Raw genomic sequence first — 55,559 nt, forward strand, 5'->3', positions numbered from 1 at the left:
AAACTCCTCACCGACAGCGGTTGATCATCCGTGTTGCAACGACCACTGGAATCCACCCTGCCTGGAGTGCCCGTAAGGGCCCCATGTCAAATCGAGCCGGACCCGAGCAAGACCACCGGACGAAACTCAACCCCGTCGTCGCCGGACAGGAACAACGCCAATCCCCGCCCCTCCTCCACAACGGCGTCGCGCTCGGCCCGGGACAACTCGCGCAGCGGGGTGACGACCACCGCGCCCGCGTCGACCGTCCACGTGGCAGCGACCCGGCCGTCGACCAGCACGACCCGCGCCCCGGCAACCGACAAACCGCGATGGGCGTGGTCGATGATCCGACCGCGATCGTGGTAACCGAGGATCGCGTTGTCGAACGCGGGCAGGAACCGCACCGGCGCGGGCACGTCGGCGTCGGGACGCGGCGCGTCCGGCAGGTCCAGCAGCTCCCGGCCCTGCTCGTCGCGGAAGGCGACCAACCGCTCGCGGATTCCCGCCACCGCACCCGGCAGACCGGTGAGACCGCACCATCCACGCAGATCCGCCACCGTGGCGGGACCGAACGCCGCCAAGTAGCGCAGCACCAACTCCTCCCCCACCGGGTCGGCGCCGTCCGGAGCGGGCGGGTCGATCTCGCGTCCCAGCCACGATTCGAGCAGCACAACCCGCGCGCCCGCCTTCGCGCGCCACAACCCGCGCGGTGGCAGCTGCACCGTCGGCAGGAGGGCGGCGATCGCCATCTCGCCCAGCGCCCGCGGTCCGGCGGCCGGCCAGCGCACGGCGACGGCCCGGCCGACTTCCGGCATCGTGCGGGGCTCGTCGTCGGCCAGCACCGCCCGTGCGGCCGCCGCGAGCTCGTCGAGGTCCACCCCCTCGAACTCGCGGCGGTACACGCCGAGCACCCGTTGACGCAGCATGGCGGCGTGCCGGGCGCGCCACGCCAGCGCGTCGTCGGCCGTGACGAGGTGGACGGTGCGGCGCATGAGGTGGGTCCGCACCACGTGCCGCCCGGTCACCAGGTCGTCGAGCGCGGCCGGGTCGAAGGCGCGCAGCCGTGACCACAAGCCGACGAACGGCTCCTGCGGTTCCTGCGCCTGCATGCCGCACAGGTGCGCCACGGCGTCGTGCACCGGCACGTCGGCGCGATCGAGCAGCAACTGCCGGGCGAGCGTCGCGCGGTTGAGCGCCCTGGCGTCCAGCACCGTCATGCCGCCGTCCGTTCGTCGTGTCCTGTCACGTGCTCGGCACGGGTGGGCGGGAGTGTGCCCGCCCACCCGCAGCGGCTACCCGTTGTATTCGCTGACCACGTCGACGACCCACACGACGCCGAACCGGTCGCGCAGCATCCCGTAGGCCGGAGCCCAGCCCGCCGGGCCCATCGGGACCACCACGGTCGCACCGTCGGACAGCCGCTCCCAGTACGCGGTGACCTCTTCTACGGTCTCGCCGCGCACGGAGACGAAGAACGAGTTCTCGCCCTGGTCGTAGCCCAGCCGCGAGGGCACGTCGTAGGCCATCACGTGGAAGCCGTTCTCCGCGAGCACCTGGCCCCACATCACCTGGTCGGCCGCGGACTCCTCCTGGACGTTCCCGGCGTCCTGGTACGTGACGACGGCGAGGTGGCCGCCGAACACGGTTCGGTAGAACTCCAGCGCCGCGCGGGCGTCACCGCGGAAGTTCAGGTGGGTGGTGGTCGTGACGGACAAGGCCGCTCCTCGATGTCTTGGCGCCTGGGTCTTGGTGCCTGGTGTCTTGGCGCAAGACCACAGTCGCAGGGGTAGTGGCCAGGTTGTGTCCTCTTCTGTCCGGCAGAATGAGGACCATGCCGAAGACGTCAGCACGACTGCTGTCACTGCTGTCGCTGCTGCAGGCGCGGCGCGACTGGCCGGGAGCGCTGCTGGCCGAGCGGTTGCGGGTCAGCCCGCGCACGGTGCGCCGTGACGTCGACCGGCTGCGCGAGCTGGGCTACCCCATCGTGACCGCCAAGGGCCCGGACGGCGGCTACCGGCTCGGCGCCGGCACGCAACTGCCCCCGCTCCTGTTCGACGACGAGCAGGCCGTCGCGCTGTCCGTGGCGCTGCGGATCGCCACCACCACCGGCGCCGGCATCGAGGAGGCCGCGGCACGGGCGCTGAACACCGTCCGGCAGGTCATGCCCGCACGGCTGCGCCACCGCATCGACACCTTCCAGGTCACCGCGGTCGAACGCGCCGCCGCGCCGCGCGTCGACAGTGGCGTGCTGATGGCGATCAGCGCCGTCGTCCACGCCCGCGAGGTGCTGCGCTTCGACTACGCCACCCCGTCGACGACCGACTCCCCACCACGCCGGGTCGAACCGCACCACCTCGTCACCAGGGGCGGCCGCTGGTACCTGGTCGCCTGGGACCTCGACCGCGCCGACTGGCGCACGTTCCGCGCCGACCGGATCACCCCGCGCACGCCCACCGGCCCCCGCTTCGCCCCGCGTGACCTGCCCGCCGAGGACGTGGCCGCCTTCGTCGCCGCCAGGTTCTCCGGTTCCGACGGCTCGGGCGGCTGGCCCTGCCTCGGCGAGGTGATCCTCGACCTCCCGGCCGCCGACGTGTCACCGTTCGTCCACGACGGGGTGGTCGAAGAACTCACCCCGAACCGCTGCCGCCTCACGCTGGGCTCGTGGTCGTGGCCCGCCCTGGCCGGCGCCATCGGCCGGTTCGACGCCGACATCGAGGTCGTCGGGCCGACCGAGCTGAAGGACGCCTTCGCCCTCCTGGCCCGCCGCTACGCCAAGGCGGCGACCTGAACCGCCGTCGCCTACAGGTTGCTCCCGAAGAAACCGGCCGGCTTCGTGATCGCCGCGCCGACGTGGGGCTCCTGGTCGTAGAGGTCGACGTGGGTCGCGCCCTCGACCCAGTGCAGCTCCTTCGGCCCGCGAGCCCGCTGGAACGCCTCCACGGCCATCCAGGACGTCACCGCCTCGCGCCCGGCGACCACGAGCAGCGGGCGCGGCGCGATCCGGTCGACGGCGTGGAACGCGTCGAACGACGCCAGGTGGTCGATGCTCGCCCAGGGCACTGCGGCAGCTGCTCGACGGGATGCACGACGTCCCCGCCGTGGTCCTCAACCGCCGCATGGACGTGCTGGCCTGGTACCGCGGCGCGGCCACCCTCCTGACCGATTTCGCCGCGCTGCCCGTGTCCGAGCGCAACCTGATCCGGCTCACCTTCCTCGACGACGCCTATCGCGCCCTCTACGCGGACTGGCCGCGCGCGGCCCGCGAGTGCGTCGCGGTGCTGCGGATGGAGGCCGGGCGCACCCCCGGCGACCGGGTCCTGGCCGCGCTGATCGGCGAGCTGAGCGTCCGCGACGCGGACTTCCGCAAGTGGTGGGCGAGCCACCAGGTGCGCGGCCCCCGCCAACCGAGGAAGCGCTGCGCTTCCTGCTCCAGTGGGCCGACGGCGCGCGCACCACAGCCGACCGCTGAGCCCGCACGCCGCCGCCACTGCCACTGCCACTGCCGCGAAACCCCCGATCACCGGCCGTACTGCCCTCGGCCCGGAACCGGCGTCGGCGACACGCCCGTCGAGCCGCCGTGCCGGAGTGCCGGAGTGCCGGAGTGCCGACGATCGGGGGGTTATCGGCGCGCGCCACCATCTCTAGCTTCGGAGGTGATCGGAAAACCCTGCTCCCGGCCGCGTCCGCGGTCCGGGATTTCCGGGAGGAGTGCGACTCCGATGAAGATCCTGCGCATGACGGGGCTGGCGGTGCTCATCGCCTCCATGGTCGCGTTATCGATGACGGCGGCCTCCGCGCACGACCCCGACACCCCTGAAGGACAGGCCGCGGTCCGGGCCTTCCTCACCGACCACCTCCCGGCCGAGCGGCACGCGGTGGTCGGCACGGCGGCCGGCGTGCCGTGCGTGAACGGCAAGGCCGACATCTACCCCTGCAAGAACGTCGACCTGCTCAGCGTGCTGCCGCTCGCCTCCATCGGCGGCGGCAACGGCAACGACATCTGGGGCTGGACCGACCCGTCCTCCGGCAAGGAGTACGCCGTCGTCGGCCGCACCAACGGCACCGCGTTCGTCGACGTGAGCACGCCCACCTCGCCCAAGTACCTCGGCAACCTGCCGTCCAACGGCGGCAGCAGCAGTTGGCGGGACATGAAGGTGTACCGCGACCACGCGTTCATCGTGGCCGACGCCATCAGCGGCCACGGGATGCAGGTGTTCGACCTGACCAGGCTCCGCACCGTCACGACGCCGCAGACGTTCACCGCGGACGCGCTGTACAAGGGCTTCGGCCCGGCGCACAACATCGCCATCAACGAGGAGACCGGCTTCGCCTACGCGATCGGCTCCAACACGTGCCGCGGCGGGCCGCACATCGTCGACATCCGCACGCCGAAGTCGCCGACCCAGGCCGGGTGCGTGTCCCAGGACGGCTACACCCACGACACCCAGTGCGTCGTCTACCGCGGTCCGGACCAGGCGCACCGCGGCAAGGAGATCTGCTTCAACTCCAACGAGGACACGCTGACCATCGTCGACGTGACCACGAAGTCCGCGCCGGTGCAGATCGCCCGCGCCGCCTACTCCGGCGCGCAGTACTCGCACCAGGGCTGGCTGACCGAGGACCAGCGGTACTTCCTGCTGGACGACGAGCTGGACGAGCCGCGCGGCACGGACAAGCGCACCAAGACCTACATCTGGGACCTGGCGAAGCTGTCCTCCCCCGTGCACACCGGCACCTACAACTCGCCGGCCACCGCGATCGACCACAACCAGTACATCAAGGGCGGGTACTCCTACCAGGCCAACTACCAGGCGGGCTTGCGCATCCTGGACGTCCGCGACGTCGCCTCGGCGAAGCTGACCGAGGCCGGGTACTTCGACATCTACCCGGCCTCCGACACGGCGCGGTTCAACGGCGCGTGGAGCAACTACCCGTACTTCGCCAGCGGCATCGTCCTGGTCAACGGCATCGAGCAGGGGCTGGTCGTGGTCAAGCCGAACCTCGGCGCCGTCGAGCCGCCGCCGGTGGGGAAGTTCGAGAACACCGCCGACGTCGCCATCCCCGACGCCGGAGCCGCGGTGACGTCCGAGGTGACCGTGACGGGTCTGGCGGGCAACGCGCCCGCGAGCCTGGTGGTCGACGTCGACATCAAGCACACCTACCGCGGCGACCTGACCGTCGACCTCGTCGCGCCGGACGGGTCGGTGTTCCGGTTGCAGGGCGCCGGCTCGGACTCGGCCGACAACATCCTCGCCTCCTACCCGGTGAACGCTTCGGCGGAGGCGGCGAACGGCACCTGGAAGTTGCGGGTGCAGGACCTCTACAGCGCCGACACCGGCTACATCGACGCCTGGAGCCTCCGGTTCTGACGTGACCCCCGTGCGCGGCACGCAGCCGCGCACGGGGCCGCCGCCCCGCCGGACGTGAGGAGTGACGATGCGCGAGCTGCGCTTCACCGACTGGGTGTTCGTCGTCCTGGCCGTCGCGATCGTGGCGGCCGGCGCGCTGGCGTTGTTCCGGTCACCGCCCGGCCCCGCCCATTCGGCGCACCAGCTCGCCGCGCCCGCCGACCTGGCGCCCGCCGCGCACAGCGACGGCCTGTCGGAGGCCGAGAGCGGCTACCGGTTCGAGCGGGTCACCGTGCCCTCCACCCGCGGCCCGGCCGTGCCGGTCGCGTTCCGCATCCTCGGGCCGGACGGCCGGCCGCACACCCGCTTCCTGGACAACCAGACCAAGCAGCTGCACTTCTTCGTCGTCCGCGACGACATGCACGTCTTCCAGCACCTGCACCCGACCCTGGTCGGCGACACGTGGCACGTCGACGTCCGGCTGGACGACGGCGGCGCGTACCGCATGTTCGCCGAGTTCGTCCCGCTCGACACCCGGGACCCCCGGCACCCGGTGGTGCTCGGCGTCCCGTTCAGCGTGCCCGGTGACACCACCCTGGTCCCGGTGCCCGCGCCCGCCGCCGAAGCGGTGACCGCCACCGGGTTCACCGTCACGCGGGTGGACGAGCCCGACCAGCCCGCCCCGCTGCGCCCGCAGCGGCTGCGCTTCGCCATCCGCGCCCCGGACGGCTCCCCGGTCCGCGCGCTCGACCCGCACCTGGGCGCCTACGGCCACATGACCGGCTTCCACACGATGCTGCTGTCTGCCACCCACCTGCACCCGGTCGAGCCCCTGGGCGTGCCGCTGGTCGACGGCGAGCTGACGTTCCAGGCCACGTTCGCCGACCGCGGCGAGTACCGGCTGTTCCTGGAGTTCGCCCACGGCGGCGCCGTGCACACCGCGGCGGTCACGGTCGCCGTCGCCTGACCTCATTTCACGCGTATTTCGCCGCCGCGCCGCACGGCCCGAAATACGGCCGACGGGCGGTGGTCAGGCCGGTCGCTCAGTGCCATTGTCACGGGCGCGGGCGAACCCATTCGTGACCGATAGTGTTCCCCACTGCCCCGGTTCTCCTCATCGGCGTACCGAGCCCGGACCACCGGTTACCGCGCGTGGCAAAATATTCCATTCGACGCCGATAGTTCCCGGCCGAAGGCCACGAGGCAATCTAGAAGAAGCACCCGTAGGATCTTTCCCGGAACTCTGGTCAGTAGACTCTGAAAAAAACTCCATTAAGGAGCGGACATGTCGACTTTAGTCGTCCCGTCCCGAGAAGAACTGGTGCACCGAGTTTCCGAGATAGCGCCGGTGCTCCGGGCAAATGCCGAATGGTCGGTGCAGAACCGACGGCTGCACGAGGACACCGTCAAAGCCCTGACCGACACCGGCGTGTTCCGGATGCGCATTCCCAAGCGGTACGGCGGGTACGAGAGCGACGCGCGGGCCATGGTGGCCGTGTCGGACGCGATCGCCCAGGCCGACGGTTCCGCGGCGTGGGTGGTGGCCTGTTCCTGGGTCGCCACCTGGGGCCTCGGGCTGTACCCCGACGCGCTCCAGGACGAGGTGTTCGCCGATCCGGACGTGCAGGTCTGCACGACCATCGGACCGGGCACCGCGACGGCCGTCCCCGTGGACGGCGGCATCGTGGTGAACGGCTCGTGGCCCTCCATCAGCGGCGCCCTGAGCAGCAAGTACCAGCAGGTCGGCGCCATCTTCCTCAACCCGGACGGTGACCCGTACCCCGTGATGGGCCCGGTGCTGATGTCGGAGCTGGAGATCACCGACAACTGGCACACCAACGGCTTCCGCGGCACCGGCAGCGTCGGCACGACCGCGAAGGACGTCTTCATCCCGCAGGACCGCATCCTCCCCGCGCCGGCGATCCTCACCGGCCAGTCGGCCTCGAAGGCCAACGCCGACACGCCGATGTACCGGGTCCCGTTCATCTCCGTGGGCACGGCGTCCACGGTCGGCGTGGTCACGGGCATGGCGAAGGCGATCCGGGACAGCTTCTTCGAGCGGCTGCCCGGCCGGAAGGTCACCTACACCAACTACGCGAGCCAGGCCGAGGCGCCGGTGACCCACCTGCGGATCGCCGAGGCCATGATGAAGATCGACGAGGCGGAGTTCCACGCGCAGCGGCTGGCCGCGACGGTGGACGCCAAGGCCGCGTCCGGTGAGCCGTTGGACCTGGCGGAACGCGGTCGGATCCGGGCGGACGAGGGCGCCGCCGTGAAGCTGTCCAAGGAGGCGGCGGAGATCTTCGCCGGGTCCAGCGGCGGTTCCTCGGCCTACACCAGCGTGCCGATCCAGCGGTTCGTCAACGACCTGAACGCCGTCGCCCTCCACGCGTTGATGGCGCCGGACGTGAACGCCGAGATCTACGGCCGGATCCTCTGCGGCCTCGAACCCAACACCTATTACATCTGATCGGCGCCCCAGCGCCCCGGAACGCCGTCGGCCCGCCACTTGCGCAAGTGGCGGGCCGACGGCGTGTGCGCGCGAAAAACTGACAGACCGCAGCGCGAAAAAACCTTGGGTGCCTCCTGAGATCGGAGGCGCCCAAGGTCGGAAACGGGTGATGCGACGCGATCGTCACAGGAAGTCGGTGTTCGGCTCCAAACCGAGCTTCACGCGGCCGAGGGTTTCCAGGTTCGTCTTCGGGTACATGATCGCGTGGCGCTGGAGCACGCCGATGTCCCGCTGGATCCGCTGGAGCGGGACGTGCGAGTAGATCGACGAGGCGCCGGCGCCGTCCGCGAGGAGGTCCACCGCCTGCTTGGCCCGGCCGACGGCCGCGCCCGCGTCCATGCGCGCGACGGCCTTCTCCTCGACGGTCCACGCCTCACCGGACGCGGACTTGGCCTCCAGCAGGTCGACCACGCGGTAGAGGTGGAACTCGGCCTCGCTGATGAGCTGGATGGCCTCACCCAGCTGCAGGTGCGTGACCGGCGCCTCGCTCTGGCGGTCGTAGTGGGTGTAGGTGATCTTCCGGTTCGGCACCCGCTCGAGGAAGTTCTCCAGCGCGGCACGCGCCATGCCGATCGCCGGCGCGGCGGCGACCGCGATCGCCATCTGCATGAACGGGACCCGCCAGGCCTGGTACTCCGCGTTGAGCTTCGTCTCCAGCTTGCCCTCGAGCGCCATCGGGAGCACCCGCACCAGCCAGCCCTCGGGGACGAAGAGGTCCTTCGCGGCGGTCGACCGGCTGCCGGTGCCGCGCAGGCCCGCGGTGTGCCAGTCGTCGGTGACGATCAGGTCCGCCAGTCGGACGACGGCGAGCGCCGGCTCACCCGTGCCGTCCGGGTTCTTCAGCACGGCGAAGTGGGCGACCCACGTCGCGTGCGGCGAGCCGGTCTGGAAGTGCCAGTTGCCGTTCAGGAGGTAGCCGCCCTCGGTCGGCTCGGCGAAGCCGCTCAGCTCGACGGACCCGCAGAACCGGACGTCCGGGTCCGCCCAGATCTCGTCCTGGGCCGCGTCGGGGACCAGTGAGGACAGCCAGGAAGCCATCGTGAACGAGACGCACGTCCAGCCGACGGAGCCGTCCCCGCGGGCGAGTTCCGCGATCACGTCGACCACGGTGCGCATGTCCGGCACGCTGCCGCCGTACCGCGCCGGGATCCGCATCTTCAGCAGCTCGTTCTCGGTCAACGCGTCCAGGACGTCCGGGTGCAGTTCCCGGTGCTCCTCGTGCCACCCGGCGTGCTTCCGGATCATTTCCACCAGGCCCGTCGCCCGGCTGACGAGGTCGGGCCTCGACTGGGACATGATCAAACTCATTCTGCACTGCTCCTCGATGCGATGGAGGGATGCGAGAAATGGACTCTCCGCGGGGCCGCGCGGCCCCCGGCGGGTATCAGCCACCCGGCCCGGACGGGCGTCGCATTCACCGGTTGGAATTACCACTCCGGTTGGAATTACCGACCCGTCCGGACTCAGGACAGGTTGCGACATCGACCTGAAAGAGTCAGCTGTCACCTCTCTCCAGGCTAGTGCGGTCACGAACGGCGCCACCTCTCCGAAATTGCTTCGTGCCAAAGCGCGGGCACCTGCCGATATCTGCCGCCGGGGCACGTTGAAAGAAGACCGCGCGCAGCGGCCGTGGCAAAGTCGCCTGCGGGTGCGCAGAACGGCCGACATGCTTCGCAGCAGAGCCTGTGCCATGTCGCCGAACCGACGCGAACGCCGTTGCGGCGTCCGAGGTGACGAAGGGCCCGCGATGAGTCGGACGAGAACGCCACGCGCGAGCCCGAATCATCCCGCACTATTCCGGGCGACCGGGAAATAGCCGGCCCGAACCTCTCGCATCCTTTCCGTCACCTACTCGCCCACTTCTCACACGGCTGGAGCAGCGCGGTACCCGTCGTGGTCACCCGCTGCACAGAAGGGACAACCCGTGGAATACCGCGAAATCGTCGACATGGTGAACACCGATCCGGTGATACAGACCCTCATGGCGGAGCCGATCCCGATTCGACTCGCCTACCTCGGCCTGGACGGCTTTCCCCGTTCGGTCCCGATCAACCACGTCTGGAACGGGCAGGCGTTCCTCTTCGCCACCCCGAACCTGGCCTACAAGGTCAAGGCGATCACCGCGAACCCGCAGGTCGCCTTCACCCTCGACGTCGGCGCCGGCCGGCCGGGGCGCGAGACCCGCGCCAAGGTCTCGGCGTTGATCGGCCCGCCGCCGGCGGCGTTCGACTTCGCGCCGATCGCCATCCACGGGCGCGGGCTCGCCACCGTCGAGCTGACGCCGGGCGTGCCGCAGGAGCACATCGACGCGTCCCGGCGGATGATCGGCGACGACGAGAAGTGGGAGGAGTGGGCGCGCGTCAGGCGCGCGGAGACCAGCGGCATGGCGCTGATCACGATCGTGCCGACCCACCTCGTCGTGGTCGACTTCGTCACGCGGTTCCCACCGCCGTCCGAGGTCAACGTCACCGCGTTCGGCGCGGACCAGCTCGACGAGTCGACGGGTCGGGTGAACGTCGCCGGGCGGGCGTAGGCCCGTGATGGGCGGGACGGCGCGGTCTCGCGGCGGTGGTCCGCGGCGCCGTCCCACCCCTATACTCCACGCCGTACTGCGAACACGGAGTGTCACCACGCCTCGTTGACGTTCGGGTCCTCGAACCCCGGGACAACCAGAGGAACACTCATGAGCGAGGAGCCACTGCGCCTCGGCTGGCCGACGTTCGGCCACGAAACACCGGCCCTGCCCGAGGTCGTCGACCGGTCCACGTTCCAGGCCGAGCTAAACGAGCTGCGCGCCCGGGAGAAGGCGCACACCCGGGAAGCCGTGGCGATCGCCGCGGCGCGCCGGCGGCTCCCGATGGTCGAGGTGGCCGCGGACACCGAGCTGATCGGGCCCGACGGGCCGGTCACGCTGCTCGACGCGTTCGAGGGACGGCCGCAGCTCGTCACCTACTACTTCATGTGGTACCCCGGCAAGCCCGCTGACCAGCAGTGCGAGGGCTGCACCTGGAACAACACCCAGATCTCGGAGCTGTCCTACCTGCACTCCCGCGGCATCACCTACGCGGTCCTCTGCCAGGGACCGTTCGACGAGAGCTACCGCTACCGGGAGTTCATGGGCTGGCAGATGCCGTGGTACTCGGCGCAGGGTTCCCTCGACACGTTGCTCGCCGGGAAGCAGATCGGCCTGATGCACATCGTGTGCTACGTGCGGGACGGCGACCGGGTCTTCGAGACGTACTGGACGAGCCGCCGCGGCGTCGAGGTGCTGGACTACAGCTACGGGCTCATGGACCTCACCGTGTGGGGACGCCAGGAGCCGCAGGAGGAATCGCCGCCCGGCTGGCCGCAGCAGTGGGGAGCCGGGGTCGGCGTCTCCGGCCACGTCACGCGGTTCGACGGACGCCCCATCGCCCAGTGGTCGCGCGTCGAAGCCGGCCGCTCCGACGACCTCACCGCCGACCCCTGATCCGGGCCTTCCCGGCGGTCACGCCGCGCGGTAGCGGGCCCGGACGTCCTCGCGGAGCAGTGCGCCGAGACCCACTCTCTGCAGGCGCGCGTCCAGCTGCCGCACGGTGATCCCCAGGGCGGTCGCGGTGGTCGCCAGGTGCCAGTCGTGGGCTGCCAGCTTGCTCAGCAGGTAGCCCCGGCGGGTCTGGGCCTCCGAGAGGCGGAAGGTCTTCAGGTACGCCGTGCGGCCGTCGCGGTCGGTGATCAGTTCGCCGATGTGGTTCTCCTCCTTGAGCCGGAACGTCGGCAGGAAGCGGGACAGGGTGTAGTCGCCCATCCGGTACACGCGGCGCGCCGAGTAGGTCTCGCCCAGCAGCGCCTCGGCCATCGTCAGGTCGTGGAAACGGGCCCACTCCGCCTGTTCCCGGGCCGCCGCCGCACGCAGGTCGGCCAACGAGGCCACGTCGTCGGTCAGCCGCACGTCGAACCGGGGCGCGGCCGCCCTCATGGTCGCGTACTGGTGGACCAGTTCGCCGTACATGTCCTGCACGAGCGTGGCGTGCAGCGCCCGGTAGTCGTCCGGGTGCGGCACGACGAACGCCGCGGCCAACGCGTCGGCCACGTACACCAGCACACCGCACTGGCTCGGGTGGATCTCGAAGTGCTTCAACGCGTCCACCAGGCCCTCGACCTCGGCGCCCGAGTACGCCTCCTCCACGCGTGGCGACAGGCCGTGGCGGATCGCGTGCTCCGACCACTCGTCCCACACGATCAAGGGGCCGCCGAAGTGCAGCGCCAGGTACCCCTCGACGGCGATGTGCAGGGGCAGGAACCGCAGGCGGTTGCGGTCGACCCGGCGTGCCATCCGGCGGCGGAACCGCAGCTTCATGCCGTGCTCCGGCGGCCCCGCGTCGTCGGCGTCCCGCTTCAACTGGGTGCCGTACGTCGCGACCGGGCTGTCGTCGTCGGTCCACGTGGCCACGAAACCGTGCGGGATGTAGGACACGTAGTGCGTGCGCCGGTCCAGCTCGACCACACCGGGGTCGTCCCGGTAGGCGCGGGCGTGCAGGCGCAGCCCGGTGATCGGCTCGTCCCGCGTCAACGGCACGAGCCGGACACCTCCCCACACCTGCGCCGCACGCGTGGTCAGCCCGGTCAGGTCGAGCTCCACCGTCACCCCTCCTCCAGGAACCGGGACACCCGCTCGTCGAAGTGCGCCCGCAGGTCGGCGAAGGCGGTGCCGCCCTCGATGAACCGGGCGAACTCGACCAGGGCTGGCACGTCCTCCGCGTCGCGCACGCCGACCGTCGGCACCGCCCGCGCGAGCCGCTTCACGTCGAAGTCGGCCGCGTCGTACACCGGGTTGAGGTGCACGGCGGCCACCCGGCGCGCCGGGTCGAGCTTCGCCCGCCACACCCGCAGCACCTCCGCCGCGAGCCCGTACGGCGCGTTGTCCCAGCCGTCGGACACGATCAGCAGCCGGTCCGGCGCGTGCTCCAGCGCGTCGAGCACCCGCTCGCCCAGCGGCGTCATCCCGAACGGGTAGGCCAGCAGGGCGTCGGTGCGACCCGACGTCCACAGCGGGACGTACTCGGCCGCCAACTCCGCCAGCAGGTAGTGGCACGCCAGCGCGACCGCCAACGGGCGACGGCGCTTCTGCGCGGACCCGGACGCCGAGAAGCTGTCGTCCAGCACCGCCGCGACCCGACCCCACCCGCCCGCGGCCCGCCCGGCGGCGCGGACCGCCGCCGCACGCAGCGCGCCGGTCAGCTCGTCACGCCGTTCGGCCCGTTCGGCCACGGGCAGGGACAGCACGTAGGACGCCAGGCGCGTCAACGGCATCTGCCCGAGGTCGACCGCCACCGCGGCGTTGCCCCGCCGTGCGGACTCCTGCACCCGGAGCCGTTCCAGCCTGGTCATCCGGGGCTCGATGCGCTTGAGGAACGTCGCCCGGTCGATCCCGTGCTTCGCGGCGAACCCCTCGGCCACCGTGTACGGCAGCCCGTACACCGACGCCTTCTCGTAGTGCGCCCGCCGCCACGTCTCCAGCAGCGGCGTGTCGTACCGGCGGTGGTCGCGGGTCGTGAAGAGGAACGGGCCCAGTTCGCCGTCCGGCGCGACGTGCGCGTGTCGCAGCGCCCGCTTCAGACCGGTGCGGTACTTCACGGCGTCGAACGCCGGGTCGGGCCGACCCGCGACCCACTCGCGGATGATCGCGCGGGTGCGCCGGTTGTTCACCTTCGCCCGGCGCAACGCGCGGAACAGGTCGTACACGCGCTGCGGCGGCAGCACGCGCAGCCGTCGTGCGATCAGCGCGCCCTCGACCCGTCGTTGGCCGGCGGTGGCGTCGCCGGTGGTCTCCAGCAGCTTGCGGACGATCAGCGCGGCGTTGTGGTCGTTGATGTCCAGCGCGAGGGCCGCGGCGTACAGGTCGCGGTAGTTGCCGATCACGTAGTCGTGCAGGAAGTCCAGCGACAGCCGCTGCTCGTCCGCCCCGCCGTGGAACTCGCGCTGCGACGTGGACGTCGTGGCAGCGTTGATGAACAGCAGCATGTCGTCGGCGGCGATGGCGTCCATGCGTCAACACTCCGGGGAAGTCGGGGCCGGCCGGGGAATGGGGGCACGATCAGCGAATCATCGCTTCAGAGGCGGGTTCCGGAAGTCGCACCGAAGTCCCGCGGCCGGCCGGCGAACTGTAGCAACCACGTGGCCCGTTCCGCGCCGGATATCGCGTAACGGGCACGTGCGGACGCGGGTCCGGGTGGCGGGCACGGCGTGGGACGTGCCCCGGCGGCCGACAGGTGACGATCGGACGACTGCGTGAGCACCCCGCCGCGCACGCCGGATGAGAGCGGAAAGCTCTCCCGTGCACGACTTGTCACCAGGCTCCAGCAAACCCGAGGCGATGGCGGAAGCGCGAGTGACAAAGCGCTTCAACGGAGTGACGACGTGCCGCGAGCCTTTTCGGCCGGAGATCGGCGCGCAACTCTGGAACGCGTCCGACGAGCCGTTCCGGCCGCACCCGAGGTTCTCCGAAATCCACACGAAGGAACTGGACAATGACCGAAACCCGCCGATCCACACCGCAGCGCATAAGCCTCCAGGAGGCGTATCAGGGTGTCGCGGTGCACATCGACCACGCGTACACCGGCCAGCACCTCAACCCTCACGGTTACGCCGGCGGCGAGGGGACGTGCGTCCTCTTCGACGACCACGACGACGCCAACTGGCTCGGCGAGAGTTGGATCCTCGAACCGCAGGACGACGGCACGGTCAAGATCAAGAACAACCAGACGAGCCTGTACCTCGCCGCGTTGTCGAATCCGACGTACCAGCTCTTCAGGGCGGAGGTGCGGTTGCCCGCGACCAACGAGACCCCGCCGCCGGCGGGGCACACGTGGGAGAAGAGGTGGGTGTTGAACCCGGCCGGGTTCGGCGAGGTGTTCACCATCCGCCCGGCCGGTGACCACACGCTGGCGATCTCCCCGCACGCGACCGCTCCGGTCGGGACCCCGGCACCCAGCTGCAGATCCTCAACGAAGGCCCGTACCTGAACCAGCTCTTCACGCTCGTGCGCGCCTGGCCGGACAAGCAGGGCCGTGCCCACGGCGGCGGGCAGAAGCCGGGTGTCGAACAGGACCAGGTCTGACGGGCGCCTTTGCTCGAAGACGTCGACCCCTCGCCGCGAAATACCGCGAAATGATCGCGGGTGGCCATCGTCGCGGCGAGGGATTCGACGAAAAGGCGGGCGGAACCCGTTGACAGATACCTGGTGAAGAGCGACGACCTGGGCGTGCCGACGGACATCCCGCTGCGGTGGGGTGACTGAATCGGCGGAGCGTGCAGCAGAACGGGGGTCTGCCGCGTTTGATCACCAGCCACACATGACGACCGGCGAGGTGTCGTCGTGCCCGACCTGGAGGGCTGATGATCTACAGACGTGCTCTGCTCGCCGCGGTGGTCGCCGCGGGCGTGGTGGTGCCGGTGGTGAACGCGCCCGGCGCTGTCGCGGCGCCCCGCGCGGTCACACCCGAGGGTCCGACGGTGACGTTGCTGACCGGGGACGTGGTCACCGTCGGCGGCCCGGACGGTGCGAAGGTGCGTCCGGCCGAGGGCCGCGAACACCTCACGTTCCACATCCGCACGGACGTGGACGGCGACACCCACGTGATCCCCGAGGACGCGGCGTTCCTGCTGGCACGGGGGAAGCTCGACCCGCGGCTGTTCGACGTCACCGAGCTGGCGCGCACCGGCTACGACGACGCGTCACGGGACCGGCTGCCGCTGATCGTGGAGCACACCGGCGCCACCACGGGCGCGGCGGGCGCCCGCGTCAGCCGCGAGCTGCCGGCCATGGGCGCCGCCGCGGTCTCGGTCGAGCGGTCGCCCGCCTACTGGGCCACCGCCCGGCAGGCCGAGCGGGTCTGGCTCGACGGGCCGGTCCGCGCGAGCCTCGACCAGTCGGTGCCGCGGATCGGCGCGCCGGACGCGTGGGCCGCCGGCCACACCGGGCAGGGCACGACGGTCGCCGTGCTGGACACCGGGATCGACGGCACGCACCCGGACCTGGCGGACGCGGTCGTGGGCGAGCGGAACTTCACCGACAGCGACACCGCCGACGACCGGCAGGGGCACGGCACGCACGTCGCCTCCACCATCACCGGCGACGGCGCGCGGCACCGGGGCGTGGCGCCGGACGCCAAGCTGCTCAACGGGAAGGTCCTGAACGACTACGGCAGCGGCCAGGAGTCCTGGATCATCGCGGGCATGGAGTGGGCCGCGAGCAGCGGCGCCGACGTGGTCAACCTGAGCCTCGGCAGCACCTCGCCGAGCGACGGCACCGACCCGATGTCGCGGGCGCTCGACCGGATCACGGCCGAGACCGGCGTGCTGTTCGTGGTCGCCGCGGGCAACGACGGCCCGACCGCCGGGACGATCGGCAGCCCCGGCGCGGCCGACGCCGCGCTGACCGTCGGCGCGGTCGACCGGGACGACCGGCTCGCCGACTTCTCCGGCCGCGGTCCGCGCCTGCGCGACGGCGCGGTCAAGCCCGAGATCACGGCTCCGGGCGTGGGCATCGTCGCGGCCAAGGCGAAGAACGGCCACATCGGCACCCCGGCCGGTGACGGGTACGTCGCCCTGTCCGGCACGTCGATGGCCACCCCGCACGTGGCGGGCGCCGCCGCCGTCCTCGCCGGGCAGCACCCCGACTGGACCGCGGTACAGCTCAAGGCGGGGCTCGTCGGCAGCGCCCGGCCGAACGACGCGTCGACGGTCGCGGAACAGGGCGCGGGCCGGGTCGACGTCGCCGCCGCCACCACGGCCGCGGTGTCCGCGTCGCCGGCGAGCATCACCAACGGCATCGCCCAATGGCCGCACGACGACGACCAGCCGATCGCGACGACCCTGACCTACACCAACACCGGGGCCGAGCCGGTCACGCTCGACCTCACGACCAGCGGGGCGCCGTTCACGGTCGCGCCCGCCCGGCTGACGGTGCCCGCCGGCGGCCAGGCCGCCGCGACCGTCACGACGGACACGAAAAGCGACTCGGCCGAACGCGTCCACAGTGGACTGGTCACGGCCACCGGCGGCGGGCGGTCGGTGCGCACGCCGATCTCGGTCAACCGCGAACCGGAGAGCTACGACGTGACCCTGAAGTTCGTCGGCTTCGACGGCCTGCCGACCGACCTGTACACGGCGCGGCTCATCGACCTCGCCAACCCCCGGGAGATCCCGCTGTACGACTCGTCCGGCACGGTGCGGATGCGGCTGCCGAAGGGCGAGTACTACTTCGACGCCACCGTCGCGCTCCCGATCCCGGAGCTGCGCGACTTCCGCACCGCCGAGTTCGTCGAGCCGGCGCTGGCCCTGACCCGGGACGTCGAACTCGTCCTCGACGCGCGCGAGGCCAAGCCGGTCGGCTTCGACCTGGACAACCCGAACGCCAAGCCCGGCACCGGGAAGGTCGTGTTCGAGCGCAGGACCGCGTGGGGCGGCATCCGGGTGACGCAGTACCTGATGAGCATCGGCGGTCCCGAGCTCGGCGCGGTGAAACCGGCCACCACCAGCAGCGACGCGTTCACGTTCACCGTGGAGCAGCGCCTGGCCGAGCGGACCGGCGAGTCGTTCACCGGCTCGTCCCTGTACCACGTGCGGCACACGGAGAAGGGCACCGTGCCGCCGACGCTGCGGTGGCGCTACCGGGACCAGCAGTTCGCGAAGGTGCGCTCGGAGCACGCGGTGGCCACGCCCGGCACGACCGGTCTCCGGGAGTGGTTCCTCCCCGTCCGGCTGCCGGGCGTGCTGACCGAGTACTACACGCCGGGCGTGCCGTGGGACGGCGAGTTCACCGAGCTGACCGAGGCGTCGGGCGAGGCGGTGTCGAGCGCGTACCAGGTCGAGCCGAGGAGCTTCCCGCTCGACCGCACGACCGCGGAACGCTGGAACGTCGGCGTCTTCGGCCCGTCGCTGCCGCGCGGCCTGCACACCCCGGCCGACTTCGCCGCCCGCCTCGGCGACCGCTTCAGCTTCTCGCTGTCGCTCGCCGCGGACCAGGGCCGGGGCCGGATGCACTCCGACTTCGGCGCGACGGGCACCACGGCGCTCCTGCGGAACGGCGAGCTGGTCGGTGAGCACCCGTACGGCGGACGCGGCTGGTTCGACGCCGTGCCGGAGCGGGCGCAGTACACCCTGCGCACCACCACGACCCGGCCGGCGGCCCGGCTGTCCACCGCGATCAGCGCCGAGTGGACGTTCACGTCGGAGCACAGCGGCGAGGACCCGGCCGTGCTGCCGCTCCTGGCGGTGCGGTTCGCGCCGAACCTCGACGGCCGGAACGCGGCGCCGGCGGGCCGGGTGTTCACGATCCCGGTGTACGCGCAGCGCAACGGGGGCGGCGCGGTCGGCCGGGTGTCGACGCCGGTCGTCGAGGTGTCGTACGACGACGGCGCGACGTGGCGGCCGGCGGCGGTGCAGCCTGATCGCGACGGCTGGCGGGCGATCGTCGCCCACCCGGTGGGTGCGGCGTTCGTGTCGCTGCGGTCGAGCATCACCGACGCCGGCGGCAACAGCCAGCGCCAGACGATCACCAGGGCGTACGCGCTGAAGTAGGCCGACGGTGGCGGGCCGGCGCCGGTGTCCGGGGACACCGCGCCGGCCGGCCGCCGAACGGGGGCGGTTCGACGTCGGTTCGGCGGATCCACCTTGCGCATCGCGCACGATTTCGCCGGGAAAACGCCAAGTTGCGGCGGGCGGACGAGCGGGTCGCACTAGGGTTGATCATCGTGATGCCCCAGTCGCAGGTGCCCGGGTACAGGGTGGTCGACCTGGTGGGCCGCGGCGGGTTCGCCGTCGTGTACCGGGCCGTGCAGGTGAGCGTGGACCGCGAGGTCGCGATCAAGATCGACAGCCGGATGGTGCTCGACGAGAACGACCGCCGCCGGTTCCTCCGCGAGGCGAGAGCGGCCGGACGGCTGTCCGGGCACCCGAACGTGGTGGACCTCTACGACGCGGGCGTGCTCACCGACGGGCGGCCCTACCTGGTGATGGAGCTGTGCACCGGTGGGTCGTTGCTCGACCGGCTGCGCACCGGGGGCGCGCTGCCGGCGCACGAGGCGTGCGGGATGGCGGTGAAGGTCGCCGACGCGTTGGCCGCCGCCCACGACGCGGGCGTGCTGCACCGGGACATCAAACCGGCCAACATCCTGGTCAACCGGTACGGGGTGTGCGGGCTGGCCGACTTCGGGCTCGCCGCGCTGGCCGAGCCGGGGCGGGAGTCCTCGGCGAGCCTGACCGCGTTGACCCCGGCCTACGCGGCGCCGGAGGCGTTCCGGCAGGAAACGCCCACCGAGCGGGCCGACATCTACGCGCTGGGGGCCACGCTCTACGCGCTGTTATCCGGCCGGCCGCCCCGGTTCCCGCGGTTGGGCGAGCCGAACCTGGCCGAGATCATCCGGCTGCACGACCAGCCGCTGCCGGGCATCAGCGGTGTCCCGGACGAGGTGATGGCGGTGCTGGCCAAGGCGCTGGCGGTCGACCCGGCGCACCGCTACGGCTCAGCGACGGAGTTCCGCGACGCGCTGGCCGCCTTGGACCTCGCACCCGCCCCGCCGGTCGTGTCCGCCGAACCGCCACCGGCCGCCACCACCGTTCCACCTCCCGTCGTTCTCCCCGCCGCCGTCCCTGCCGCAGCCGTCCCGCCCGCCGCTGTCCCGCCCGCCGCCGTCCCGCCTGACACTGGGGACGACAGCGGCGGAGACAGCGTGGCCGAGGACGAGACTCCCGCATCCGAGACAGGCGCGTCCGAGACAGGCGCGTCCGAGGCTCCCGCGTCCGAGACAGCCGAGGACGGCACGGACCCGGAACCCACCACCGTCACCGACACCGGGCCGACGCCCGACACCGCGACCGAGGCAGTGCCCCAGGAAGCCCCGGCCGGCCCGACGAGGTCGTTCGGGTTCGGGCCCAAGCGCGACGAGGCCCTCACCCTGGGTCGGGCCGTCGCACCCGCCGACGCCGATCCCGCCGAAGAGGCGACGACGCACGTCGAGCCCGAGCCCGAGCCGGTGGAGGTGGCCGGCGACAGGCGCGATCGACGGGCCCGACGGCTGGCGGGCAACGCCGGGCGTGGCGCGATCGCCCTGGTCGCGGCCGTGGTGCTGGTGGCCGCCGGCATCACGTGGGTGGTGCTGACCGGCATCGGCGACGACGTGAAGGCGGGCGACGTGCTCAACGTGCCGGGCAGCCCGGACGCGGCCGACGGTGCCACCGACATCCTGCTGGTCGGCAACGACAGCCGCACCGACGCCGAAGGCCGACCGCTGCCGGACGACGTGCTCAAACAGCTGCGCACCGAGCAGAAGTCCGGCGTCTCCACCGACACCCTCGTGCTGATCCGCGTGCCGGACGGAGGCGGCCGTGCCGCCGCGGTGTCCCTCCCGCGCGACATCCGGGTGCCGATCCCGGACGCCCCGGACGGGCCGGTCAACAGCGCGTACGGCGTGGCCAGGCAGCGGGAGGAGACCGCGTTGCGCGGCGCGGGCGTCACCGACGAACGGCGGCTGGCCCGCGAGTCCGACGACGCCGGCCGCAAGGTGCTCGTGCAGGTCGTGCAGCAGCTGACCGGGGTCAGGGTCGACCGGTACGCCGAGCTGAACCTCTACGGCTTCTACCTGATCAGCGAGGTGATCGGGGGCGTGGAGGTGTGCCTGAAGGCGGACGCGGTCGATCCGGGCTCGGGCGCGGACTTCAAGGCGGGGCCGCAGTCGATCTCCGGTGGCGACGCGCTGTCGTTCGTCCGCCAGCGGGGCGGGTTGCCGCGCGGTGAACTCGACCGCATCGCCCGGCAGCAGGCGTTCATGGAGGGGCTGGTGGACAAGGTGCTGTCCAGCGAGACCCTGACCGACCCGGCGACCGTCACCCGGCTCACCGACACGTTGCGGCGCACGGTGGTCATCGACGCGGAGTGGGACATCCTCGACTTCGCCCAGCGGATGCGGGAGTTGGCGGCGGGCAACGTCGAGTTCCTCACCGCGCCGGTGACCGTCACACCGGACGGGACGACCAGCGTCGACCCGGCCGGGCTGCGCGCGTTCGTCGGCGGGCTGGCCGGTGGCGCGCCGACGACTTCGGCGACGGCCGCCGGGGCGGAGCGCTCTTCAGGAACGGTGGTGCCGGTGGGTTTCGTGCGGCGTGCGCCCACGTGCGTCAACTGACGCCGTCCGTCTCCAGTAGGGTCGCGACCCGTGAACCCGTCGGCTCAGGGCGACGAGACGGCCACGCGTCTCAGGCGGAGAACGGTGCTCTTGGGCGGTGCCCTCGTGGTCGTGACGGCAGGCGGGTTCCTGGCGCTGTCGAACGTCCGCAGGCCGCGCGGCACACCTGACCTGGCCAACCTGCCGGTGGCCGACGTCCCCGACCCCACGGACGAGCCGGTCGAGGTCGTCTACTGCGCGGGATGGGACTCCGCCGCGCGTGCCCCGGTGTCGCCGATGGCGGAGTCGGTCGCACGCGCCCAGGACGCCGCTGGCGGCCAGTACGCCGTGGTGCTGCTCGTCGGCGGGGTGGCGCGGGCCGTCGTGGAGGTGTGCTGGGCGGACCACCACGCCGAGCTGTGGCACGTCGACGACGCCGGTCGCCGGTACCGGGGCGTCGCGTACCGGCGTTGGCCGGACGGGCGGTTGCGCCTGTTCGAGGTCCGCAGCTGGAACTACGCCGGGCCGGACACCGCGGAGTTCGACGGCGACGGGCCGACGTTCCGGGCCAGGGTGCGCCGCGACCCGACCGCGGCGATCGGGTCGATCGGCATCACGGCCGTGCAGTCCGACGGCAGCACCCTCCAGACCAAGCGGGACTGGCCGAACTGGCCGGAACGCGCACAGCCGCCGGAGGACGTCGCCACGCCCGCGGTCGACGGCTGGCCCGCGCTCGCCGGGATGACCGGCCCCGCGACCGTCCGCTCCGCCCCCGCGACCGTCCCCACCGACTTCCCGTGGCGCCCACCCCGGCCGCTGCGGCCGCGTCACATCGCCGAGACCGTCACCGAGGGCGCGCGGTTCCGGGCGTCGGACGGCCGTGCCCTGACGATCCAGCGGATCCCCGCCGGCACGATCCGGCTGCCCAGCGGCAAGCTGGTCGTCGCCGACCCCGGCTGGCTCGACGCCGACTCCACCCCGCTGGCCGCCACGGTGCCGCCAGGCGAGTACCGGGTCGACGTCTTCCAGGTGACGGCGAACGAGCCGCGCACCGCCATGACCGCCGCGTGCCGGGTGACCATCACGGACGAGCCCATCACCTCGTGGCACCTGGCGTTGCGCGACGGCGACCACGAACTGGCGCTGGGCGACGGCGAGTTCTTCGGCAACCCGATCGACTCGGCCACCCTCTGCCTGGTCGACCACACGGGCGCGACGGCCTACCAGGAAGCCGAGATCGAGGCCGTCATGAGCAACGCGGACACCTACCGCACCCTGTCCTCGACGACCACCGATCTGATCATCGTGCCGGGCTGGAGCGACGGCGCGAACCCCGTGTGGCTCGGCCGAACCGCGGACGGCGCCCTCGGCTGCTACGTCCTGGACTTCCTCACCCCCGACCTGGCCACCGCCGAACCCGACTGAAGCCCTGCCCTGCCACGGCGATTGCCTGCGGCAGGTTCGGTGGTTACAGTCCTCCACGGCTCCCCAGGGCTGGAGCGCTGAGTGTGGACGTCCGCCGACCCCCTTGCCCTGCGCGGTCGGTGAGGGGTCACCGTGCGCGTGCGATTGTCAGAACCCGTCATCAAGGCGCAAGGCCTGGGGAAGACCTACCAGTTCCACCGGCAGCCGCAGGGACTCGCGGGTGCGGTCCGCGGTCTCTTCCATCGCGAGGCCACGATCGTGCAGGCCGTTCGCGGGCTTGACCTGAGTGTTGGGCGTGGGGAGGTCGTCGGGCTCCTCGGGCCGAACGGAGCAGGCAAGACCACCGTCGTCAAGATGCTGTGCGGGCTCCTCGTGCCGACGACCGGGAGCCTCGAAGTGTGCGGAGAGCGGCCCGCGGATCGCTCGCACACGTTCCTGTCGCGGATTTCCGTGATCTTCGGCCAGAAGGCGATGCTGTGGTGGGACGTGTCCACCCGCGAGTCGCTCAAGATCCACCGGAGCATGTACGGGATCTCCCGTGACGACTTCCGCACGACGGTGGCGCGGCTCGGCGACCTGCTGGGCATCACGGACGTCCTGGACACGCCGGTCCGCCACCTCTCGCTCGGGCAGCGCATGCGCTGCGAGCTGGCCTTGGCCCTGCTCCACCGGCCGACGCTGCTGTTCGCCGACGAACCGACCATCGGGCTGGACGTCCAGGCCAAGGTGACCGTGCGGAACCTCCTGCGTGACATCAACCGCACGTTCGGCACCACGATCGTGCTGACCAGTCACGACATGAACGACGTCGAAGCGCTCACTGACCGCGTGGTCGTCGTCAAGGCCGGTCAGGCGGCCTTCGACGGCAACCTGGCCGCACTGCGCGCTCACGCCGGCATCCCCGCCGAAGTGGTGCTCACCTACCGCGACACGCCGAACCTCCCGCCGGACGTCAGCCGGAAGTCCACAAAGGACGGACCGCGCGGCATCCGGTTGCGCCTCGGGGATCAGCCCGTCCCGGAACTGGTCCACGCGGCGGCGCGGTGGGGCGAACTCGTCGACTTCCGGATCGTCGAAGCCGGGCTCGACGAGGTCATGTCGAAGGTGTTCAGCGAAGGCGGGGAACGTCCGTGACCCGCTCCACCGCCCTCGTGTTCCTCGCCTTGCTGCGCCAGGAAGCGCGGCTGATCGCCCAGTACCGCTGGTGGCTGCCGGCGATGCAGGCGAGCGTCGTGACGGTCCCGCTGATCTCGCTGCTGGTCTGGCGCGGCGCCGTCGCGCACGGCGCGGAGCCGCCCGTCACCCGTGACTACCTGACGACGTACCTGGTCCTCGTCAGCGTGGTCACCACGCTGACGTCGAGCTGGACCGCCAAGTTCCTCGCCGAGAGCATCCGCTCGGGACGCCTGGACGCCTGGCTGGTCCGCCCGTGCTCCACGCACCTCGCCGCCGCGGCCAACAACGTCGCCGAGAAGGTCGCCAAGCTCGCCGTCCTGCTGCCGCTGGTCGTCGTCCTGGCGATCCCGTTCCACGACGACCTCGACCTGCCCGCGCACCCGGGTCGCTGGCTGCTGTTCGCCTGGGCGCTGGCCATGGGCGCCGCGATGACCTTCAGCCTCGACGTCGTCGTCGGCTCACTCGCGTTCTGGTGGCAGGACGTCACCGCCGTGGACCGCTTCCGGCACTTGGCCACGCTCTTCCTGTCGGGCGCGGTCGTGCCGTTGGCGGTCATGCCCGCCGACTGGGGACCGTTCCTCCGGACCCAGCCCTTCGGGTACGTCGTCGCGTTCCCGATCCGGACGCTCCTGGAACCGGACGCCGCCGACCTCCGAGCCGGAGTGGCGGCGCAGGCGGCCTGGGTCGTCCTCGCGCTCGCCGCGGCCCGCGTGGTCTGGGTCCGGGGCCTTCGCCGCTACCACGGAGCGGGCGCGTGAACGGGCGGGTCGTGTTCCTGGTGTGGGTCAAGCTGATCCGCCAGGCGGTGGCGCACGACCTGCAGTTCCGCTCGCAGGCCTGGCTTCACCTGTTGGCGAGCGTGGGAGAACTGGTCGTCGGCATCCTGCCGGTGCTGGTCCTGACCGGGTACGCGGATTACGACCCCGCGATCGCGCAGGCGTCCGCGCTCACCGTCGGCACCTTCGCCGTCACCACGGGCTTGATGGACTGCTTCGTCTCCCTCGGCCTGCGCCGGTTCGACCTCGCCCTCCGCCGGGGCGAACTCGACCTGGCGATCATCAGGCCGGTGCCGACGGTGTTCTACGCGGTGCTGAGGTGGATCGAGCCGACCGAACTCGGCAAGTGCCTGACCGGAATCGCGATCCTCGTCGTCGCCACCCGTGTGTACGACTTGGACGTCCAGCCGCAGGCGGTCGCGTCGATGCTCGTGTGGGCGTTCGTCGGAAGTGTCGCTTACTGCGCGTTCTGGGCCGACTTGGCCTTCCTCGCGTTCTGGGTCCAGTCCATCCAACCGATCAACGACCTGGCCGCCGCGTGGCGCGGTTCCGGCCAGTACCCGCGCCGGTTCTTCCCGCGCGCGTTCCAGGTGATCCTGGTCTCGTTCGCGCCGGCCGCGCTCAGCGGCTCGTACCCCGTCGAGCAACTGCTGGAGCCCACCGCGACCCTGGTCTTCGCGCCGATCGTGCTGATCGCGGCGTGTTCGCTGACCGCGTTCGTCTGGCGGCGCGGGCTCGTCCGGTACGACGGTGCGAGCACGTAGCCGAAGTAGTTGAGGAATCAATTAACCGGGCGATGCGTTCCACGGGCGTGAAGAAGATTGGATTCCTGTCCTTCGGGCACTGGTCCGACGGACCGCACTCGCGGACCACGTCGGCGTCGGACGCGCTGTTGCAGTCCGTCGACCTGGCCGTGGCCGCGGAGGAGCTCGGCGTCGACGGCGCCTACTTCCGGGTGCACCACTTCGCGCGGCAGCTGGCCTCGCCGTTCCCGTTGCTGGCCGCGATCGGCGCCAGGACCGAGCGGATCGAGATCGGCACCGGCGTGATCGACATGCGGTACGAGAACCCGATGTACATGGCCGAGGACGCCGGCGCCGCTGACCTCATCTCCGCGGGCAGGCTCCAGCTCGGCATCTCCCGGGGATCGCCGGAGCAGGTGATCGACGGGTGGCGCTACTTCGGCTACCAGCCCGCCGAGGGCGACACGGAGGCCGACATGGCCCGCAAGCACGCCGAGGTGCTGCTGACCGTGCTGGAGGGCAAGGGTTTCGCCCAGCCGAACCCGCGGCCGATGTTCCCCAACCCGCCGGGGTTGCTGCGCGTCGAGCCGCACTCGCCGGGGCTGCGCGAGCGCATCTGGTGGGGCGCGGGCTCCAACGGCACCGCGGTCTGGGCGGCGGAGCAGGGCATGAACCTGATGAGCTCGACGCTGAAGAACGACGAGGGCGGCGCGCCGTTCCACGTCCAGCAGGCCGAGCAGATCCGGGCGTTCCGCAAGGCGTGGTCGGAGGCCGGGTGGCCGCGCGAGCCGCGCGTCTCCGTCTCCCGCAGCATCTTCGCCCTCACGTCCGAGCTCGACCACGTCTACTTCGGCGACGACGGCGGCGGCACCGACAAGATCGGCTACATCGACGCGAGCACCAGGGCGGTGTTCGGCCGCACCTACGCCGCCGAACCCGACGTCCTGGTCGAGCAGCTGGCCGGGGACGAGGCCATCGCCGAGGCCGACACGCTGCTGCTGACCGTGCCCAACCAGCTCGGCGTCGACTACAACGCGCACCTGCTCGACAACATCGTCACCCACGTCGCCCCCGCCCTCGGCTGGCGCTGACCCGCGGAAATCCAATCGTCCGGACCAGGCGGCCGGCCGTAGGGTGCGTGAACGGTGCGGCGTCTGAGGGAGACGGACGAGCGACGATGAAGGAACTGTCACGCGCGGTGGCCGCGAGCGTTGCCACGGCCACCGCGCTTGGTCTGGCGGTCGACGAGACGGTCGTCCTCCAGGACTCGAACAGGCTCACGCTGCGCCTGCTGCCGTGTGACGTCCTGGCCCAGGTGGCGCCGGCGGAGCGTCAGGTCGCCCGGTTCGAACTCGACATCGCCCAACGGCTCGCCCGGTCGGAGAGTCCCGTGGCGGCTCTTGAGCCTCGGGTGGAGCCACGCGTCTACGAGCGTGATGGCTTCGTGGTCACGTTGTGGACCTACTACGAACCCGTTGCACAGCAACGGATTTCGCCGGCCGACTACGCCGACGCGCTCACGCGGCTGCACGCCGGGATGCGTGAGGTCGATGTCCCCACGCCGCACTTCACGGACCGGATCGAGCAGGCCCGACAACTCCTGGCCCACCGCGACCTCACGCCGGCGCTCGCCGACGCCGACCGGGCGCTGCTCAGCGACACGTTGCGGGACCTGAGGCGGACGATCGGCGAACGCGGCGCCGCCGAGCAGTTGCTGCACGGTGAACCGCACCCGGGCAACGTGCTCGCCACGAAGGACGGCCCGCGGTTCATCGACCTCGAGACGTGCTGCCGCGGTCCGGTCGAGTTCGACCTCGCCCACGCGCCGGAGGACGTCGGCGAGCACTACCCGGGCGTCGATCGGGACTTGCTGCGCGAGTGCCGGATCGTCGTGCTGGCGTTGATCACCACGTGGCGCTGGGACCGGGACGACCAACTCCCGGACGGCCACCGACTCGCCGCCGACTGGCTCGCCCGACTCCGCACCGACCTCGACCGCTTGGACCTTCGCCGCTGACCGCTTCACAGTTCGTACGGGTAGAGCCGCACTTCCGGGACTCTCAACTCGACGTGCGCACCCTCGACGACTTCGGTGAGCAGGCCCGTTCCGTCAAGCAGGACGACGTCGTCACCAACGCGAAAGTCGATGACGCCGTCGTCTTCGACCCTCTCGACCCGCCCGACGATGACCACCACGTCGCCATCCTGCGCCACCGGAACCCAAGGCGGACCAACGGCCGGACGAACCGACAGGACCGCCTCTTCCGACACTTCCACCTCGACGTGCAGCGCCCGCCCGACCGGAACCTCGCCCGACCCGACCCAGCACCCCGTCACGAGCTCGGCACCGGACCGGAACCGGACCCACCCGCGGGTGGCGTCGAGGACTTCCTCGATTCGAATCTCCACAACGACTCCCCCGACGGAAACCGCACCTACTCCGGGCGCTGCCAGCGCGGGTCGTCGGCGGGCGGTGCGATCGGTCGAGCGGCACGCGGCAGGTCGACCGGGGCCGGGCCGGTGGACGGCGGCGAGAGGATCTCCGGCGGCGCGAAGAAGCCCGGCTCGGACTGCCACGCGGTGATCCGCCGCACGACGTTCACGGCCGACGCCGCGGCGCCCACCGAGAGCGCGGCCACCACGACGAGCATCACCCCGCCGGTGGCGAGGTCGTCCGCCGACTCGCCGCGGGCCAGCATCCGGTCCGTGATCCGGTCGATCACCTGGTAGGCGATGAACAAGCCCCACCACCAGTCGACCTCGCCGTGGCCGCGACCGGACTCGTGCCGGGGCCGGCTGACCTGCCAGACGTCCACCACCACCCGGCGCGGGATCCAGAAGCTGACGATCGGCAGCCAGCCCCAGATCGCCCAGCGCCTGGTGTGCTGGTGGGCGTCCGGCGCGATCAGGTCGGCGTTGGCGCGGATCCTCCACTGCCACACCACGAACACCACGCCCGCGGCGATGTAGACGACGGCGCTGCCCAGGTCGAGCAGGTCGGTCACGGCGAGCGTGCGGTCGAACTCGGCCTCCCCGACCCGGCCGTCGAGGTAGCCCTCCAGCACGCCGTGCACGCGCCACACCCACCCGGCCATGATCAGGTCGGACAAGGCGGTCAACGCGACCAGCACGGAGAACGCGACCCCAAGGCCGCGCACGGATCGGAACACGGAATCTCCACTCGCGAGGTCCCCCGACCCGAGCGCAGCCTACGGGACGTGCCGCGGCACCCGAACCTCATTTCGCCTTACCGCGCCTTGGCCGCGCGGAGGTGCAAGCGGATCGCCGAGATCAGGAAGAAGACACCGCCCACGGCCGCGTACCCGGCGACGTTGGTGAGCGACGCACTCGCGCCGCCGGCCTGCAGGACGAAGCTCGCGCCCGCGACGGCGGACAGCCCACCGCTGAGGATCATCGCCCACTGGCCGCCGAGCCGGTGGCGCAGGACGGCGACGATCAACTGCACGATGCCCGCCGTGATCGCCCAGGCGCCCCACACCCGCAGCACGTCCGGGATGCCGGACGTGGCGGCGACGGCCACCCCGGCGGCGGTGAGCAGGCTCAGCGCCATGTTCACGTACAGCGGCGCTCGCGACCGGGTGGCGCCCGAGGAGCGGAGGTCGACCAGGGCGGCGGCGACGTCGAACAGCGGGTAGACCACCAGCAGCGCGACGCTGACCGGGGTGAGCGTCGAAGCGGTGAGGGCGAGCAGGCCCGTCCACACGATGGCGAAGCCGAATCGGACGTAGTACAGGTTCCGCAGTCCCTTGGCGCCGCTGGAGGTCTCGACTGCGGCGACGGGGTTGCCGGCTTCGGTGGAGCTGGACATCGGCGTTCCTCTTTCGACCTGAAGTAGATAGAACGATCGGTACACCTGAGCCTGCCCGCACGGCGCCGCAGCTGTCAAGACCGACCGTTCTATCTGCTAGCCTGGGCCGGGCTCTCGAAGGGAACGGGTGCATGTCGGAAGCGCGAACGCGACTGCTCAACACGGCCGGCGCGCTGTTCTACGCCGAAGGGCTCCACTCGGTGGGCATCGACCGCATCATCGCCACCGCGGGCGTGACGCGAGCCACCCTGTACCGGCACTTCCCGGGCAAGGACGACCTGGTCGTCGCCTACCTCACCCAAGCCGACGAGGCGATCCGGGCGCGGGTGGACGCCGCGCGCGCCCAGGGCGCGTCCCCCGACGACGTCGTGCGGACCGTCGGCCGGTCCATCGCCGACGACCTCCAACGTCCCGGCTTCCGGGGCTGCGCGTTCCTCAACGCCGCCGCCGAGTACCCCGACCCGACCCACCCGGTCCACCAGGCGGTCCTCAGGCACCGGCAGTGGTTCCTGGCCACGGTCACCGAACTCCTCGCCGCCACCGGGGAAACCGACCCGGAACCCGCCGCGCGCCACTTCGTCATGCTGCGGGACGGTGCGATGGCCGCCGGCTGCCTGACCGATCCGAAGCCCATCGGCGAGACGTTCCTCCACGGGATCGAGGAACTCCTCAAGCGTCGCGACCACGGCCGGTAGCCCGACTTCCGGCGGCGGGGCTTGACGTTCGTCGGACCGTCGCGCCCCAAAACGGGTGGCGCGGGTGCGCGATGATGATGCCGATGTCCATCCAACTGGCGTTTGGCGTGACGGCCGGATCCGGATTGCGCTGCTGGCTGCCCACGTCCGGCGGCAGAGCCGTGCCCGAACCCGCCGACGAGCGGGCCGGCGTGCACGCCCCCGGTGCCCCCGTTGCCGTAGGCCCGGCCGACGCGGACCCCGAGGTGGTGCGGGAAGCGATCAGGCAGCTCACCCTGCTGGTGTGCGACGGCACCGAGGTGGCCGCGGCGGCGGGCGTCGACCTCGGCGGCGGCTTCACCTCGGCGCGGTTGGCCGGCGCCCGCGGTGACCGGCGCGACGCGGTGCTCGCCGCGGTGCGGGTCCTCGGCGTCGACGGCGCGCACCGGCTGGGCGACCGGACCGTCGGCCTGGTGGCGATGTTCGGGCCGTCGGCGACCAAACGGGTCGGCACGGCCGCGCAGGCCGCGGTCGCCGAGCAGCGCTGGGCGGCGCTGCACCTGGCCTCGGCGGCGTCGGACCTCCTCGGGCCGGAGCAGCTGGAACGGGTGCTCGAACTGCGCGCCCCGGACGGGGTCGACCCGTTCCCGCGCGGTGCGGCGTCCACGCTCGCCGATCACCTGTCCCGTGCGCTGGCCGGGTATCCACGACCGCGCCGGCTGAAGCTGGTCATCAGCCTGTGGGACCACGTGTGCGACCTGCTGGCCGAGCGGCAGCGCGTGGCGCACCGGGCCGCGACGCAGACCCGTGCCGAGCGGATCGACAAGCTCCGCGAACGCCACCGCGCCCACTTCGACGAGCCGATCGTGCGGCAGCTGACCTGGGCGGTCGGCGACGGTCCGACGACGGCCGCCGCGGCCCGCTGGCGGCCTCCCCGGTGGTGGACCGCGCGGGAGCTGGGCGGCTTGCTGCACGACGCCATCGCGGCGACCGCGCTGCTGCGGTTCGCCAAGACCATGTCCGACGAAGGTCTCGCGGTGGCCGCAGAGAAGCACCGCGACGAGTTGGTCGCGGCCGACGCCTGCCTCACCGAGGAGGAGCGGTCCGACGCGGCGCGGCGTCACGAGGGCGCCTACAGCCACCCCGCGCGGCCGGGGTGCTACGTCCACCACCTGGTCCAGGTGCTGGGTCCGGATCGGACGATCACCGCGAAGACCGAGACCTACGTGCAGACCCGCGTCGCCATGGCCCGCAACTACGGCGTCGTCGTCTTCGACACCGTGGCCGAACAGCTCGCCGAGCTGGACGACCACCCCCTGCACAACTGCTGGGACACGTGCAAGCCGTGGCAGGCCGCCCAGTTGCGCCACTGGCGTGCCGTGGTGGGGTTCTCGCGGGCGCCGGAGGGCTGGCAGCAGCCGCCGGTGACCGACGCGCACGCCGACGGCCCGACGCAGGCGCTGGCGCAGCGGATCGCCGCCGCGGGCCCGGTCGATCCGGTCTCGGTGGAAGCACCGCACGACCTGCTCTGGTTCGCCGACCTCGCCGACGCGCTGGCCCCCTTCTACGGCAGCGAACCCGCTTCGGTGCGGCACGAGCGGCCCGCACCGGAGCTGGACTACGACGCGCCGGCACCGCGGCCCTCTCCTGACCGGCCACGGGCCGACTCCGTGCCGCTGGCCGCGGCCGGCGTCGCGCAGCTGGTCATGTTCGGCGCGACACCGCCGCCTCGCTGCGGCAGCTGGGCGGAGCTGGCCGCCGGCGTCGGCGCGGACGCGGTGATCGCCGAGGCCAGCGTCGGCGTCTTCCCGATCCCGCCCGAGGTGTCCGCTGTGGACGGAAGGGTGGTGCCGGGCGCCGACCTGGTCGTGGAACTGGGCCGTGAGCCGAGGCAGCTGGCCGAGTGGTCCACCTACATGGGCAACTGCATCGGCGAGTCGTGGTACGCCGACCAGGCGCGCAAGGGCCACTGCGTGCTGATGGCGTTGCGCGACCCGCTCGGGGGCCGCATCGTCGCCAACCTCGACATCCGACGGCACACCGGTGGCTGGCACGTCCACGAATTGCGCGCGCGGTTCAACGACAACCTCGCCCCGGCGCTGGAGGAGCACGTCAAGCGGTGGGTGGACGGCCTGCCGGCGCCCGCGCCCGAGCCGCTGCCGCCCGTGCTGCCGGTGCCGCCGGTGCGGGGCGGGTCAGCGCGCCGTGCCGCGGGGGCACGGCTGCCCGCCGAACTCATCGGCGCCTTGGCCGCGGCTGTGGAACAGGAACTGGCCACGCCGACGGTCGCAGCCGCGCGACGCGCTTATGCCACGCTGGCGCTGGGTCTCGGACGACCCGACCGGGCCGCGGACGTCGACCCGGACGCGGCGGTGATCGCGGTGAAGCGCGTCGGTCCGGTCGAGCACGTCGAACTGCTGCGCGCCGCTCTCGACACCGGACTCGACGCGGCGGTCCTGTGGGAGGCGACCGGCGTCCGACCGCTCGCCGCCGCGGTGGCCAGGGGTCGATCCGGGACTGCGCGAGCACGACCGCCTCGGGGCGCTCTCCGACGGCGCACCACTGCCGCGAACGCTGCGCGCGCTCGTGCGCCGCCCGGAGATCGCGCCCGCCCACGCACTGGACGTGGTGGCGCGGGCAATCCGCCTGGCCATGGGTGAACTGGTCGGCGACGACGCGCTGGCCCGGTCGGTGGCGCGCCGGCCTTCGACCGAGCTGGTGTGCGCGCTGGCGATCGCCGCCACCTGCGCGCCACCGTCCACAACGGACAGAGCGGTGCAGGTGGTGGCGGCGAAGAAGACCACGGTTCCCGGGTTTCCCGCCAGTGACCTGTCCGACGAGCACGGGCCGTGGCAGCACGCCCTGGCCGCGGCGGTCGACCTCGGCGCGCCCGTGGAGCTGTTCTGGCCGCGTGTCGCCGAACACGGCCTGCTCGTCCCGGCGGCGCTGCTGGGGAAGGGCGGCTGGCCTGCCCTCTGGCGCCGTGCGCACCGCTAGGCTGCGTCGTGTTCGACTCGCCCGACTTCGATCTCGCCCCGTACGCGGAGTTCGAGGCGTCCTTCGCCCACGCTCCCGAAGCCGAGCACGTTCAGCTGCCCTGGGTGTCGGACCTGCACCTGGTGCTCTACGTGGCCATGCGGACGCGCTCCGGCGGGAAACCCAGGCGCGAACGGCGACGTTGCCGCACCGGCAGTCGTGACACGTCCGTCACACCGCGAGACCCGTTCCCAGCAGATGAACGCGGGATCCGAACGGTCACGGCGACGAGGTACGGTCCCTCGCGCAAGCCCCGAATACGCCCATCGGGGGAGGGTCTGCTCGCTGAGCAGGGAGGGGAGACGAGCCGTGCGCCGTCCTGTCCACCGCACCGCTTTCGCCGCGATCGCGCTGACCGGCCTCATGGTGGTGAGCGCCTGCGCGAAGGACTCCGGTGGCACCACCGCGTCGACCGACGTCGCCGGGGCCGCCTGCGAGTTCGCGACACCGCCCAGTCCGCCCGCCACCTCGAACCCCAGCGCCACCAACGGCAAGACCGCCGACGGTGACAAGGTCGACGGGAGTGCGCTGAAGATCGGCCTGGCCTACGACATCGGCGGTCGCGGCGACGCGTCGTTCAACGACCTCGCCGCCGCCGGGTTCGACCGGGCGATCAAGGACATGGGGGTCAAGGAGGAGAACACCCGCGAGCTCTCCGCCTCCCCGAACGAGGACGAGTCGGTGAAGCAGTCCCGCCTGCGCCAACTGGCGCGCGAGGGCTTCAACCCGGTCGTCGGCGTGGGCTTCGCGTACACCGAGTCGCTGAAGGTCGTCGCGCCGGAGTTCCCGGACGTCCAATTCGGTCTCGTGGACTCGGCCGTGGAGGGCGCGCCCAACGTCACGCCGCTGGTCTTCGCCGAGCAGGAGGGCGCGTTCCTGGCCGGCGTCGTGGCCGCGTACCAGAGCAAGAAGTGCCACGTGGGCTTCATCGGCGGCGTCGACATCCCGCTGATCCGCAAGTTCGAGGCCGGTTACGTCCAGGGCGCGAAGGCCGCCGCGCCGAAGATCGTGGTGGAGAAGAAGTACATCACGCCGGCCACCGACTTCACCGGGTTCCAGGACCCGGCGAAGGGCCTGGAGACCGCGAAGGGCCTCATCGACAAGGGCGCGGACGTCCTCTACCCCGCCGCGGGCGCGTCCGGCATCGGCGTGTTCTCCGCGGTGAAGCAGGCGGGCGTGCTGGCGATCGGGTGCGACGCCGACCAGTACCACCAGCCGGCGCTCGCGGACACCAGGGACGTCATCGTCGCGTCGAGCCTCAAGCGCGTCGACGTGGCGGTGTACGACTTCTTCCGGGCCGCCGCGAGCAACGACCTGGGCTCGCTGCCGAAGGTCTTCGACCTCAAGGTGGACGGCATCGGTTACGCCACGTCCGGCGGCAAGATCGACTCGAAGCTGCAGAGCATCCTCGAAGGGTTCAAGGCGCAGATCATCGAGGGAAAGATCAAGGTCGCGGACAAGCCGTAGCCGGCCTGCTCATCGCCGGGAACGTGGTCGGCCGGGCGGGGTGGGCACGACGTGGACGATCTCCTCGGCGACCACCCCGTCCTCGATCCGGAACGAGCGCAGTTCGACGTGCTCCGGGTCGCGGGTGGAGATGATCACGTGGTGGACGTTCGGATCGGCGTGGCGGACGTCCATCTCCCCCGGGTACGCCGCGGCGGTCGGGTACGACCGGTACACGACCACCGGCTCTTCGTCCTCGGCGTCCAGTTCGCGGTAGACCCGCAGGTACTCCACAGGGTCGAACGACCAGTGGACGGCGGAGTCCGCGGTGTTGACCATGGGGATCACGCGTCCGGGACGGTCGGCGCCCGCCGGGCCGACGACGAGACCGCACGCCGCCCGGGGGTGCTCGGCGCGGGCGTGCGCGACGATGGCGCCGAAGGTCGCCTGGTCGATGGTCAGCATCGGGATGTCCTCTGGTGCGGCACGTCCCGATACTGCCAGTCGTCGTGCCGGTCCAGCGGGATCGACGTGGCTCGGGCGGCACGCCACGCCGGTCACAACCCCTGCGCGGCCTTGATCTTGCGCCAGCCGCCGGCGCGGTTGTTCGCGATGATCCGCTGGAGGTAGCGGGTGAGCGCGGGCGCGTTGATCGGCTCGCCCTCGTAGTAGGCGATCGTCCGGCCGGTCTTGTTCTGGTGCCCGGCCGTGACGATGCCGTCCGGGTCGGGGACGATGCCGCCGTCGTAGAGGAACACGTTCACGTGGTCCTTGGCGGCGAGCAGCGCGCAGACGTTGCCGTCCAGCACGAAGTACGGCTGGACCGTCCGCTTGATCGTCTCGACGACCTCGGGGTCCGCCGCGTGCGCGATGTCGCGCACGCGGTGGCAGACCTCCCGCTGCCAGTCCGGCAGCTTGTCGATGTAGTCGTCGACGCGCGGGTCCTTCTCGTAGCTCACGATGCCCTCCTCTAGAGCCACAGGCCGACGATGGCGCCCACGGCGAGCAGCTTGACCAGCCAGTCTCCGCCATGCCGTGCCGCGGTGGCCACCGGAACCCGGTCCCACATGACCGAGCCGGACAGCAGCACGAACGGGAACGCCACCCACAGCACGAGCGCGAGCAGCAGCATCGGGCCGACCGTCGTGATGTCCATGGCCCTCGCGAACCCGACCACGGCGCCCGCCACCAGCGCGCTGCGGCCGAACTCGGCGACGATCAGCAGCGGGGACGGGCGGCCGGCCGAGGCGCGGTCGCGGTCCAGCAGCGAGTACCAGGCGGTGCTGATCACGAAGGACGCGACCACCGAGGTCAGGACCGCGGCGATGACGGTCATCTCGCACCGCCCTGCCCGGCCGAGCGACCGTTGAGGAAACTACACTGGCTAGTGTTCATTTCGGAAAACTAAACCGGGTAGTTTTCGAAGTCAAGGGGGTCGTCGATGACAGGGCGCCGCGAGGAGCGGTCGGCCGCCAAGCGCGCGGAGATCGTGGCTGCCGCGCGAGAGGTGTTCACCACGCACGGCTACGTCGGCACCAGCATGGACGCGGTCGCCTCGGCGGCCGGCGCGTCCAAGCGGACCGTCTACCAGTACTTCGCCGACAAGGAGGAGCTGTTCGCGGCGGTCGTCCTGGAAACGGTGGATCGCGGCTACGAGTACTTCCGGCCGCACATCCTCGCCCTGGCCGAGACCGACGACGTCGAGACCGCGTTGCGGCGACACGCCCGCGCCACGGTCGCCGGGATCATGAACCCCGAGGTGCTCCAGATGCGCCGCCTGGTGATGGCCGAGGCGGACCGGTTCCCCGACGTGGGCCGCCAGTACTACGAGCGCAGCTGGGAGCGGACGACCGGCCTGCTGGCGGAAACCCTGACCCGCCTGACCGAGCGCGGCCTGCTCGCGGTCGACGACCCCGGTCGCGCGGCCTACCTGTTCACCTGGCTGGTCGTGTCGATCCCGTTGCAGCGCACCGCGTTCATGGGCAACGCGACCGTACCCACCCAGGCCGAGCTGGACGACGTCGCCGACGAGGGCGCCCGCGTCTTCCTGGCCGCGTACGGGGTCGGGAAGAAGGAGGGCGCCTGATGGCCGACCGCACGGCGGCACTCGCGGCGGCCGGCCTGGAGGTCCTGGGCACCGTCGACCTCGCGGGCGACCTCGCACCGGCGGACGCGTGGCGTCGGGTCGTCTCCCTCACCGCCCGGCCGGCGGTCGAGGTGGCCGACGACGTCGTGGACGCGGACGCCCGGGTCGACGCGGCGTGGCGGGACCTGGCCCGGCGGCAAGGTGTGCGGGCCGACGACGGCACCTTCCTGATCAGCCTGCCCGGTCCCGGCGCGTTCACCGCGCCGTGGACCGCCGTCCGCCTCACGGATCAGACCCGCCTGGCCCGCCACCTCGCCGCCAACCCGGGCGAGCCGGAGTTCGTCACCGCCTCCGCCGACGGGACTGCGGTCCTCGGCGTCACCACGGAGGAGTACGCGGTCTGGCTCGTCGTCGCCTGACCGCCGGGCTCAGGTGTCGCGGCGGACGCCGTCCGGGCCCACCGGCGACCACCACTGGTTGGCGTTGGTCGCGCCGTCGCCGAAGTAGCCGGCCGTGCCTTCCACGACCTTGCCGTCCTCCCAGCGCATGACCTGCGCGCCGGTGATGTCGAGGACGTCGAACGGCGACGTGCTGTCCGGCTTCGCGCCCGCCCGCACGGCGTGCACCTTCACCAGCTCCACCGAGTGCTCGCCGTCGATGATCGAGTGCAGCACGTCGGTGCGCCACGAGCCGCCGGACGCCACGTACACGCCGGTCATGTACTCCAGGAACGAGTCCAGGCCCTCGTGCCAGCCGGCGAACCGGTGCTGGCCGGGCGCGTGGAACCGCACGTCCTCCGACCAGTACTCGGTGATCTTGGCGCGGTCGCCGGTCAGGAGGGCGGCGTAGGCGGCGGTGACCCGGTCGGGCGTCACGTCGGTCATTCGGACTCCTTCAGTGTGGTGAGCCAGTCGTGGATGGTGGACGCGGTCGATTCGGCGTGGTCCTGGACGATCGTGAAGTGGTCGCCGGGCACGGTGCGGAACTCGTGCGCGGCGGCCCAGGACGCGGGCCGGTCCGCCAGCGCGATCTCGGCCCGGAGGAACAGGGTGGGTGTGGCGAGGGGTTCCGGCGTCCAGGCGCCGAACACCTCGAAGTAGCCGCCCATCGCGGTGAGCGAGTCGGCGTCGGTGTCCGTGCGGCGGGCGAACAGGCCGGCCACGAACTCCTCGGCCAGCTCGGGCGTCATCTCGTGCTGCACGTAGGTGTCCAGCAGCACCACGGCGCTCGCCGGCGTGTCCAGCTCGGCCAGGCGGCGCGCGACCGCGTGCGCGACCCAGCCGCCGGACGAGTAGCCGAGCAGCGCCACCGGGCCGCCGTGCGCGCGCACCGCCGCCACCTGGGTCTCGACCACGGCCTCCACGGTGGCGGGCAGGGGCTCGCCGGGTCGGAAACCCGGCTGGGGCAGCACGGTCACGTCCCGCAGGCCGCGCAGGTGCTCGGCGAACCGCGCGTACTGGTGCGCGCCGGACAACGCCACCACGGCCGGGAAGCACAGCAGCGCGGGTGCGCCCGGACCGCGGGCCAGCTGGATCGACGGCGGCGGTTCGGCGGAGGTGAACGTGGGCCGCAGCCGTGACGCGACCCGCACCAGCTCCATCCCCAACATGACCCGACCGGCCGCGCGGGCCTGCTCGAACAACGCCGCCACGCCGTCCGCGGCGGGTGCCGGCGCCTGTTCCCCGGCCAGGTGGGCGGCCAGCGCGGCGACCGTGGGGTGTTCGAACGCCACCGTCGGCGACAGCTCCAGCCCGGTCGCGGCGGCGAGCCGGTTGCGCAGCTCCACCGACGTGAGCGAGTCGAACCCGAGGTCGGCCAGCTCCGCGTCGGCGGGCACGGGCTCGCGGTGGCCGAGCACCTCGCCCACGATCCGGCGCACCGCGGTGAGCCCGTCCTCGTCGGTCCGCTCCCGGTCGACCGGGAGCGCCTCGGTCCGGCGCAGCGGCACCAGCACGGCCTCGGGCGCGGCCAACGCGCGGTCGAACACCGCCAGACCCTCGCGGGTGGTGAGCGGTGCGATGCCGGTGCGCGCGAGCCGGTCGCGGTCCGCGGCCATCCCGATGTCCCAGGGACCCCAGGCCAACGACACCGCGGGCAGTCCGCTCGCCCGCCGGTGGTGGGCCAGCGCGTCGAGGTAGGCGTTGGCGGCGGCGTAGTTCGCCTGGCCCGGCGCGCCGAGCACGCCCGCCGCGGACGAGAACAGGATCAGCGGCACGTCCGTCAGCTCGTGCAGGTGCCGCGCGCCGTCGACCTTCGGTGCGAGCACGCGCCGGAGCCGTTCCGGCGTCAGGGACTCGACCAGGCCGTCGTCCAGCACACCGGCGGCGTGCACGACCGCCGTGAGGTCGGGCAGCGACGCCAGCAGCTCCGCGACCTGCTCGCGGTCGGTCACGTCGCACCGCACACCGGTCATGCCGTCCGGCGCGGTCCCGCCGCGACTGGCCAGCACCACCCGGTCCACGTCGTGCGCCCGCAGTAGGTGCGCGCCCAGCGCACGGCCCAGCGCGCCCGCGCCGCCGGTGATCAGGACCGTGCCGGTGAAGCGGGTCGGCGCGGCCGGCGTCGCGGGCACCAGTCGAGGGGTCAGCAGTGCGCCGTCGCGCACGACGACTTCCTTCTCCCCCAAGCCGATCGCGTCCGACAGCGGCACGCTGCCGTCGGTCTGCACCACGGTGAACCGGCCGGGGTGCTCGGTGGCGGCGGACCGCAGCAGCCCGACCGCCGGCGCGTGCGCCAACCCGCCCTTGGTGACGACGACGAGCCGACCGGTCGCCGAGCGCACCAGCTCCAGCACGTCCACCACCGTGGACCGCTCGTCCAGCTCCACGATCGCGAAGTCGCCGACGGCCGGGCCGCGCGACGGGGTCGGCCGCAGCTCCACCCGGTGCAGGGGCAGGTCGACGGGCAAGGGCCGCAACGTCAGCGAACCGACCGTCGCCACCGGCGCGCCGTGCTCGTCGGCGAGGTCGAGGCCGATCGCGTCCGGTGCGGTGGCGCGCAGCCGGACCCTCGCGACCCGGCCCTCGCCGTGCCGCCGCACGTCGTGCCACGTGTGGGGCACGAGCGCCTGGCCGGTGTCGAGCACCAGCGCGGTGGCGTGCAGGGCGGCGTCCAACCCCACCGCGAACGCGTCCACCGGTGTCCGGATCTCGGCGAACACCTCGTCGTCACGCCGCCACGCCCGCGCGAGCCCTCGGAACGCCGGCCCGTAGCGCAGGCCGAGGTCGGCGGCCCGGTCGTAGAACCCCGTCACGTCCAGCTCGGTCGCGCCGGCGGGCGGCCACTCGGTCAGCGGCGCGGGCGCCGGGCCCGGTGTGCCGACCCGGCTCGTCGCGTGCGGCCGACCGTCGACCGCGTACCGGACGGCGCCGTCCTGGACGGACATCCGCACCCGCGCGGGCAGCACGATCGGCCGGTCGAGGGTCAGCTCGGCCACCGGGCCCGCGCGCAGCGCCAGGTCCACCACGGCGGCGCCGGGCAGCAGCACCCGGCCGTCCACCACGTGGTCGGCCCACCACGGCTCGTCGAACCCGGCGGTCACCGCGGTGTCGTCGGCGTCGAGCCAGAACCGCTCCCGCCGGAACGGGTAGGTCGGCAGGTCGACCGGCGCGGTCGCCGGGAAGAACGCTGCCCAGTCCACGTCCACGCCCCGCACGTGCAGCTTCGCCAGGGCGGCGGTGACGGCCGCCGGGTCGGTCGGTCCGAGGTCGACCAGCCGGGTCGCGCCCTCCAGGTCGAGGTGGGCGAGCGCGTCGGCGAACCGCACCGGTTCCCGCAACTGCCGGGTCCAGTACTCGGCGGTGCGCAGCTCGTCGGTGGCGGGCTTGCCGGTGAGAGTGGACACGACCGGGACGGTCGGCGGCCGGAAGTCCACCGCGTCGGCGAGGTCGTGGAACCGCGCCAGGACCGGGTCGACGTGCGGTGAGTGGAAGGCGTGGCTGACCTTGAGCCGGGTCGCCTTGCGGCCGAGGGCGGCGATCAACGCCTCCACCGCGTCCTCGTCGCCGGACACGACGGTCGCCCGCGGTCCGTTGACGGCCGCGATGACCACCCCGTCGGCGAGCAGCGGCACGACCTCGGCCTCCGCCGCGCTCAGCACGGCCATCGCGCCGCCGCCGGGCAGGCCCTGCATCAGCCGGCCGCGGGCGGACACCAGGGCGGCGGCGTCGGCCAGGGACAGCACGCCCGCCACGTGCGCGGCGGCGAACTCGCCGACCGAGTGGCCGACCACGAAGTCCGGCCGCACGCCCCACGACTCCCAGAGCCGGGCCAGCGCCACCTCCACCGCGAACAGGCCGGGCTGGGCGAACTCGGTGCGGTGCACGTCCTCGGTGCCGAGCACGTCGTCCAACGGCCGGGCGAGGTGGCGGTCCACCTCGGCCCGCACCTCGTCGAACGCGTCGGCGAACACCGGGAACGCCGCGCGCAGCTCCCGGGCCATGTCGACGCGTTGCGCGCCTTGGCCCGCGAAGACGAACGCGACCTTGCCCGGCTCCGCCCGCTCCACGGTGACCGAGTCGAGCGCGGCCACCAGGGACACCGGGTCGCCGACCACGGCGGCCCGGTGGGCGAAGGGCTGCCGCGTGGTGGCCAGCGCCCGGCCGATCGCGACGGCGGACGGGCGCCGGTCGAGGACGTGGTCACGCAGTCGTGCCGCCTGCTCCAGCACCGCTTCGGGCGTGCGGCCGGACAACACCCACGGCACCACGACGGGCGCGGGATCTTCAGCCAGCGGCACGGGGTCTTCGGCCACCTGCTCCAGGATTACGTGGGCGTTCGTGCCGGAGATGCCGAACGACGACACACCGGCCCGCCGGGGTCGGTCGCGCCCGGGCCACGGCGTCACCCCGGTCAGCAGCTCCACCGCACCGGCCGACCAGTCGACCTCGGGCGACGGGGCGCCGACGTGCAGGGTCGCGGGCAGCACGCCGTGTCGCATCGCCTGCACCACCTTGATCACGCCCGCGACACCGGCGGCGGCCTGCGTGTGCCCCAGGTTGGACTTCACCGCGCCCAGCAGCAGCGGTGTGTCGCGGTCCTGGCCGTAGGTCTCCAGCAGCGCCTGTGCCTCGATCGGGTCGCCGAGGCGGGTGCCGGTGCCGTGCGCCTCCACCACGTCCACGTCGGAGGCCGACAGGCCGGCGCGGGCCAGCGCCTGCCGGATCACCCGCTGCTGCGCCGGTCCGTTGGGCGCGGTGAGGCCGTTGGACGCGCCGTCCTGGTTGACCGCGCTCCCCTTCACCACGGCGAGCACGGGGTGGCCGTGGCGGCGCGCGTCCGACAGCCGTTCGACCAGCAGCAGCCCGATGCCCTCGGACCAGCCGGTGCCGTCGGCGGCGGCGGAGAACGGTTTGCAGCGACCGTCCGCGGCCAGGCCGCCCTGCCGCCGGAACCGGGTGAACGTGTCCGGTGTGGACATCACCGTGACGCCGCCCGCGATGGCGAGCGTGCACTCCCCCGCGCGCAACGCCTGGGCGGCCAGGTGCAGGGCGACCAGCGACGACGAGCACGCCGTGTCCACCGTGACGGCCGGTCCTTCCAAGCCGAACACGTAGGACACCCGCCCGGACGCCACGCTGCCCGAACTGCCGCTGCCGAGGTAGGCGTCGAGGTCGTCGGGCACGTCGCCGACCCGTGAGCCGTAGTCGTGGTACATCACGCCCGCGAACACGCCGGTGCGGCTGCCGCGCAACGACTCCGGCACGATCCCGGCCCGTTCGAACAGCTCCCACGACGTCTCCAGCAGCAGCCGCTGCTGCGGGTCCATGGCCAGCGCCTCGCGCGGCGAGATGCCGAAGAACGCCGGGTCGAAGTCGGCGGCGCCGTCCAGGAAGCCGCCCTCGCCGGTCTCGTGCCAGCCGCGGTCGGTCGGGAACGCCGACACCGCGTCGCCACCCCGTTCGAGCAGCCGCCACAGGTCTTCCGGCGACCGCACGCCACCGGGGTAGCGGCACGCCATCGCGACGATCACCACCGGGTCGTCCGCGGTCGGCGTCGGCGCGGGCACGTCCTCGACCACGTCACCGCCGCGCAGGTGCGCGATGAGCGCGGCCGGGGTCGGGTAGTCGAACACCAGGCCGGCGGGCAGCCGCCGCCCGGTGGCCTCGGTGAGCCGGTTGCGCAGCTCCACCGCGGTGAGCGAGTCGAAACCCAGCTCGGCGAACGACCGCGTGTCCTCGACCTCGTCGTAACCCAGGACGGCGGCCACTTCCGCCCGCACCAGGTCCGCCACGTCGCGTTCGCGCGGTGGCCGGGTGGGCTGCCGCGTCGGCCTCCGGTCGACCCGCACCGGTGCGACGACCGGCGCGTCCACGGTCAGCGCCGCGTCGAACGACGCCAGGCCGACCGCCTCGGACACCGGCCGCAGTCCCGCCGATGCCATGCGGCGCAACGCGGCCGCGTCCAGCTCGCCCGCCAGGCCCGCCGTCCACGGTCCCCAGGCCAGCGAGATCGCCGGGAGCCCCTGAGCGCGGCGGTGCTCGGCCAACGCGTCCAGGTAGGCGTTGGCCGCCGCGTAGTTGCCCTGGCCCGGACCTCCGAGGACACCGGCGATCGAGGAGAAGAACACCAGCGGCACGTCGGTCAGCTCGTGCAGGTGCCAGGCGGCGTCCACCTTGGGCCGCAGCACGTTCCGCACCCGGTCCGGGGTGAGCGCGGCGATCACGCCGTCGTCCAGCACGGCGGCGCAGTGCACCACGGCGGTCACCGGGTGCCGGGCGAGCAGGTCCGCCAGCTGCGCCCGGTCCGCCACGTCGCAGGCCACCACGGTGACGTCGGCGTCCAGGTCCGGCGCCGGGCCGCCCCGCCGGGAGGCGAGGACCAGGCGGCGGACGCCGTGCGCGGCGACGAGGTGCCGGGCGACCAGCAGGCCGAGGGCGCCGGTGCCACCGGTGATCAGGACCGTGCTGTCGGGCCCGAACGGAGACGCGGCCTCACCCGGTCGCACGCGGGTCAGGTCGAGCACGGACTCGTGGCCTTCGGTGAGCACCACGATCCGGCCGGGGTCCTCGGACCGCGCCGACCGGAGCAGCCCGCGTGCCGCCGCGCCGGCCAGGTCGTCGCGGGTGTCCACGACGAGCCGCGTGCCCGAGGCGGCCAGGTCGAGCGCCCGAAGGACCGCGGCGTGCACGTCGGTCTCGTCGATCACGACGTCCGGCTCGACCCGCTCGCCGCGCCGCCACGTCACCACGTGCAGCGGCGCGGGACCGTCCTTCACCCCGGACGGCGGGCGCAGCAGCACCGAGTCGACGGTCACCACCGGCTCGCCGGAGTCGGTGAACGCGGCCAGCGCCACGGCCCGCTCGCCGGTCGGGGTGAGCCGCACGCGCAGCGTCGTGCCCGCCCGGCGGTGCCACGTCACGCCGGTCCAGGTGAACGGCACCAGCACGTCGTCGTCGGTCGCGGCGGCGGCGTGCAGGGCGGCGTCCAGCAGGGCGGGGTGCACGCCGAACGGGCCGGGCTCCACCGGCAGGGCGACCTCGGCGAAGACCTCGTCGTCACGTCGCCAGGCGGCGCGCAGGCCTTGGAAGGCCGGGCCGTAGGTCAGCCGCCGGTAGATGTCCGCGACGTCGATCTCCTCGGCGTCGTGCGGCGGCCAGTGGTGCGGCGGCTCGTGGTGCCCGCCCGTGCCGAGCGTGCCGGAGGCGTGCCTGGTCCACGTGCCGTCGGTCTTGGCGTGGACGGTGAAGCGGTCGCCGGTCCGCACCACCTGGACGTCGATCCGGTCGGCGAGCGGCAGCGGGGCTTCCAGGGTCAGCTCGGCGAGGTCGGCGCCGAGGTGGCGGGCCAGTTCCACGAACGCCGTGCCGGGCAGCAGCGCCTGGTCGGCCACGACGTGGTCGGTCAGCCACGGGTCGTCGGCCGGGGAGATCGTGCCGCGGAACACCACGTCGTCAGAGGTGGCGGACTCGGTGCCGTCGTCCAGCCAGGGCTTGGCGGGTTCGCTCAGCCAGAACCGGCGGCGCTGGAACGCGTAGGTGGGCAGGTCGACGGCGACCGCGCCGGTGCCGGCGAAGAACGCCGTCCAGTCCAGGTCGACGCCTCGCGTGTGCAGGCGTGCCGCGGCGGAGCCGACCGCGGCCGGCTCCGGTTGGCGGGAGCGCAGCGCGGGGATCACGGTCACGTCGTCGGCGAGCGCGGTCAGGGTGCCGTCCGGGCCGAGTTCGAGGAACGTCCGGACGCCTTCGGCGGTGAGCCGCCGCACCGCGTCGTGGAAGCGCACCGTGTCGCGGGCGTGGCGGACCCAGTAGTCGGCGGAGAACTCGGCGAGGCCGTCGGTGACGGTGGACATGACCGGGATCCCGGCTCGGCCGTGCGCCAGCCGCTCCAGCACGTCGCGGAACTCGTCCAGCACCGGGTCCATCAGCGGCGAGTGGAACGCGTGCGTGACCCGCAGCCGCCGTCCGGTGAAGGCCGCCAGCGCTTCCTCGTCGCCGGACACGACCGTCGCGTTCGGACCGTTGACGGCGGCGATCGCGGACCGTTCGGTGAGCAGGGGCCGGACGTCCGCTTCCGACGCGGCCACCGCGACCATCGCGCCGCCGGGCGGCAGGGCGTGCATCAGCCTGCCGCGCGCGGTGACCAGCGTGCAGGCGTCGTCCAGCGACAGCGCGCCGGACACGTGCGCGGCGGCGATCTCGCCGACGGAGTGGCCCGCCAGGAAGTCCGGCCGCAACCCCCACGACTCGACCAGCCGGAACAGCGCGACTTCCAACGCGAACAACGCTGGCTGGGCGAGGTCGGTGCGGTCCAGCGGCGCGCCGCCGAACACCGCGTCCCGGATGCCCAACCGCTCCAGCAGGTCGTCGTAGGCCGCCGCGAACACGGGGAACCGCCCGTGCAGCGCGACCCCCATGCCCGCCCGCTGGCTGCCCTGCCCGGAGAACAGCACGGCGACCTTGCCCGCCGCCGCCCGGTCGACCACCCCGGTGAACGAGGAGAGGTCCGTCAACGCCGCCCGGTGCTCCAGCGCGGACCGGGTGGTGAGCAGGGAGAACGCGACGTCGAGCGGGCGCAGCTCCGGGTGCGCCGCCAAGTGGTCCGCCAGCCTCCCGGCCTGCTCGCGCAACGCTTCCGGGGTCCGCGCACTGAGCACCCACGGCACCGGCCGCTCCACCACGACCACGGCACCGCCGGCCACCTCAGCGCCCACCGCACCACCCGCCGCCACACCGCCGGCCACCACACCGCCCGCAACCACGGCACCCGCCGCCGGTCCGGCCGCCACCACACCGCCCGCCGCCACACCACGCGCAACCGCACCGCTGGCCACCGCGGCACCCGCCGCCGCATCCCCGGGCGCGTCCGCCGGCACAGCCGGCACCGTCGGCGCCTCTTCCACGATCACGTGGGCGTTCGTGCCGCTGAACCCGAACGACGACACCCCCGCCCGCCGAACCCGCTCGGCAGCCGGCCACGGTCGGGCCTCGGTCAGGAGTTCCACCTTGCCCGCCGACCAGTCGACGTGCGGGCTCGGTCGGTCGGCGTGCAGGGTGCGGGGCAGCCGCTCGTGGCGCAGCGCCTGCACCACCTTGATCACGCCGCCGACGCCCGCCGCCGCCTGGGTGTGGCCCAGGTTCGACTTCAGCGAGCCCAGGAACAGCGGGGTCGCGCGGTTCTGCCCGTAGGTCGCCAGGACGGCCTGCGCCTCGATCGGGTCGCCCAGCGTCGTCCCGGTGCCGTGCGCCTCGACCACGTCCACGTCGAGGGCCGTCAGGTCCGCGTCGGCCAGCGCCTGCTCGATCACCTTCCGCTGCGCCGGGCCGTTGGGCGCGGTCAGCCCGTTGGACGCGCCGTCGGAGTTCACCGCGCTGCCTCGCAGCACGGCCAAGACCGGGTGGCCGTTGCGGCGCGCGTCGGACAGCCGTTCCAGCAGCAGCATCCCGGCGCCCTCGGCCCACCCGGTGCCGTCCGCGTCGGCGGAGAACGACTTGCAGCGGCCGTCGGCCGCCAGCCCCTGCTGCCTGCTGAAGTCCACGAACGGCGCGGGCGAGGCCATCACGGTGGCGCCGCCCGCCAGGGCCAACGAGCACTCGCCGCGCCGCAACGCCTGCGCCGCCAGGTGCATCGCCACCAACGACGACGAGCACGCCGTGTCCACCGTGACCGCCGGGCCCTGCAACCCGAACACGTACGAGATGCGGCCGGACGCGACGGAACCCGCCGTGCCCGTGCCCAGGAACGCGTGCGCCTGCTCGGGGATCTCCGGCAGCCGGGACGCGTAGTCGTGGTACATCACGCCGACGAACACGCCGGTCCGGCTGCCGCGCAGGGTGGTGTGGTCGATCCGGCCGCGTTCGATCGCCTCCCACGCGGTCTCCAGCAGCAGCCGCTGCTGCGGGTCCATGCTCAACGCCTCGCGCGGGCTGATGTCGAACGGGATCGGGTCGAAGTCCGCCGCGTCGTGCAGGAACCCGCCCTCCCGGGCGAGGCTCGCGGCCACGTCGGCGGCCGGCCAGCCCCGGTCGGTCGGGAACGACGACACCGCGTCGCCGCCCTGGTCGAGCAGCCGCCACAGGTCTTCCGGCGACCGCACGTCACCGGGGTAGCGGCACGCCATGCCGACGATCGCGATCGGCTCCCTGGCCCGCTCCTCGGTGTCGCGCAACCGTTGCCTGGTCTGCCGCAGGTCGGCGGTGAGCCGCTTGAGGTAGTCGAGGATCTTCTCGTCGTCGGCCATCAGGCGGTCCCGAGCTCCTGGTCGATGATGTCGAGCATCTGGTCGAGGTCGGCGGTCTCCAACTCCGCCGCGGTCACGCGGTCCGCCGGCGAGACGTGCACGGCGAGCAGCGCCTCCAGCCGCTGCCGCACCCGCGCGCCCGCCTCCGGGTCGTCGGCCAGCGCCGCCATCGACTCCTCCAGCCGGTCGAGCTGCGCGAGCGCCGCGGCGGCGGTGTCCGGGCGCAGCTGCTCGGCGACGTGCTCGGCCAGCGCGACCGGGTTCGGGTGGTCGAACACGGCGGTGGACGACAGCCGCAGCCCGGTGGCCGCGTCGAGCCTGCGCCGGATCTCCACCGCCGCCAACGAGTCGAGGCCCAGGTCGGTGAACGGCCGGTCCGGCGGGATGTCGGCCGCCGACCCGTGGCCGAGCACGGTCGCCACCGCCGAGCGCACCAGCGTCAACGGGTCGACGTCCCGTTCGACCGGCGCGGCCCTGGCCACCCGTGGCCGCAGCGCCGACGCCGACAGCCTGGCCGGCAGCAGCACGGCGTCACCGGCGCCGAGGGCCGCGTCGAACAGCGCCCGCCCTTCGTCCGCGCTGATCGGCGCGACACCGTCGCGGTCCAACCGGTCGCGCTGGGCGTCCGACAGCGCACCGCCCATGCCGGCGTCCCACAGGCCCCAGGCCAGCGACACGGCGGGCAGGTCGAGGGCGCGGCGGTGCTCGGCGAGCGCGTCCAGGAAGCTGTTGGCCGCCGCGTAGTTGGCCTGGCCCGCGCCACCGAGCAGCCCGGCCGCCGAGGAGAACAGCACCAGTGGCACGCGGGTCAGCTCGTGCAGGTGCCAGGCGGCGTCCACCTTGGGCCGGAACACGGCGTCGAACCGGTCCGGGGTGAGCGAGGACAGCACGCCGTCGTCCAGCACGCCGGCCGCGTGCACGACGGCGGCCAGGTCGGGGATCGTGTCCAGCAGCGCGGCCAGCGCCGCGCGGTCGGACACGTCGCAGGCCACCGTCGGGAACCCGGCCACCGGTTCGCCGCGCCGGCTCACCAGCACCACCCGCCGGTCCGGGTCGCGGTCGACCAGGTGCCGGGCGATCAGCTGCCCCAACGCACCGGTGCCGCCGGTGATCAGCACCGTGCCGGGCGGCAGCGCGCCGTCGGCCCGGGGTGGCGTGACGACGAACTTCGGCGCCACCACACCGTCCGCGTCGACCAGCAGGAACCGGTCCGGGTACTCGGCCTGGGCGGCTCGGACGAGGCCGCGCACCGGCGCGTGCGCGAGGTCGTCGCGCACCACGATCGCCAAGCGGGCGTCCGCCGACCGCGGGTCCTCGGGCCACGCGCGCAGCCGCTCCAGCACGTCGGCGGTGGCGGCACGGGCCGCGGCGGGCACGTCCCCCTCGAACACCGGCACCTCGTGCCGCACCACGTCGGCGGGCACCGGTTGCCGCGTCCACTCCACCCGGTACAGGGGTCGGGGCGCGGCGGCCGGGCGCAGCGCCAGCGCACCCACGGTGGCCACGGGCTGCCCCGCGCCGTCGGCCAGGGCCATCGCCACCGAGTCCGGGCCGAGCGGCGTGAGCCGAGCCCGGAGCGTGGTCGCGCCGCGGCCGTGCAGCACCACGTCGGTCCACGAGAACGGCAGGAAGGCGCGTCCGGAGCCGTCCGCCACGGCCTCGCCGGGCACGACCGCGTGCTGCGCCGCGTCCCACAGCGCCGGGTGCAGCCCGAACCCGCCGCCGTCGTCCACGGACACCTCGGCGAACACCTCGCCGGCACGCCGCCACACCGCGCGCAGCCCTTGGAACGCCGCGCCCAGCACCAGCCCCGTGGCCGCGAAGTCGTCGTACAGGTCGTCGACCTCGATGCGCTCGGCGCCGGCGGGTGGCCAGTCGGCGAGCGGTACCGGCGTCGCGCCGCCCGCGGCGAGGACGCCCGCGGCGTGGCGCGACCACTCCCCGTCCCCGGTGCGGGCGTAGATCGTCAACGGCCGTTCCGGTCCGTCCGGCGCGCCGACCACCAGTTGAACGTGCACCGCCGTCCCGTCCGGCACGACGAGCGGCTGGTGCAGGGTCAGCTCGGCCACCCGGTCCATCCCGGCGCGCGGCGCGGCGTGCGCGGCCAGCTCCAGCAGCGCCGTGCCCGGCACGACGACCTCGCCGAACACCCGGTGGTCGCCGAGCCACGGGTGGGTCGCGACGCTCAGCGACCCGGTCAGCAGCACGCTGTCGGTCTCCGCCGACTCGGTCACGGTGTCCAGCACCGGGTGGTCGCCGGTCGCGGGCCGCCGCACGCCGCCCGCGGGCCAGAACCGCCTGGGCTGGAACGCGTACGTCGGCAGCTCCACCCGCCGGGTCGGGCGACCCTCGTACACCCGCGACCAGTCCACGTCGACGCCGCGCGCGTGCAGCTCGGCCACGGCGCCGAGCAGGGCTTCCTCGTCCGGCCGGTTCTTGCGCAGCGCGGGGATGAACCCTCCCGCCGCGCTCAGCGCACCACTGGGCCCGACCTCCAGGAACGTCCGCGCGCCGAGCCGCCCCAGCTCCTCCACGGCGTCGTGGAACCGGACCGCCTCACGCGCGTGCCGCACCCAGTGGTCGGCGTCGAACTCGGCGATCCCGCCGGTCAACGTCGACACGACCGGGATGCTCGGCGGCGCGAACGTCAGCCCCTCGACCACGGCCCGGAACGCCTCCAGCATCGGCTCCACGAGCGGCGAGTGGAACGCGTGGCTGACCCGCAGCCGGGTGGTGCGGTCGAACGCCGACGCCACCGCCTCCACCGCGGCCTCGTCACCGGAGACGACCACCGACCGCGGGCCGTTGACCGCGGCGATGCCCACCCGGTCGGACAGCAGCGGCCGCACCTCGTCCTCGGTGGCCGCGATCGCGACCATCGCGCCACCGGCGGGCAGTTCCTGCATCAGCCGTCCGCGCGCGGTCACCACCGCGCACGCGTCCGCCAGCGACAGCACGCCCGCCACGTGCGCGGCGGCGATCTCGCCGACCGAGTGCCCGGCCAGGAAGTCCGGCCGCACGCCCCACGACTCCAGCAGCCGGAACAACGCCACCTCGACCGCGAACAACGCCGGCTGCGCGTACCGGGTCTCGTGCACCGCGTCGGTGTCGAACAGGTCGGTGTCGAACTCCAGGTGCGCGCACACCTCGTCGTACGCCCGCGCGAACACCGGGTAGGCCGCGCGCAGGTCGCGGGTCATGCCGGGGTGTTGGCTGCCCTGCCCGGAGAACAGGAACGCCACCCGGCCGGGCTCGCCGTGGTCGACACCGCCCGCCACCTCCGCGAGCCGGGCCAGCAGGCTCTCCACCGTGCTGCCGGCGAACCCGACCCGGCGCTCCAGGTGCGACCGCGTGGCGGCCAAGGACCAGGCCACGTCCAGCGGTCGTGCCGGCCGCTCGGTGAGCCGGTCGTGCAGGCGGCGCGCCTGGTCTCGCAGGGCCGCGTCGTCCTTGGCGGACAGCACCCACGCCACGGGCCGGGTGTCGTCGGCCGGCGGCGGTTCGGCCGCGGCGCCCGCCTCCTCGATGATCACGTGCGCGTTGGTGCCGCTGATGCCGAACGACGACACGCCGAACCGGCGCGGCCGGTCGACCTCGGGCCACGGCCGGGCCTGCGCCAGCACCTGCACGGTGTCGGGCGCGAAGTCGACCTGCGGCGTGGGCTCGGTGACGTGCAGGGTGCGCGGCAGCACGCCGTTGTGCACGGCCTGCACCATCTTGATCAGGCCGCCGACGCCGGACGCGGCCTGGGAGTGGCCCAGGTTCGACTTGAGCGACCCGATCCACAGCGGTTCGGCGCGGTCCTGGCCGTAGGTGGCCAGCAGCGCGCCCGCCTCGATCGGGTCGCCGAGCCGGGTGCCGGTGCCGTGCGCCTCGACCGCGTCCACGTCCGCGGGGCGCAGACCGGCGTCGGCCAGCGCCCGCCGGATGACCCGCTGCTGCGCCAACCCGTTCGGCGCGGTCAGGCCGTTGGACGCGCCGTCCTGGTTGACCGCCGTGCCGCGGACCACCGCGAGCACCGGGTGCCCGTTGCGGCGCGCGTCCGACAGCCGTTCCACCACGAGCAGGCCGACGCCTTCGGCCCACCCGGTGCCGTCGGCGTCGGCGGAGAACGACTTGCAGCGGCCGTCCTCGGACAGCACGCGCTGCCTGCTGAACTCGGTGTAGGTGCCGGGGGTGGCCATCACCGTGGCGCCGCCCGCGAGGGCGAGCGAGCAGTCGCCGCGCCGCAACGCCTGCGCCGCCCAGTGCAGCGACACCAACGACGCCGAGCACGCCGTGTCGACCGTGACCGCCGGGCCTTCCAGCCCGAACGCGTAGGCGACCCGCCCGGACAGCACGCTGGCGGAGTTGCCGGTGCCGATGTAGCCCTCGACGGTGTCCCAGTCGCCGACCCAGAGGTCGGAGTAGTCCTGGCCGTTGGTGCCGACGAACACGCCGGTGTCGGTGCCGCGCACGGCGGCCGGGTCGATGCCCGCCCGTTCGAACGCCTCCCACGCCACCTCCAGCAGCAGCCGCTGCTGCGGGTCCATCGCCAGCGCTTCCCGCGGCGAGATGCCGAAGAACGCGGCGTCGAACGCGGTCGCGGCGTCGAGGAAGCCACCGCTGCGGGTGTAGGTGGTGCCGGGCCGGTCCGGGTCGGGGTCGAAGAGACCCGCCAGGTCCCAGCCGCGGTCGGTCGGGAACGGCCCCACCACGTCGGCTTCCGCCTCCACCAGCCGCCACAGGTCTTCCGGCGACCGCACGCCGCCGGGGAACCGGCATGCCATGCCGACGATCGCGATCGGCTCCTGCGTCGGCGCGACCACCGGCGCGGTGACGACCGGCGCGCGTCGGCCGGCCAGGTGCTCGGCCAGCGCGAGCGGCGTCGGGTGGTCGAACACCAGGGTCGTCGGCAGCCGCTCGCCGGTCGCGGCGGCGAGCCGGTTGCGCAGCTCGACGGTGGTGAGCGAGTCGAACCCGAGGTCCTTGAACGGCCGGTGCACGTCCACCGCGTCCGGGCTGCCGTGCCCGAGCACCGTGGCGACGTGCGCCCGGACGAGGTCCAGCACGCTGCCGTCCGCCTGCTTCGGCGTGGCAGGCGACGCCGCCGTGGCCCTGGCGCCGACGACGAGCGCCCGGTCGGCGGTCAGGGCGGCGTCGAACATCGCCAACGCCTCCGCGGTGGGCAGCACCGCGAACCCGCCGCGGACCAGCCGACTGTGGTCGGCGCCGGTCAGCCCGCCGGTGAGGCCGCTGGCTTGCGCCCACAGCCCCCAGGCGATCGACGTCGCGGGCAGGCCGAGGGAGTGCCGGTGCTGGGCCAGCGCGTCGAGGAACGCGTTGCCCGCCGCGTAGTTCGCCTGGCCCGCGCCGCCGACCACGCTTGCGAGCGACGAGAACAGCACGAACGCCGACAGCTCCCGGTCGCGGGTCAGCTCGTGCAGGTGCCAGGCGGCGTCCACCTTCGGCCGCAGCACGGTGTCGAGCCGCTCGGGCGTCAACGACTCGACCGTGCCGTCGTCGAGCACGCCCGCCGAGTGCACCACGGCGGTCAGGTCGGTGATGTCGGCGAGCACGGCCGCGAGCGCGTCGCGGGACGTCACGTCACAGGCGACGACCCGGACCTCGGCGTCGAGGTCGGCCAGCGGGTTCGCCCCGCCGCCGCGACTGAGCAGCACCAGTTTCCGCACGCCGTGCGCGGTGACCAGGTGCCGGGCGACCAGTGCGCCGAGCGTGCCCGTGCCGCCGGTGACGAGGACCGTCCCGGTCGGGTCGAACGCGGGCGGCGCGGTGAGCACGAGCTTGCCGGTGTGCCTGGCCTGGCCGAGGAACCGGAACGCCTCCGGCGCCTGGCGCAGGTCCCACGCGGTCACCGGCAGCGGCGTGAGCACGCCCGCCTCGAACAACGCGGCCAGCTCGGCGAACATGTCCCGGATGCGGTCCGGCCCGGCCTCGACCAGGTCGTAGGCCCGGTAGGTGACGCCGGGGTGCCGCCGCGCCACCTCGTCGGCGTCGCGGACGTCGGCCTTGCCCATCTCCAGGAACACGCCGCCGCGCGGCAGCAACCGCAGCGACGCGTCGACGAACTCGTCGGCCAGGCAGTCGAGGACGATGTCCACGCCCTCGGCGAACCGCTGCTCGAACTCCAGCGTCCGCGACGACGCGATCCGCTCCTCCGGGTAGCCCAGCGCGCGCAGCACCGGCCACTTCGGCGGGCTGGCCGTGCCGTACAGCTCCAGCCCCCAGTGCCGGGCCAGCTGCGTCGCGGCCATGCCGACACCGCCGGTCGCCGCGTGCACCAGCAGGGACTGGCCGGGCCGGGCGCCCGCCAGGTCCACCAGGCCGTAGAACGCGGTCAGGAACACCACGGGGGTGGACCCGGCCTGCGCGAACGTCCACCCGGTCGGCACGGGCGCGAGCAGCCGGTGGTCGGTGACCGCCACCGGGCCCATCGCGCCGCCCGCGAACAGCCCCATCACCCGGTCGCCGGGCGCGAACGCGGTGACGTCCGCGCCGACCTCGACCACCACGCCCGCCGCCTCGCCGCCGATCCGGGCGTCGTCACCGGGGTAGAGGTCCAGGCCGATCAGCACGTCCCGGAAGTTCAGGCCCGCCGCGCGGACCTCGACCCGCACCTCGCCCGCCGCCAACGGTCGCCGCGCCACCGGCACGGGCGCCAGGTTCTCCAGCGTGCCGCGCGAGGTCGTGTCCCAGTGCCAGTCGCCGTCGGGTGTGCGCGGCACCTGCGACGGCACCACCCTCGGCACCCGTGCCTCGCCCGCGCGCAGGAGCACCTGCGGTTCGCCGCCTGCGGCCGCGCGCCGCACCAGTTCGGCCGAGGCCTCGTCGGTGTCCACAATGGACACTCGGCCGGGGTGCTCGGCGATCACCGAGCGGACCAGGCCCCAGACGGGCGCCGCGGCGAGGTCGGTCACGTGGTCGCCCACCGCGCCGCGGGTGACGACCACGAGGTGCGGCCGGTCCCCCGCCAGATGGTCGCGCACCGCCGCCAGCACGCGTCGGGCGGCGGCGTGCGCACCGGTGACCGGGTCGCCGTCACCGACGACCTCCAGCACGTCGACGTCCACGTCGTTGTCCGCGTCGGTGTCCGCGTCGGGCAGGGCCCACGGCACCCACTCGACGTGCGACAACGGCGACCGCACCGGCGCGGCGGCCTGCGCGCGCAGCACCAGCGACCCGACTTCGAGGACGACCGCGCCCGCGTGGTCCACCGCCGTGACCGCGTACTCGTCGGCGCCGATCGGCCGCACCCGGACCCGCAGCGCGGTCGCGCCCGACCGGCTCAGCCGCACGTCGCTCCACGAGAACGGCACGCGCACCTGCCCCGCCGGGGTGTCCAGCACGTGCAGCGCGGCGTCCAGCAGCGCCGGGTGCGGGTCGAACCGGCCCGCGTCCACCGGCAGCCGCACGTCGCCGTACAGGTCGTCGCCCGACCGCCACGCGGCGAGCAGCCCGCGGAACGCCGGGCCGTACTGGTAGCCCTGGTCGGCCAACCGGTCGTACCGGCCGTCGAGGTCGACCGGTTCGGTGTCGACGGGCCACTCGAACCCCGTCGGCGCCGAGTGCTCCGCGGTCAGCGTGCCGGAGGCGTGCAGGGTCCAGCCCTCGCCGTCCTTGGAGTGCACGGTGACACCGCGCCGGCCGTGGTCGTCCGGCGCGCCCACCGCCAGCTGCACCTCGGCGGGCACCAGGAGCGGCGCGTGGGACACGAGTTCGGCCAGGACGGGACAGCCGACCTGCTCCCCCGCGTGCACCGCGAGCTCGACCAGCGCGGCGCCGGGCACCAACGGCTCGCCGAGCACCGCGTGGTCGGCCAGCCACGGGTGCGCGTCCAGGGTGAGCCTGCCCGCCAGCAGCACCCCGTCGCCGTTGGCCACGCGCACGGCCGAGGTCAGCAGCGGGTGGCCGGACGGCGTGCCGTAGTCCACGTCGGACGCCAGCCAGTACCGCTCCCGCTGGAACGGGTAGGTCGGCAGGTCGACCGGCGGGCCGTCGGGCAGCCGCCAGTCCACCGGCACGCCGTGCACGTGCGCGTGCGCCAGCGCGGCGGTGAACCGGTCGAGCCCGCCGTCGTCGCGGCGCAGGGTGCCCAGCGCCACCGTGCCGTCCGGCGCGGCGGCGGTGAGCACCGGGTGCGGGCTGGACTCCACCAGCACGCCGATCCCGTCGGCCACCACCGCTTCGACGGCGCGGTGGAACTCGACCGGTTCGCGCGTGTTGCGGTACCAGTACTCGGCGTCCAGGGTCGCGGTGTCGAGCAGGGCGCCGGTCACCGACGAGTAGAACGGGATCGTGGCCGGGCGCGGCCGGACGGGCGCGAGCGCGGTCAGCAGCTCGTCGCGCAGCTCGGCCACCTGCGGCGAGTGCCCGGCGTAGTCGACCCGCACGCGCTTGGCCCGCAGGCTCTCCACCGCGAGGAGCCGGTCGAGCGCGTCGTCCGGGCCGGAGACCACGGTGGCGGCGGGTCCGTTGACCGCCGCGACGACCAGGCCGTCCTCCAGCAGCGGGCGCACCTCGGCCACGGGCAGCGGCACGGACACCATCCCGCCGCGTCCGCCGAGTTCGCGCAGGGCCTTGGCGCGCAGGGCGACGACCCTGGCCCCGTCTTCGAGCGACAACGCCCCGGCCACGACCGCCGCCGCGATCTCGCCCTGCGAATGACCCACCACCGCGTCCGGTGTCACACCGTGCGAACGCCAC

At 73.1% G+C, this 55,559-nt stretch carries 36 protein-coding genes; 21 read left to right on the forward strand and 15 right to left on the reverse strand.

Annotation, left to right across the window (positions count from 1 at the left end; genetic code table 11):
• Positions 1-86: 86 nt before the first annotated feature.
• A complete protein-coding gene (locus ADK67_RS33165) occupies positions 87-1,199 on the reverse strand; it encodes a winged helix DNA-binding domain-containing protein (RefSeq protein ID WP_053720509.1) in 1,113 nt (370 codons plus the stop codon).
• A gap of 75 nt (positions 1,200-1,274) precedes the next feature.
• Entirely contained in the window at positions 1,275-1,697 is a 423-nt protein-coding gene (locus tag ADK67_RS33170) for a VOC family protein (protein WP_053720510.1), read from the reverse strand.
• Positions 1,698-1,813: 116 nt separating this feature from the next.
• Here ADK67_RS33170 and ADK67_RS33175 point away from each other — a divergent pair, with 116 nt between their 5' ends.
• Positions 1,814-2,770 (forward strand): helix-turn-helix transcriptional regulator, encoded by a 957-nt coding sequence (locus ADK67_RS33175; protein WP_053720511.1) that lies wholly within the window; start codon positions 1,814-1,816, stop codon positions 2,768-2,770.
• 11 nt (positions 2,771-2,781) lie between these two features.
• Here the strand turns inward: ADK67_RS33175 and ADK67_RS33180 are convergent, their stop codons facing one another.
• Complete coding sequence (locus tag ADK67_RS33180; RefSeq protein WP_053720512.1) at positions 2,782-3,042, reverse strand: alpha/beta hydrolase; 261 nt, start codon at positions 3,040-3,042, stop codon at positions 2,782-2,784.
• Between the two features lie 20 nt (positions 3,043-3,062).
• Between ADK67_RS33180 and ADK67_RS33185 the strand changes: the two genes are divergently transcribed.
• From ADK67_RS33185 to ADK67_RS33195, 3 genes are all read left to right on the forward strand, one after another.
• Positions 3,063-5,351, forward strand: coding sequence for a choice-of-anchor B family protein (locus ADK67_RS33185; protein ID WP_269436084.1), 2,289 nt, complete (start codon positions 3,063-3,065; stop codon positions 5,349-5,351).
• Positions 5,352-5,418: 67 nt separating this feature from the next.
• Positions 5,419-6,297: a hypothetical protein gene (locus tag ADK67_RS33190; RefSeq protein WP_053720541.1), complete on the forward strand. Its 879-nt coding sequence runs from the start codon at positions 5,419-5,421 to the stop codon at positions 6,295-6,297.
• A gap of 318 nt (positions 6,298-6,615) precedes the next feature.
• Positions 6,616-7,800: an acyl-CoA dehydrogenase family protein gene (locus tag ADK67_RS33195; protein ID WP_053720514.1), complete on the forward strand. Its 1,185-nt coding sequence runs from the start codon at positions 6,616-6,618 to the stop codon at positions 7,798-7,800.
• Positions 7,801-7,965: 165 nt separating this feature from the next.
• On the opposite strand, the gene ADK67_RS33200 is transcribed toward ADK67_RS33195, so the two are convergent.
• On the reverse strand, positions 7,966-9,150 hold the full coding sequence (locus ADK67_RS33200; RefSeq protein ID WP_053720515.1) for an acyl-CoA dehydrogenase family protein: 1,185 nt from the start codon (positions 9,148-9,150) through the stop codon (positions 7,966-7,968).
• A gap of 616 nt (positions 9,151-9,766) precedes the next feature.
• Here ADK67_RS33200 and ADK67_RS33205 point away from each other — a divergent pair.
• The gene (locus tag ADK67_RS33205) at positions 9,767-10,375 is read left to right on the forward strand and encodes a pyridoxamine 5'-phosphate oxidase family protein (protein WP_053720516.1); all 609 of its coding nucleotides are present in this window, start codon (positions 9,767-9,769) and stop codon (positions 10,373-10,375) included.
• Between the two features lie 150 nt (positions 10,376-10,525).
• Positions 10,526-11,311, forward strand: coding sequence for a DUF899 family protein (locus tag ADK67_RS33210; protein ID WP_053720517.1), 786 nt, complete (start codon positions 10,526-10,528; stop codon positions 11,309-11,311).
• A gap of 18 nt (positions 11,312-11,329) precedes the next feature.
• Here the strand turns inward: ADK67_RS33210 and ADK67_RS33215 are convergent, their stop codons facing one another.
• Entirely contained in the window at positions 11,330-12,469 is a 1,140-nt protein-coding gene (locus tag ADK67_RS33215) for an ARPP-2 domain-containing protein (RefSeq protein WP_053720518.1), read from the reverse strand.
• Positions 12,466-13,869, reverse strand: coding sequence for a hypothetical protein (locus ADK67_RS33220; protein ID WP_053720519.1), 1,404 nt, complete (start codon positions 13,867-13,869; stop codon positions 12,466-12,468). The genes ADK67_RS33215 and ADK67_RS33220 overlap by 4 nt, the downstream gene beginning before the upstream one ends.
• A 548-nt stretch (positions 13,870-14,417) precedes the next feature.
• Here ADK67_RS33220 and ADK67_RS33225 point away from each other — a divergent pair.
• The 9 genes from ADK67_RS33225 to ADK67_RS33265 all read left to right on the forward strand — a co-directional run bounded on the left by ADK67_RS33225 (position 14,418) and on the right by ADK67_RS33265 (position 27,124).
• On the forward strand, positions 14,418-14,846 hold the full coding sequence (locus ADK67_RS33225; RefSeq protein WP_053720520.1) for an RICIN domain-containing protein: 429 nt from the start codon (positions 14,418-14,420) through the stop codon (positions 14,844-14,846).
• Positions 14,847-15,219: 373 nt separating this feature from the next.
• On the forward strand, positions 15,220-18,405 hold the full coding sequence (locus tag ADK67_RS33230; RefSeq protein WP_053720521.1) for a S8 family serine peptidase: 3,186 nt from the start codon (positions 15,220-15,222) through the stop codon (positions 18,403-18,405).
• Between the two features lie 176 nt (positions 18,406-18,581).
• Positions 18,582-21,008 carry a protein kinase domain-containing protein gene (locus ADK67_RS33235; protein WP_231648457.1) on the forward strand — a complete coding sequence of 809 codons (2,427 nt, stop codon included), beginning with the start codon at positions 18,582-18,584 and terminating at the stop codon, positions 21,006-21,008.
• Between the two features lie 105 nt (positions 21,009-21,113).
• Positions 21,114-22,412 (forward strand): DUF4241 domain-containing protein, encoded by a 1,299-nt coding sequence (locus ADK67_RS33240; protein ID WP_157621035.1) that lies wholly within the window; start codon positions 21,114-21,116, stop codon positions 22,410-22,412.
• A gap of 138 nt (positions 22,413-22,550) precedes the next feature.
• Positions 22,551-23,546, forward strand: coding sequence for an ABC transporter ATP-binding protein (locus ADK67_RS33245; protein WP_197289734.1), 996 nt, complete (start codon positions 22,551-22,553; stop codon positions 23,544-23,546).
• A complete protein-coding gene (locus ADK67_RS33250; protein WP_053720524.1) occupies positions 23,543-24,346 on the forward strand; it encodes an ABC transporter permease in 804 nt (267 codons plus the stop codon). Before ADK67_RS33245 ends, ADK67_RS33250 begins: the two co-directional genes overlap by 4 nt.
• Entirely contained in the window at positions 24,343-25,128 is a 786-nt protein-coding gene (locus tag ADK67_RS33255; protein WP_053720525.1) for an ABC-2 family transporter protein, read from the forward strand. The genes ADK67_RS33250 and ADK67_RS33255 overlap by 4 nt, the downstream gene beginning before the upstream one ends.
• Before the next feature lie 47 nt (positions 25,129-25,175).
• Positions 25,176-26,198, forward strand: coding sequence for an LLM class flavin-dependent oxidoreductase (locus ADK67_RS33260; protein WP_053720542.1), 1,023 nt, complete (start codon positions 25,176-25,178; stop codon positions 26,196-26,198).
• A gap of 86 nt (positions 26,199-26,284) precedes the next feature.
• Complete coding sequence (locus tag ADK67_RS33265; RefSeq protein ID WP_053720526.1) at positions 26,285-27,124, forward strand: phosphotransferase; 840 nt, start codon at positions 26,285-26,287, stop codon at positions 27,122-27,124.
• Positions 27,125-27,129: 5 nt separating this feature from the next.
• Here ADK67_RS33265 and ADK67_RS33270 read toward each other — a convergent pair whose 3' ends face one another.
• The 3 genes from ADK67_RS33270 to ADK67_RS33280 form a co-directional block, all read right to left on the reverse strand.
• Complete coding sequence (locus ADK67_RS33270; protein ID WP_157621037.1) at positions 27,130-27,444, reverse strand: hypothetical protein; 315 nt, start codon at positions 27,442-27,444, stop codon at positions 27,130-27,132.
• Between the two features lie 98 nt (positions 27,445-27,542).
• A complete protein-coding gene (locus tag ADK67_RS33275; protein ID WP_053720528.1) occupies positions 27,543-28,277 on the reverse strand; it encodes a DUF4328 domain-containing protein in 735 nt (244 codons plus the stop codon).
• A 77-nt stretch (positions 28,278-28,354) separates the two neighbouring features.
• Entirely contained in the window at positions 28,355-28,936 is a 582-nt protein-coding gene (locus ADK67_RS33280) for a hypothetical protein (RefSeq protein WP_053720529.1), read from the reverse strand.
• Positions 28,937-29,067: 131 nt separating this feature from the next.
• Here ADK67_RS33280 and ADK67_RS33285 point away from each other — a divergent pair, with 131 nt between their 5' ends.
• The 4 genes from ADK67_RS33285 (at position 29,068) to ADK67_RS33300 (ending at position 34,113) form a co-directional block, all read left to right on the forward strand.
• Complete coding sequence (locus ADK67_RS33285; protein ID WP_053720530.1) at positions 29,068-29,631, forward strand: TetR/AcrR family transcriptional regulator; 564 nt, start codon at positions 29,068-29,070, stop codon at positions 29,629-29,631.
• A gap of 83 nt (positions 29,632-29,714) precedes the next feature.
• Positions 29,715-32,270: a hypothetical protein gene (locus tag ADK67_RS33290; RefSeq protein WP_157621039.1), complete on the forward strand. Its 2,556-nt coding sequence runs from the start codon at positions 29,715-29,717 to the stop codon at positions 32,268-32,270.
• Positions 32,236-32,607, forward strand: coding sequence for a hypothetical protein (locus tag ADK67_RS33295; protein ID WP_157621041.1), 372 nt, complete (start codon positions 32,236-32,238; stop codon positions 32,605-32,607). Before ADK67_RS33290 ends, ADK67_RS33295 begins: the two co-directional genes overlap by 35 nt.
• A gap of 402 nt (positions 32,608-33,009) precedes the next feature.
• Positions 33,010-34,113 carry a BMP family lipoprotein gene (locus tag ADK67_RS33300; protein ID WP_053720543.1) on the forward strand — a complete coding sequence of 368 codons (1,104 nt, stop codon included), beginning with the start codon at positions 33,010-33,012 and terminating at the stop codon, positions 34,111-34,113.
• A 9-nt stretch (positions 34,114-34,122) separates the two neighbouring features.
• On the opposite strand, the gene ADK67_RS33305 is transcribed toward ADK67_RS33300, so the two are convergent.
• The 3 genes from ADK67_RS33305 to ADK67_RS33315 form a co-directional block, all read right to left on the reverse strand.
• Complete coding sequence (locus tag ADK67_RS33305) at positions 34,123-34,557, reverse strand: Mov34/MPN/PAD-1 family protein (protein ID WP_053720533.1); 435 nt, start codon at positions 34,555-34,557, stop codon at positions 34,123-34,125.
• Between the two features lie 92 nt (positions 34,558-34,649).
• On the reverse strand, positions 34,650-35,051 hold the full coding sequence (locus ADK67_RS33310) for a DUF1801 domain-containing protein (RefSeq protein WP_053720534.1): 402 nt from the start codon (positions 35,049-35,051) through the stop codon (positions 34,650-34,652).
• Between the two features lie 11 nt (positions 35,052-35,062).
• Positions 35,063-35,428 carry a DUF1761 domain-containing protein gene (locus tag ADK67_RS33315; RefSeq protein WP_053720535.1) on the reverse strand — a complete coding sequence of 122 codons (366 nt, stop codon included), beginning with the start codon at positions 35,426-35,428 and terminating at the stop codon, positions 35,063-35,065.
• Positions 35,429-35,533: 105 nt separating this feature from the next.
• Between ADK67_RS33315 and ADK67_RS33320 the strand changes: the two genes are divergently transcribed.
• A complete protein-coding gene (locus tag ADK67_RS33320) occupies positions 35,534-36,178 on the forward strand; it encodes a TetR/AcrR family transcriptional regulator (protein WP_053720536.1) in 645 nt (214 codons plus the stop codon).
• Complete coding sequence (locus ADK67_RS33325) at positions 36,178-36,597, forward strand: hypothetical protein (protein ID WP_053720537.1); 420 nt, start codon at positions 36,178-36,180, stop codon at positions 36,595-36,597. The genes ADK67_RS33320 and ADK67_RS33325 overlap by 1 nt, the downstream gene beginning before the upstream one ends.
• Positions 36,598-36,606: 9 nt before the next feature.
• Here the strand turns inward: ADK67_RS33325 and ADK67_RS33330 are convergent, their stop codons facing one another.
• From ADK67_RS33330 to ADK67_RS33340, 3 genes are all read right to left on the reverse strand, one after another.
• Positions 36,607-37,062 carry a nuclear transport factor 2 family protein gene (locus ADK67_RS33330; protein ID WP_053720538.1) on the reverse strand — a complete coding sequence of 152 codons (456 nt, stop codon included), beginning with the start codon at positions 37,060-37,062 and terminating at the stop codon, positions 36,607-36,609.
• Positions 37,059-46,856: a type I polyketide synthase gene (locus ADK67_RS54040; protein ID WP_053720539.1), complete on the reverse strand. Its 9,798-nt coding sequence runs from the start codon at positions 46,854-46,856 to the stop codon at positions 37,059-37,061. The genes ADK67_RS33330 and ADK67_RS54040 overlap by 4 nt, the downstream gene beginning before the upstream one ends.
• The coding region (locus tag ADK67_RS33340) for a type I polyketide synthase (RefSeq protein ID WP_157621043.1) at positions 46,856-55,559 on the reverse strand (8,704 nt) is incomplete at its 5' end. The genes ADK67_RS54040 and ADK67_RS33340, both read right to left, overlap by 1 nt.

Origin of the sequence: Saccharothrix sp. NRRL B-16348 (assembly GCF_001280085.1) — a bacterium.
Classification (GTDB): domain Bacteria; phylum Actinomycetota; class Actinomycetes; order Mycobacteriales; family Pseudonocardiaceae; genus Actinosynnema.

What these genes read in the sequence shown, in the direction of transcription:
- ADK67_RS33325 (WP_053720537.1), top strand. Translation starts at nt 36,178, where the DNA reads ATGGCCGACCGCACGGCGGCACTCGCGGCGGCCGGCCTGGAGGTCCTG.
- ADK67_RS33165 (WP_053720509.1), bottom strand. Translation starts at nt 1,199, where the DNA reads ATGACGGTGCTGGACGCCAGGGCGCTCAACCGCGCGACGCTCGCCCGG.
- ADK67_RS33230 (WP_053720521.1), top strand. Translation starts at nt 15,220, where the DNA reads ATGATCTACAGACGTGCTCTGCTCGCCGCGGTGGTCGCCGCGGGCGTG.
- ADK67_RS33305 (WP_053720533.1), bottom strand. Translation starts at nt 34,557, where the DNA reads ATGCTGACCATCGACCAGGCGACCTTCGGCGCCATCGTCGCGCACGCC.
- ADK67_RS33200 (WP_053720515.1), bottom strand. Translation starts at nt 9,150, where the DNA reads ATGAGTTTGATCATGTCCCAGTCGAGGCCCGACCTCGTCAGCCGGGCG.
- ADK67_RS54040 (WP_053720539.1), bottom strand. Translation starts at nt 46,856, where the DNA reads ATGGCCGACGACGAGAAGATCCTCGACTACCTCAAGCGGCTCACCGCC.
- ADK67_RS33175 (WP_053720511.1), top strand. Translation starts at nt 1,814, where the DNA reads ATGCCGAAGACGTCAGCACGACTGCTGTCACTGCTGTCGCTGCTGCAG.
- ADK67_RS33315 (WP_053720535.1), bottom strand. Translation starts at nt 35,428, where the DNA reads ATGACCGTCATCGCCGCGGTCCTGACCTCGGTGGTCGCGTCCTTCGTG.
- ADK67_RS33195 (WP_053720514.1), top strand. Translation starts at nt 6,616, where the DNA reads ATGTCGACTTTAGTCGTCCCGTCCCGAGAAGAACTGGTGCACCGAGTT.
- ADK67_RS33285 (WP_053720530.1), top strand. Translation starts at nt 29,068, where the DNA reads ATGTCGGAAGCGCGAACGCGACTGCTCAACACGGCCGGCGCGCTGTTC.
- ADK67_RS33280 (WP_053720529.1), bottom strand. Translation starts at nt 28,936, where the DNA reads ATGTCCAGCTCCACCGAAGCCGGCAACCCCGTCGCCGCAGTCGAGACC.
- ADK67_RS33190 (WP_053720541.1), top strand. Translation starts at nt 5,419, where the DNA reads ATGCGCGAGCTGCGCTTCACCGACTGGGTGTTCGTCGTCCTGGCCGTC.
- ADK67_RS33330 (WP_053720538.1), bottom strand. Translation starts at nt 37,062, where the DNA reads ATGACCGACGTGACGCCCGACCGGGTCACCGCCGCCTACGCCGCCCTC.
- ADK67_RS33300 (WP_053720543.1), top strand. Translation starts at nt 33,010, where the DNA reads ATGGTGGTGAGCGCCTGCGCGAAGGACTCCGGTGGCACCACCGCGTCG.
- ADK67_RS33220 (WP_053720519.1), bottom strand. Translation starts at nt 13,869, where the DNA reads ATGGACGCCATCGCCGCCGACGACATGCTGCTGTTCATCAACGCTGCC.
- ADK67_RS33210 (WP_053720517.1), top strand. Translation starts at nt 10,526, where the DNA reads ATGAGCGAGGAGCCACTGCGCCTCGGCTGGCCGACGTTCGGCCACGAA.
- ADK67_RS33235 (WP_231648457.1), top strand. Translation starts at nt 18,582, where the DNA reads ATGCCCCAGTCGCAGGTGCCCGGGTACAGGGTGGTCGACCTGGTGGGC.
- ADK67_RS33265 (WP_053720526.1), top strand. Translation starts at nt 26,285, where the DNA reads ATGAAGGAACTGTCACGCGCGGTGGCCGCGAGCGTTGCCACGGCCACC.
- ADK67_RS33320 (WP_053720536.1), top strand. Translation starts at nt 35,534, where the DNA reads ATGACAGGGCGCCGCGAGGAGCGGTCGGCCGCCAAGCGCGCGGAGATC.
- ADK67_RS33185 (WP_269436084.1), top strand. Translation starts at nt 3,063, where the DNA reads ATGCACGACGTCCCCGCCGTGGTCCTCAACCGCCGCATGGACGTGCTG.
- ADK67_RS33290 (WP_157621039.1), top strand. Translation starts at nt 29,715, where the DNA reads ATGTCCATCCAACTGGCGTTTGGCGTGACGGCCGGATCCGGATTGCGC.